The following is a 51,210-nucleotide window of genomic DNA, read 5'->3' as shown; positions in this document are numbered from 1 at the left end:
TACTCCACGGCATGGCCGCTTTAGAGCAACTCGGTATGGCATGGCACCGCACAAGGCCATGTGCGAAAGTGCCCTGGGTCAGTTCGACTATGTCAACGGGTCCTTGGACTGATGGCCGCCATTTCTCGCGCGAACGTGACCGGTTCAGTCTCGAAACTACGGAGAGCACATGAGGTGCTTCCGAGATCTCTTATGCTGCAAGCACCCCGTTGAGCCAGTGTTCGACTTTCATGAGGTTTGAACACCCTGTCCATGCAAAGATCACTTTGTCCGATGACGAAGCGGTCTTCACAACCTGCGCAAACTTCACCGGGCATGCGTTGGAAAGAAACTTGGAGGCCGGCGTAATGATAAAAGGTGGAGACACTCCTCAAGACATATATCGACACTGGAAAGGGTTGATGGAGCTGAAGACGATTTCAAAGGTTGGCTGAATTCCATTGAATCATCTCTACGCGCGCGCGTAGTTCGAGTGCTAGTTCAGGCTGGGCATGTTCTGACATACAACACAGCGGTGCCCACTTCTTCCCTAACACTTTGGCCAATGGCCAGCATATAGGCTAGTTCGCCTGATCAAAGGCGAATAAGTGTTTTGTTATCAATGTCTTGATATGTTTTGTGGCAGCCCGATGGGCTGCCCCAAGGTATTCAGGCGGAAGGTGTCAGCCAAAGACGCGTCCCAGCGCGCAGTCCACAGCGGCGATGATTTCGTCGATGTCGTCCTTGGTGGCGATCAGCGCGGGCGAGAAGCACAGCGTGTTGTTGTACCCCGGCACCGAGCGGTTGGTCGCGCCGATCACCACGCCCTGCGCCATGCAGTCGCCGACCACGGCCTGCACCTGTTTTTCAGGCGTCGGCGCGCGGGTGCCGCGGTCCGCGACCAGCTCGGCGCCCAGGAAGAGGCCTTTGCCGCGCACATCGCCGATCACCGCGTGGCGGTCGGCCAGCGCGTGCAGCTGGTCGAGCATGTAGTCGCCCATGGCGTTGGTGTTGTCCAGCAGGCCCTCGTCCTCGATGATGCGCATGTTTTCCAGCGCCGCGGCCGGGCCGGCGGTGCAGCCGCCGAAGGTCGAGATATCGCGGAAATAGTTCATCGGGTCGCTGTCGTCGTCCTTGAACATCTCGAACACCGCCTCGGTCGTGACCATGCAGGCGATGGCCGCATAGCCCGAGGCGACGCCCTTGGCCATGGTCACCATGTCGGGCTGGATGCCGTATTGCTGGTAGCCGAACCAGGTGCCGGTGCGGCCCACGCCGCAGACGACCTCGTCGATATGCAGCAGGATGTCGTACTTGCGGCAGATCTCCTGCACGCGCGGCCAGTAGCCCTCGGGCGGGGTGATGACGCCGCCGCCGGCGGTCACCGGCTCGAGGCAGAGCGCGCCCACGGTATCGGGGCCTTCGCGCAGGATGATCTCTTCGATCTGGTTGGCGGCCCATTCGCCGTAGTTTTCCACCGGCGCGCCCTGTTCGGCGGCGCGGTATTCCAGGCAATGCGGCACGCGCACGAAGCCGGGCGTGAAGGGGCCGTACTGGGCGTTACGCTCGTTCTGGCCGCCCGCCGACATCGTGGCGATGGTCGAGCCGTGATAATCGCGGTCGCGGTAGAGGATCTTGTGCTTCTTGCCACCATAGCGCTTGTGCGCGATCTGGCGCACCATCTTGAACGCCTTCTCGTTCGCCTCGGAGCCGGAGTTGACGTAATAGACCCGGCTCATCCCGGGCATCTTCGAGATCAGCTTTTCCGAGAAGAGCGCGCCCGGCACCGAGCCCGCGGAGCCTGCGAAATAGTTGAGCTTGAGCAGTTGGTCATAGACCGCCCGCGCGATGGATTCGCGCCCGTAGCCGACGTTGACCGTCCAGACGCCGCCGGAGACGGCGTCGAGATGCTCCTTGCCCTTCTGGTCCCAGACGCGCATGCCCTTGCCCTCGATGATGATGCGGGGGTCTGTCGTCTCGAACGGCTTGTGCTGGATCAGGTGATGCCAGACATGCGCCTTGTCGGCGGCGATGATCTGGCTGATATCGTTGTCGTGATAGGTGCCGTCCATGGGAATGCTCCGTTCTGTCAAGGCGGTGTCAGCGCGTGCGGGAAAGGCCACTGCGCAAACGCGTCGCGGCCCGTTTCACATCAGCCAAAAAAGGGGGCAGACGTTAGGGCCAGTTGGTCAACAAGCGTAATACCAGAATGCCGGGTTTAACAGCACCAGGCGGGCTGAATATGGCACAACTGGCCGCGATTTCAGAGAATTGCCGAAAAATTCACCTGCCCAGCGGTTAAGCCCGCGGAACGCAAATCCGGCGAAATTTCAGAAAAACAATTGATCCTATCGGGTTTTTCCGTTCGGATCATGCGCAAGGTGCCGCATGGCGCCGGCGACAAGAGGCGGAGGACCGCCCGAAGCGCATCATAAAGCCCGCGCGGGACTGTGTCGCGCGGGTCAGAACACGGGAGTGATATGAAAATGAGCATCAAGACAACCCTGATGGGCGCAGCGGCCGGTCTGGCCGTGCTGTCCGGCAGCCAGGCGGCGTTCGCGGCCGGACACGGCGGTGAGATCACCGTGGCCTATTTCCTCGAATGGCCGATGCCGTTCCAGTACGCCAAGCAGATGGGCACCTACGATGAAGAGATGGGCGTCACCGTCAACTGGGTGAGCTTCGACACCGGCACGGCGATGTCGGCGGCGATGGCCTCGGGCGACGTGCAGCTGGCTGTCAGCCAGGGCGTGCCGCCTTTCGTGGTGGCCACCAGCGCGGGGCAGGATCTGCAGATCCTCGACGTGGCGGTGAGCTATTCCGAGAACGACAACTGCGTGGTGCGTGAGGACCTCGAGATCGACAAGATGTCCGCCTCGGAACTGGCCGGCAAGAAGGCCGCCGTTCCGCTGGGCACCGCTGCGCATTACGGTTTCCTCAACCAGATGAACCATTTCGGCGTCGACGTGTCGTCGATGGAAGTGGTCGACATGGCGCCGCCCGACGGCGCCGCCGCAATCGCGCAAGGCTCGGTTGACATGATGTGTGGCTGGGGCGGCTCGCTCCGCCGCGCCAAAGAGCACGGCAACGTGCTGCTGACCGGCGCCGAAAAGGAAGAGCTGGGCATCCTGGTGTTCGATGTGACCTCCGGCCCCGCCGGGTGGGTGGCCGAAAACAGCGACCTGGTGGCAAAGTTCCTCAAGGTGACCGCCGATGCCAACGCCATGTGGGCGGATGAGGCCAACCATGCCGAAATGCTGCCGGTGATCGCCAAGGACGCGGGCATGAGCGAAGAGGACACGATGGCGACGATTTCGACCTTCGTGTTCCCGAATGTCGAAGACCAGCTGTCGGCGAAATGGCTGGCCGGCGGCGCGCAGACCTTCATGAAGGGCGTGGCGGACGTCTTTGTCGAGGCCGGCAGCATCGACGCCGCGCTCGACAGCTACGCCGGCGCTGTGAACGCCGGTCCGCTCGAAGCCGCGAGCGGGATGTAAACGCCTGCCAAAAGCCGCTCCTCAAGCCCTTGCGGGCTTTCCTCGCGAGGACGCCCGCAAGGGCGGAGGAGCGGCGCCTCTTTCTTCGGAAAGGAATGCCCCATGTCGGGACTGTCCATCGAAAACATCTCCATGCGCTTCGACCTGCCCAACGGCAGTTCCGTCCAGGCGCTCAAGGATGTCACGCTCAAACTCGAAGCCGGCGAGCTCATGTCGGTGCTCGGTCCCTCGGGCTGCGGCAAGACCACCCTGCTCAACATCGTGGCGGGATTCCTCGCACCGACCGAGGGGCAGCTCATCCTGAACGGCCACCGCGTCAACGGCCCGGATGCCGAACGCGGGATGGTGTTCCAGCAAGGCGCGCTCTTCGAATGGATGAGCGTCCGGGACAATGTCAGCTTCGGCCCCCGCATGGCCGGCAAGCGCGAGGCGGAATGGGGCGCCAACGTCGATCACCTGCTTGACGTCGTGGGCCTGCGGGACTTCAAGGAAAAGGCGGTCTACGAATTGTCGGGCGGCATGCAGCAGCGCGTGGCCCTGGCCCGTTGCCTGGCCAACGAGCCCGACGTCATCCTGATGGACGAACCGCTGGGCGCGCTCGACGCGCTGACCCGCGAGAAGATGCAGTCGCTTGTTCTCAAGCTCTGGAAGGAAACCGGCAAGACCATCATCCTGATCACCCACTCGGTGGAAGAGGCGCTCTTGCTGGGTGAGCGTCTGCTGGTCATGGCGCCGCGCCCCGGCCGCATCCACAAGGAATACCGTCTGCCCTTTGCCGATCTCGGCGTCGGGGAGGACCTGCGCGAGGTCAAGAAACATCCCGACTTCGGCTCCAAGCGCGAAGAGATCCTGGGCATGATCTGGGACATGGAAGAAGAAATCATGGGCCGGACGGAGGACGCATAATGATCGTTTTCGCCATCTATATCGCGATCTTCGTCGCCTCGTTCTTCATCGTGAAATTCGCGGTGCACAAGGCCACCACCGATTACACCTCGCTCAAGACCGTGACCTTCGGCGACGAAAGCGCGGTGACGCCGAACCGGATCGCCAGCGTGGTGTCGATCCTGTCGATCTTCCTGCTTTGGGGGGCCTTCACCGGGTCCAAGATGATCCCGTCCTTCCTGCACGCCCCCGGCCCCTTCATCGGCGAGGCCAGCTTCACCTATACCGCCGAGGCCGGCGGGCAGACCGACGACGCCACCGTCACGGTGAACGTCTTCGAGGTCGGCAACGACAACGAGGACCCGCCCGAGGTCGACCCCGGCGACGGCTGGGCCAAGAACGATGCGGATGCGGTCGGCGCCTGGCGCTCGGGCCTTATTCGGGTGGACCGCAACGACGAGCTCGGTCGCGACGACGGCCATACGGTTGTCGCGGTGAACGGCCATCCGATCGAACCCGGCGGGTCGGTCGAAACCGAATTCGGCCGCGTCGGCATGTCGCCCAAGGGCACGCTGAACTTTGAGCCCGCCAAAGGCTGGCAGATGGAGCCGATCTGGCTGCCGCCGCCCGAGGCGGTGGTCGCCCGGATGGGCGAGATCGCCAGCGAGGGCTACCGTGACAGCACGCTCTGGGAGCATCTGGGATATTCGCTGTTCCGGGTGATCGTGGGCTTCTTCTTCGGCGCGCTGGTTGGCATTCCGCTGGGCTATGCCATGGGCCTGTCCAACTGGTTCCGCGGCTGGTTCGACCCCATCGTCGAATTCATGCGCCCGGTGCCGCCCTTGGCGCTGATCCCGCTGGTGATCATCTGGGCGGGCATCGGCGAGGCGGGTAAGATCATCCTACTCTTCCTGGCCGCACTCTGGATCATGGCCATCGCAGCGCGCTCGGGCGTGTCGGGCGTGTCGATTTCCAAGGTGCACGCGGCCTATTCGCTGGGCGCCAGCAAGTGGCAGATCATGCGCCACGTCATCGTCCCCAACTCTTTGCCCGATATCTTCACCGGGGCGCGAGTGGCGATGGGGGTCTGCTGGGGCACCGTCGTTGCCGCCGAACTGGTGGCGGCGGAAAAGGGCGCGGGCATGATGATCATGGTGGCGTCGAAATTCCAGCTGACCGACATCGTGATCATGGGGATCATCCTGATCGGCGTTATCGGCTTTGGCATCGACATGCTGATGCGCGCGGCCGAACGGGCGCTGGTGCCCTGGAAAGGCAAGGTCTGACCCTGCGCCGCGGGCCCCGGCCCGCGGCCTGCCACCGGCGTTGACGAGTGACCCTTTAAAGGAGTTTCCATGCCCATCCCCGCCCCCGACGGCCTGTCGGACGATCTTCTGTCCATCCTCGGGGTCGACGTCGACCGCCGCTGGAACGCGGCGGAGCCGCATGGCACGCCCGTCGTCGTCACCTTCGGCTTTCCGCAGGAGCTGCCCGGGTACGACCCGGACATTCCCGGTTTTCAGCCTTTCACCGAAGACTATTTCGACATCATCCGCGGCGCACTGGCCACGTGGGACGACGCCAGCGGCCTGACCTTCGTCGAGGTGCCCGGCGATCTGGCCGAGATCACCTTTTCCATGCGCGACATGGAGGGGCTGACCAATGCTACCGGCAACCCGCTCAGCGGGTTCGGCTATTACCCGGGAGTGTCGTCCTACACCTCGAACGGGGAAACCACCTATTACAACCGGCTTGGCGGGCAGTCGGGCGATATCTGGATGAACGCCGATTACTACGGCGGCAATCCGGCGACCATGGCCCCGGGCGTGCGGGGCTATTCCATCCTGTTGCACGAGATAGGCCATGCCGTCGGGCTGCAACACCCTTTCGCCGGACCGGTGGTGATCGACCCGGCGTTCGACAACGGCTTGTTCACGATCATGTCCTACGACAGGTCGCATGGCACGGTGGCGCTGGGCACGCTGGATGTCGAGGCGATGCAGGTGCTTTACGGGCCCGACGTGGCGCAGGCGGCCCATTGGGACGCGGACCTCGGCGCGCTGGTGCAAGACGCGCCGCAGGGCGGCGGGGCGCTCTTTGCCCACAGCGGGCCGGACCGGATGACCGGGTTTTCGGGCGACGACAGGTTCCATGGCGCAGGCGCGGGCGACACGATCGCCGGGGCGGGCGGGACCGATCTGGTGTCGGTGAACGAGACCTCCTTCGGCGTGACGCTGACGCCCGATGCGAACGGCCCCGAGCTTTACCTGGAACTCGACGACGGTACGCTGACATTGTCGAGCGTCGAAACCCTGCAATTCCTCAACCAGACCATGTCCATCGACAGCCTGTTGGGGCCGAGCGTCACCCTGACCGGCACCGACGACCCCGAGGCGCTGACCGGCGGCGATGGGCCGGACAGCCTCTCTGGGGCGGGCGGCGACGACACGCTGCGCGGCGGCTGGGGGTCCGACAGGATCGACGGCGGCGCGGGCAACGACGTCGCGCAGGGGGAGTACGGCAACGACGTTCTGAACGGCGATGCTGGCAACGATTCGCTCAGCGGCGGCGGTGGCGACGACCGGATCGACGGGGGCGAGGGCGACGACCTGCTGGCGGGCGGCAGCGAGGATGACACGCTGATGGGCGGCGCGGGCGACGACCTGATCGGCGGCGGCACTGGCGGCGACACGATCGACGGCGGCGAGGGCAACGACATCATCGGCGCGGGCCTGGGCGACGACACCGCCATCGGCAACGCTGGCAACGACATCGTCAACGGCGGCGCGGGCAACGACACGCTTACGGGCGGCGACGGCGACGACACGATGGGCGCCAGCTTTGGCGACGATTACTTGCTGGGCGGCAACGGTGCCGACGACATGGGCGGCGGCACAGGCCGCGATCTGATGTACGGGCTGGCCGACAACGACACGCTCGGCGCGGGCGAGGGCGACGACACGGTCGACGGCGGCGCGGGCGACGATTTCGTCGCAGGCGGAGGGCGCAACGACGTGGTCAACGGGCAGGGCGGCGACGACAAGCTGATCGGCGGCACCGGCGACGACACCTTGTCGGGCGGCACGGGGGCTGACCTCTTCATCTTCAACCTGCTGAACGCCGGCGAGACCGACATCATCACCGATTTCGAGACCGGCACGGACCGCCTGCGCCTGACGGGCGCCGGGGGCTTCGGGGCGCTCGACATCGAAAGCGCCTCGGGGTCCTTGCGGATCACGGTGCAGGGGCACGAGATCGTCCTGCAGGGCGTCGCCGCCGCCGATTTCGGCGCCGACGACATTTTGTTTATCTGACACCGGGCGCGCGCCCGAAACGAAAACGGCCCGGGCTTTTCCAGTCCGGGCCGTGATCCGTCTTGCCGAAAGTGCGGGTCAGAGCGTGGGGTAGATCGGGAACTTGGCGCAGAGCGCTTCGACCTCGGCGCGGACCTTGTCCTCGACCTCGGAATTGCCGTCCTCGCCATTGGCGGCCAGCCCGTCGACCACCTCGATGATCCAGTCGGCGATCTGGCGGAACTCCTGCTCGCCGAAGCCGCGGGTGGTGCCGGCGGGGCTGCCCAGACGGATGCCGCTGGTCACCATAGGCTTTTCCGGATCGAAGGGCACGCCGTTCTTGTTGCAGGTGATATGCGCGCGGCCGAGCGCCTTTTCGGTGGCGTTGCCCTTGACGCCCTTGGGCCGCAGGTCGACCAGCACCACATGGGTGTCGGTGCCGTGGGTCACCGTATCCAGACCGCCCTTGATCAGCTGGTCGCTGAGCGCCTGGGCGTTCTTGATGACGTTCTGCTGATAGGTCTTGAATTCCGGGCGCAGCGCCTCGCCAAAGGCCACGGCCTTGGCGGCGATGACATGCATCAGCGGGCCGCCCTGGATGCCGGGGAAGATGGCCGAGTTGAACTTTTTGGCCAGCGCCTCGTCATTGGTCAGGATCATGCCGCCGCGCGGGCCGCGCAGGGTCTTGTGCGTCGTGGTGGTGGCGACATGGGCATGGGGGAAGGGCGAGGGATGTTCGCCCGCCGCCACGAGGCCCGCGAAATGGGCCATGTCCACGTGCAGGTACGCGCCGACGCTATCGGCGATCTCGCGCATGCGGGCAAAGTCGATCTGCCGCGGAATGGCAGAGCCGCCGGCGATGATCAGCTTGGGCTGATGTTCCTTGGCCAGCGCCTCGACCTGGTCGTAATCCAGCAGGTTGTCCTGCTTGCGCACACCGTATTGGATGGCGTTGAACCACTTGCCCGACTGGTTCGGCTTGGCCCCGTGGGTCAGGTGCCCGCCCGCGTCGAGGCTCATGCCCAGGATGGTGTCGCCGGGCTGCAGCAGCGCGGTAAAGACCCCCTGGTTGGCCTGGCTGCCCGAGTTCGGCTGCACATTGGCAAAGCCGCAGTCGAAGAGCTTGCAGGCGCGCTCGATGGCCAGGTTCTCGGCCACGTCGACCCACTGGCAGCCGCCATAGTAGCGGCGGCCGGGATAGCCCTCGGCGTATTTGTTGGTCATGACCGAGCCCTGCGCCTCCATCACGGCGCGGCTGACGATGTTCTCCGAGGCAATCAGCTCGATCTCGTTGCGCTGGCGGCCCAGCTCGCCGGTGATCGAGGCGAAGAGTTCGGGGTCGCGGTCGGACAGCGTTTCGGTGAAGAAACCGGTGTCGCGGTGTGGGGCGTTCATGGTCGTGCCTCCCTTGGGGTGGATTCGGAATTGCGCGTTGCCGCGTTTCGTAAAGGAAACTGGACCCGTGGCAAAGGTTGTAAAGCGACATTCCCGGAATATGGCGCGGCATGGGTGGTGCGCTGCCGAAACTTGTGCTTGTTTCGGAACCAGCCGGCCCCTTCAGGAAACGCCATGTCGCTCCGCATCGCCTTTTGCGCCTCAAACGCACCGCTCGCGCAATCCGCCAAGGCGGCGCTGACGCGGCGCTATGGCGATCATGCGGAACGGCGGGCGGATGTGATCGTGGCGCTGGGGGGCGACGGCTTCATGCTTCAGACGCTGCACCGCACGCAGGCGCTGGCGGTGCCGGTCTACGGCATGAACCGCGGCACGGTCGGGTTCCTGATGAACGAATATTCCGAGCACGGGCTGGAAGAGCGGCTGCGCGCGGCCGAGGAGGCGGTGATCAACCCGCTGTCGATGCGCGCGGAATGCGCCGGTGGCGTGGTGCACGAGGCGCTGGCGATCAACGAGGTTTCGCTCTTGCGGATGGGCCCTCAGGCGGCGCGGCTGCGGATCAGCGTGGACGGCAAGCTGCGGATGTCCGAGCTGGTCTGCGACGGGGCGCTGGTGGCGACCCCGGCAGGCTCGACGGCCTACAATTATTCCGCGCACGGGCCGATCCTGCCCATCGGGGCGGACGTTCTGGCGCTGACGGCGATGGCGGCGTTCCGGCCCCGGCGCTGGCGCGGCGCGCTCTTGCCCAAGACCGCGCTGGTGACGTTCGAGGTGCTCGATCCGGAAAAGCGCCCGGTGATGGCCGAGGCGGATGCGCGCGCGGTGCAGAACGTGCTGCGCGTGGATATCAAATCCGAACCCTCGATCGCGCACCGGGTTCTGTTCGACCCGGGGCACGGCCTTGAAGAACGGCTGATCCGCGAGCAATTCGTCTGACAAAGCGCGCGCGGACCGCCACCGGTGCCGGAATTTTTGAAAAATTCCGGACCGTTTTCTTTGAAAGAAAACGGGTGCCTAGCCCTTGGCGTAGCCGAGCCCCTGCAGCGCCTCGCGGATCTCGTCCAGGATGGCCGGGTCGTCGATGGTCGCGGGCAACTTGAAGTCCTCTCCATCCGCGATCTTGACCATGGTGGCGCGCAGGATCTTGCCCGAGCGCGTCTTGGGCAAGCGGTCAACCACCGTGCAAAGCTTGAACGCCGCGACCGGGCCGATCCGGTCGCGCACCAGCTTCACGCATTCGCGCGCGATCTCGTCATGCGGCCGGTTCACGCCCGTGGTCAGGCAGACGAAACCCATCGGCAGCTGACCCTTGAGCTCGTCCGTGACCCCGATCACCGCGCATTCCGCCACGTCCGGATGCGCGGCCAGCACCTCTTCCATCCCGCCGGTCGACAGCCGGTGCCCGGCCACGTTGATCACGTCGTCGGTGCGCGCCATGATGTAGAGATAGGCATCCTCGTCGATCATGCCCGCGTCGCCGGTCTCGTAATACCCGGGAAAGGTGGTGAGGTAGGATTTGCGGAACCGGTCCTCGGCGTTCCAGAGCGTCGGCAGCGTGCCCGGAGGCAGCGGCAGCTTGACCGCGATGGCCCCGAGCTCGCCCGCTTTCATCGGATGGCCGGCCTCGTCGAGGATCTGCACGTCGTAGCCCGGCATCGGCACCGAAGGCGAGCCGATCTTGACCGGCAGCGCCTCGATCCCCGCGGGCATCCCGGCGATGGTCCAGCCGGTTTCGGTCTGCCACCAATGGTCGTAGATCGGCTTGCCGGTCACCTTCTGCGCCCATTCGATCGTGTCGGGATCCGCGCGTTCCCCCGCCAGGTAGATCGCCCTGAGCCCGCTGATGTCGTATTTCGCGACGAATTCGCCCTTGGGGTCCTCGCGCTTGACCGCGCGGAAGGCGGTGGGCGCGGTGAAGAAGCTCTTGACCCCGTGCTCCTCGATCACCCGCCAGAAGGTGCCCGCGTCGGGCGTGCCGATGGGCTTGCCCTCGAAGACGATGGTGGTGTTGCCATGGATCAGGGGCCCGTAGCAGATATAGCTGTGGCCCACGACCCAGCCCACATCCGACGCCGCCCAGAACACCTCTCCCGGATTGACGTTGTAGATGTTCTTCATCGTCCAGTTCAGCGCCACCAGGTGCCCGCCGGTGTGCCGGACCACGCCCTTGGGCTGGCCGGTGGTGCCGGATGTATAAAGGATATAGGCCGGATGATTGCCCTCGACGGGGACGCAATCGGCGGGGGCGACGCCGGCCTGAAACCCGTGCCAGTCGAAATCGTAGCCGTCCTTCAGCGCCGCGACCTCTTGTTCGCGCTGGAAAATCACGGTGAACTCGGGCTTGTGCCTGGCCATTTCGATGGCGCCGTCGACCAGCGGCTTGTAATGCACCACGCGGCCCGGCTCCAACCCGCAGCTCGCCGCGATGATCGCCTTGGGCTGCGCGTCGTCGATGCGCACCGCCAGTTCGTTGCTGGCAAACCCGCCGAATACCACCGAATGGATCGCGCCCAGGCGGGCGCAGGCCAGCATCGCCTCGAGCGCCTCTGGAACCATCGGCATGTAGATTATGACCCGGTCGCCTTTTTCGATCCCCCTGGCGCGCAAGGCGCCTGCAAGGCTGGCCACGCGGTCGCGCAGCTCGGAATAGGTGATCTTGTGGATGGTGCCGGTGATCGGGCTGTCGTGGATGACGGCCAGCTGATCGCCGCGCCCGCCCTCGACATGGCGGTCGACGGCGTTCCAGCAGGTGTTGGTCAGCCCGTCCGCGAACCATTCGTAAAGGCCGTTGCCCTTTTCGGTCAGCGCGCTGGTGGGGGCGCGGTCCCAGTCGATGGCCTCGGCCTGTGCCATCCAAAAGCCCTCGGGATCGGCTTTCCAGCTGGAATAAACGGCATTGTACGACATGGGTTCCTCCTCCTGACGTCTTGAAAAAGCGTTACAGAAGGGATGGGCCGTCGGGCAAGCGCCTTGGTCCCGGGCGTGGCAGATTGGCGCAAAGAGATTTGCAGATTTCCGGGAGTCCACCTGCAAATTTTTGCAAACACCCCGCAGTTTGCGCCTGATCGGCAAATTTCGGACGGTTTTGCAAAGTCGCAAAGGCCCACGTTGCAAACCGAGGCGACTCAGCCTGCGCGGCACCTCGGGGCCGCCACAGGGGCAGGGCCCCCGTGTTTCAGCGCACCGGATCCAGCAACGCGTCGCGCATCGTGCAGTCGCGCACCACGTCCTGCCCGCAGGGCACCGGGGTCAGGTCACGCAAAAGGCAGAGCCGTGCCTCCTGGATGCGGCCCGCCTTGCAGGTGATCGTCAGCATGTCCGGCTCCCACTCGGGGTTGGCCTTCAGAAAGGCCTCTTCGACGACGCGGGCGGGCAGGCGCACCGGCTCTGTCAGCTTGCGCAGCAGCGCCGGGCGGTTGACGGCCTCATAGGCGGCGCGGGCGGCCTCGAAATAAGCCGACGCCGACAGACCCGAACAGCTGCCGTGCTTTTTCCACTGATGCCAGGCCAGGCCCGCGGTGCCCATGATATCGGCCATGGCGGCGGTCATCGACCGGGGCGGCGGGCGTTGGCCCGTGCGGCAATAGGACGGCCAGCCCTGATGGTACTGCGGCCAGAGCCCGTGCAGGATCCAGCCGTGATCGGCGTCGCATTGCGGCGACCGGCGCGCATCGCCCTCCAGCGCGCACCAGGTCGGCGACCACGACAGCGACAGCACATAGTAATCGAAGTCGCCCGCGGCCTCGCCCTCGGCCCGCGCCAGACCCGCGCTCAGAAACAGGATCAGAAGCCAGCGCATTTTCTCTTTCCTCTTTGCCGCCGGGTCACTATATAGCGCGCAAGTTCCCCGACAACGGTAACCCGTCCCGGACCTGATCCTGGACCTCCTGGGCCCCCCGGTTCAGGCAGCGGGGCAGACATGTAGTAAGGAGACGAGACATGGCCAAACTGCTGCACCCCAAGGCGACTGCCGTCTGGCTGGTCGACAACACCACGCTGACCTTCAAGCAGATCGCCGATTTCACCGGCATGCACGAGCTCGAGGTGCAGGGCATTGCCGACGGCGACGTGGCCACCGGGGTCAAGGGCTTTGACCCGATCGGCAACAACCAGCTGGACCAGTCCGAGATCGACAAGGCCGAAAACGACCCGGCCTACAAGATGAAGCTCAAGTTCAACCCGGCCGCCCATGACGAGGACAAGCGTCGCGGGCCGCGTTACACGCCGCTGTCCAAGCGTCAGGACCGCCCCGCCGCGATCCTCTGGCTGGTCAAGTTTCACCCCGAACTGACCGACGGCCAGATCGGCAAACTGGTGGGCACCACCAAGCCGACGATCCAGTCGATCCGCGAGCGCACGCATTGGAACATCTCCAACATCCAGCCGATCGACCCGGTGGCGCTTGGCCTCTGCCGTCAGTCCGAACTGGACGCCGCCGTCGCCAAGGCCGCCAAGAAAGCGGATTCGCTGATGTCGGACGACGAGCGCCGCAAGCTGGTCTCGACCGAGCAGAGCCTCGAGATGGAGCCCGAGCCGCGCCTGCCGACCGCCATCGAGGGGCTGGAAACCTTCAGCCTCTCCGACCCGCGCGAAGAGGACGAGGAAGACACCCGCACCGACAGCGACTTCGCCGACGCCGACAGCTTCTTCAACCTGCCCGACAGCGGCGATGACGACGACGAGGACGACGACAGCGACGATCCGCGCCGCTGATCCTCGCGCCCTGAAAGCCCAAGCCCCCGCCCTTTCGGCGGGGGTTTTTTCTTGTGGGAACGGTTCGACCGCCCAAAGCTCGGACACGCGGCGACGGACCCGGCGTCGTGGCCTGACAGCGGCGGCTTCGGCGTCTTCCCGTCGTGTCGTGCAGCGTGGCGTCGCACGGCCTATTCCATCTCGGACGACCGCGCCCAGAGGTTGATATCCTCCTCGCTGGCGTGGCGTTCGATTTCGGCCAGCTCGTCCTCGGTGAAATCGAGGTTGGCCACCGCGCCCGCGCAATCCTCGATCTGGCTGGGCTTCGACGCGCCGATCAGCGCCGAGGTCACACGCCCGCCGCGCAGCACCCAGGCCAGGGCCATCTGCGCCAGCGTCTGCCCGCGCGCTTCCGCGATGTCGTTCAGCGCCCTGACCGAGGCCAGCGCGCTGTCGGTCAGCATCTCGGGGCTAAGGGATTTGTCCTGCGCGGCGCGGCTGCCTTCGGGTACGCCGCCCAGGTATTTCTTGGTCAGGATGCCCTGCGCCAGCGGGGTGAAGGCGATGGAACCGACGCCCAGATCGTCCAGCGTATCGAGCAGGCCATCGGTCTCCACCCAGCGGTTCAGCAGATTGTAGGACGGCTGGTGGATCAGGCAGGGCGTGCCCAGTTCCTTCAGGATCGCCACGGCCTCACGCGTGCGCTGCGAATTGTAGCTGGAAATACCGACGTACAGCGCGCGACCTGAGCGCACGATGTGATCGAGCGCGCCCATGGTTTCCTCGAGCGGGGTTTCGGGGTCGAACCGGTGCGAATAGAAGATGTCGAAATAGTCGAGCCCGCAGCGTTCAAGCGACTGATCACAGGAGGCGATCAGGTACTTGCGGCTGCCCCACTCGCCGTAGGGGCCGGGCCACATGTCGTAGCCGGCCTTGTTCGAGACGATCAGCTCGTCCCTGAGCCCGGCGAAATCGTTGCGCAGGATCTCGCCAAAGGCGGTTTCCGCCGACCCGGCGGGCGGGCCGTAATTGTTCGCCAGATCGAAATGGGTGATGCCCAGATCGAAGGCCGTCCGGCACATCTGGCGTTTGACGTCATGGGCCGTGTCCTCGCCGAAATTGTGCCAGAGCCCAAGGCTGATGGCGGGCAGTTTCAGGCCCGACCGGCCGCAGCGGCGATAGACCATGCGGTCGTAGCGGTCGGGGGCGGGGGTGTATCCGGACATGAAGGCGGGGCGCGGGGCAGGTGTTTTCGTCATGCGCGCAGTCTGGCCGTTGTATGGGGCAACGTCAAACCGTGGGCGCGGAACTGCGTGCGGACGGACCGCCGCCCGCTCAGACCGGCTTGCGGGCGTTCAGGGCGGCGGTGATGGTGCCGTCGTCGAGGTAATCCAGCTCGCCGCCGATGGGCACGCCCTGCGCCAGCGAGGTCAGCGTCACCCGGCCTTCGAGCTGGTCGGCGATGTAGTGTGCGGTGGTCTGGCCGTCGATGGTGGCGTTGAGCGCCAGGATCACCTCGGTGATCTCTTCGCTCTCGATGCGGGTGACAAGCTGCGGGATGCGCAGATCCTCGGGGCCGACGGCGTCGAGCGCCGACAGGGTGCCGCCCAGCACATGGTAGCGGCCCTTGAAAACGCCCGAGCGTTCCATCGCCCAAAGGTCGGCCACATCCTCGACAACGCAGATCAGACCGTTGGCGCGGGCGTTGTTCTCGCAGATCGGGCAGATGTCCGAGGTGCCGATATTGCCGCAGTTGAGGCATTCGCGGGCGGTGGCGGCGACGGTCTGCATCATATCCGCCAGCGGCGTCAGCAAAAGCGCGCGCTTCCGGATCAGGTGCAGCACCGCGCGCCGCGCCGAACGCGGCCCGAGGCCCGGCATCCGGGCCATCAGGTCGATCAGGGTCTCGATGTCGCTGCGGTCGGGCATCGCGATGTCCAGCTTGCCGGGCGGGGCCGGTCAGAACGGCAGTTTCATATCCGCGGGCAGCCCCAGCGCCTCGGTCATCTTCTGCATTTCCGAGCGCTCTTTCTCGGTGGCCTTGGCCTGGGCGTCCTTGATGGCGGCAAGGATCAGGTCCTCGACCACTTCCTTGTCGTCGCCGTTGAAGATCGAGGGGTCGATGTCGAGCGCCTTGAGCTCGCCCTTGGCGGTGGCGGTGGCCTTGACCAGCCCGGCCCCGGATTCGCCGGTGACGGTCATGGAATTGAGGTCTTCCTGCAGCTGCGCCATCTTGCTCTGCATGTCCTGCGCGGCTTTCATCATCTTGGCCATGTCGCCAAGGCCGCCTAATCCTTTGAGCATCTCTGTCTCTCCTGGCTCTGAGGGCCGACCCGCGCGGCCCCTTGGGGTATGGCGGGTTTATCGCAGCGACGCGGGCCGTGGACAAGTGGCAGGTGTTGGCCTGCGCCCGGCGGGGGTGGGTGGCCGGCGTTCAGCGCGCCGGGGTCAGTCTTCCTCGAAGGGGTCCCATTCGTCCTCGACCTCGGGCAGGGCTTCGGCCATGGCATCGTTGGCGACGTCTTCGGGGGTGCGGATCTCGGCGATCTCGGCCTTGGGGAAGGCGGCGAGCGCGGCCTGAACCAGCGGATGGGCGGCGGCCTCGGCCTTGAGCGCCAGTGCGGCGGCATCGCGTTTCTCGGCGATCGTCTCGGTCTCGCAGCCGTTGACCAGCGTCACCGCCCAGCGGTTGCCGGTCCAGCGTTGCAGCGCGCCGCCCAGGCGTTGGGCCAGGTCGCCGGGAGCATTGCCCGCAGGGGTGAATTCGATACGGCCGGGCTGGTAGGCGGCCAGCCTGACACCGGTCTCGACCTCGACCAGCAGCTTGACGTCGCGATTGGCGCGAATGAGCTCGACCACATGTTCGAAGGTGGGATAGCGTGCCAGCGCCTGATCGGCGGCCAGCGCCCGCACCGGGGCCGCACCCTGCGCGCTGTGGCCGCCGTTACCGCGATGCGCCGGCGCAGGACCGCCCTGCGCAGAGGTGGCGCCAGCGCCGCCCGGAGCCAACGCGCCGCCCCCCGGTCCGGGCGGCGGCGGAGCGCTGGAGGACAGTTTGCGCACCAGTTCCTCTGGCGAGGGCAGGTCGGCCACATGGGTCAGCCGGATCACCGCCATTTCGGCGGCCATCATGGCGTTGGGGGCCTGGCTGACCTCTTCGAGCGCCTTGAGCAGCATCTGCCACATCCGCGTCAGCGCCCGCATCCCCAAAGCATCGGCCAGCGCCTGGCCGCGGTTGCGTTCGTCGGGCGAGATCGTCGGGTCCTCGGCGGCGTCGGGGGTGATCTTGACCACCGACACCCAATGGGTGAGCTCGGCCAGATCGCGCAGCACCGCCATCGGGTCGGCCCCGTCGGCATATTGCGCGCCCAGCTCGGTCAGCGCGCCCGCCGCGTCGCCGCGCATGATCAGCTCAAACAGATCCATCACCCGGCCCCGGTCGGCCAGCCCCAGCATGGCGCGGACCTGATCGGCGGTGGTTTCCCCGGCGCCGTGGCTGATCGCCTGGTCCAGCAGCGAGGTGGCGTCGCGGGCCGAGCCTTCGGCCGCCCGCGTGATCAGCGCCAACGCGTCGTCGGTGATCTGGGCCCCCTCGGACGTGGCGATCTTGCGCAGAAGCGCGATCATCACCTCGGGCTCGATTCGGCGCAGATCGAAACGCTGGCAGCGCGACAAGACGGTCACCGGCACCTTGCGGATCTCGGTGGTGGCGAAGATGAACTTCACATGCGCGGGCGGCTCTTCCAGCGTCTTGAGCAGCGCGTTGAACGCGCTGGTCGAGAGCATATGCACCTCGTCGATGATGTAGATCTTGTAGCGCGCCGAGGCAGCGCGGTAATGCACCGAATCGATGATCTCGCGGATGTCGCCGACGCCGGTGCGGCTGGCGGCGTCCATCTCCATCACGTCGACGTGGCGGCCCTCCATGATGGCGGTGCAATGTTCGCATTGGCCGCAGGGGTCCGTGGTCGGCCCGCCCGCGCCATCCGGCCCGATGCAGTTCATCCCCTTGGCGATGATCCGCGCGGTGGTGGTTTTTCCGGTGCCGCGAATGCCCGTCATGATGAAGGCCTGCGCGATGCGGTCGGCCTGGAAGGCGTTCTTGAGCGTGCGCACCATCGCGTCCTGCCCGACGAGGTCGGCAAAGGTCTCGGGGCGGTATTTGCGGGCAAGAACCTGGTATGCGGGGCTGTCGGTCATGGGGGCCTGTCTATCGGGTACAGCGCCAAACTAAGACCCGCGCGGGGCGGCGTCCACCGCATAAGCGGCTTGTTTCGCGCGGGGCCTCTGTTGGCCTTGGCCCGGGCTTGCCGCAGGCCGCCAGGGGCTGATTGGCTGCAGGCGCGTGGGGTCTATTCGGTGGCCTCTGCCTCGGGGGCGGGAGCGGGGGCCTCTGCCGGTGCGGTCGCCTCGGAACTCATGCCGTCCATCGCGGTCAAGAGCCCGGTCACCTGCGCATCGAGCCAGAGCCGCAGGCCATCGACCCAGGCGACATAGCTTTCCAGGATCGGGGCCAGCGCGGGGACCCATTCGGCGATCTGCGGGGCAAAGACGTAGACGGCGATGCCGATCAGCGCGAGCACCATCACAAGGCTGAAGCCCCGGCGGAAGCCGCCGCTTTGCTCTTCCTCGACCGGGGCGCGGCCCTGCGGGGTCTCGACCTCGCGCCGTTCGCTCGAGGCGCGCAGGGTCTGGTTGATCTCGTCGACATTGGGCAGCAGGTCGCGGCGCGAGTTGCTGGCTGCGGCAGCCGCCTCGGCGGCGGCGCGGCCGTCGTCCTCGACCGGTTCGCCGCGCATGCGCGCCATGCGTTCGCGCGATTCGCGCTGGCGGCGGGCGGCCTCGTCCTCGTCGGGCTCGCCGAGACCCAGATCGGGCTGGCTTTCCAGCTGATCCGCTTCGGCGGCGCGTTTGCGCGCCTCGCGCTCGGCCTCTTCGCGCAGCACCCCGGCGACCTGCGGGTCGAGCCCGCGCGGCTGCGGGGCCGGGGGCGCTTCGGCGCTGGGTTCCGGTTCAAGCTGCGGTTCGGGCTCGATTTCAGGCTCGGGTTCGATCTCCGGTTCGGGCTCAATCTCCGGTTCGGGCTCCCATTCCTCGGGCGGCAGCGGCTGGTTCAGCTCTTCGGCCAGGGCGGTGTCGTCATCGGGATGCGCCTGAAACCACGTGTGACCGCAGTTCGAGCATTGCACATCGCGCCCGCCGTCGGGAATGACCTGATCCGGCACTTCATATTGCGCACCGCAATTCGGGCATATCAGCCGCATTGCATCTCCCGTCCTGTAAGTTGTCCTGCCCGGACCTCTTTTGCCTGACCATAGGATGGGCCGGGCCGGTGGAAAAGTCCATTGTTTCCCCGGAGTGTGCATTGAATCCAAGGCGCGGCTGCTGCACAACAGGGCATCGAAAAGAAGCCAGGCGGGCCGGGTGCGGGCGTGATCGAACTAGACAATGTGGGCTATTCATACGGCGGCGGGGCGCTTTTGACCGCGATGTCGCTGACGCTCGCGCCCGGGTCGTTCCACTTCCTGACCGGCCCCAGCGGGTCGGGCAAGACCACTTTCCTCAAGCTCTGTTACGGCGCGCTGACCCCCACCGAGGGGCAGGTGCGGCTCTTTGACCGCGATGTCGGCACGCTGGGCCGCGACGATGTTGCGCTGATGCGCCGCCGGATCGGCGTGGTGCATCAGGATTGCCAGTTTCTCGACCACCTGACGGTGGCCGACAACGTCGCGCTGCCGCTGACGGTGTCCGGGCAGGGCACGCTGGACCAGGAGGCGAACCTCAAGGAACTGCTGACCTGGGTCGGCCTGACCGGCCGCGCGGGCGCTTTGCCGCCCGAACTTTCGGGCGGCGAACGTCAGCGCGCGGCACTGGCGCGCGCGGTGATCATGTCGCCCGAGGTGGTGCTGGCCGACGAGCCCACCGGCAATGTCGACTGGGAGATGTCCCAGCGCCTGCTGCGGCTGCTGATCGAGCTGAACAAGATGGGCAAGACGATCATGATCGCCACCCACGATCTGGGCCTCATTCGCGCCGCCAAGGCGCAGGTGCAGGCGCGGGTCCTTCGGATCGCGGGCCACCAGCTGCAGACGGCGGGGGCGGATCTGTGAGCGGGCGGCCCGGCATCGGTCAGTTCCGTGCATTGTTCGCGCGCGACGCGGCTGCTGACCGGGTGGTGCCGCCCGCGGGCTTCACCGTGCGGCTGACGCTCTTTTCCGCCGCGGCGATGGCCTTTCTGACGGTCTTTGCGCTGGCTTTGTCGCTGGCCGCCGGGCGGCTGGCGGTCACCTGGGGCGAGGAACTCGCCCGCGCCTCGACCATCCGCATCTCGGCCCCGGCGGGGCAGATGGCGGCGCAGACCGAGGCCGCGTTGCGCCTGCTCGAACAGACCCCCGGCGTGGCCAGCGCCCGGGCGCTGAGCGACGCCGAACAGCGCGCCCTGCTGGAACCCTGGTTCGGCCCCGACCTGCCGGTCGAGACCTTGCCCGTGCCCCGGCTGATCGAGGTCATTGAGACCGCCAGCGGCTATGACGGCGCGGGCCTGCGGCTGCGGCTGCAGGCCGAGGTGCCGGGCGCGGTGCTGGACGATCACACGCGCTGGCGCAGTCCTCTGGTCACCGCCGCCGCGCGGCTGCGCGCGCTGGGCTGGGTGTCGATCCTGCTGATCGGCGCGGCCACGGGGGCCATGGTCACGCTGGCGGCCAATGCGGCGCTGGCGGCCAATGCGCAGGTGATCGCGGTTCTGCGGCTTGTGGGCGCGACGGATGCCTATATCGCCGGGGCCTTTGTGCGGCGCTTTACCCTGCGGGCCTTCGCGGGCGCGGCGGCGGGCACCGCGCTGGGAATGCTGGCGCTGCTGGCGCTGCCGCAGGCGGACGACACCGGCGGCTTTCTGACCGGCCTCGGCCTGCAAGGCTGGCACTGGGTCTGGCCGGTCTTCATTCCGCCGCTGGCTGCCGTCGTGGCGTTCTTTGCCACCGGCTTTGCCGCGCGGCGCGTGCTGGAGGATCTGGCCTGATGGGATATGCGATACAATGGCTGCGGTCGCTGGCCTATGTGATCAACGTCTATCTGTCGATCGCCGTGGTCGGACTGGTGCTGTTTCCCTGGGCCGCCGTGTCGACCCGGGGCGCGCGCACGGCCTGCATGGCGGTCTGCCAGTGGGTGCGGCTCTCTGCGCCGTTCATGATCGGCCTGCGCACCGAGGTGCGGGGCACGCCCCCCAGCGGCGAGGTGCTGGTCGCCGCCAAACACCAAAGCTTTGGCGATGTGTTCCTGCTCTTCTCGGCGCTGCCCGCGGGCAAGTTCATCATGAAACGCCTGCTGATGTATTCGCCCATCGTCGGGCAGTACGGAATGCGGATCGGCTGCGTGCCGGTCGACCGGGGCAAGCGCGGCGCGGCGATCAAGAAAATGGTCGAGGACGTCAAGAAAGGCGCGGCCAGGCCGGGTCAGCTGATCATCTATCCTCAGGGCACGCGGATTGCGCCGGGGGTCAAGGCCCCCTACAAGATCGGCACCGCGGTGCTTTACGAACAGCTCAACCAGACCTGCGTCCCGGTGGCGACCAACATCGGCCTCTTCTGGCCCAAGCGCGGGGTCTACCGCAAACCCGGGCTGGCGGTGGTCGAATTCCTCGAGCCCATCCCGCCGGGCCTGCCCCGGGACGAGTTCCTCAGGCGGCTCGAGACCGAGATCGAAACCGCCTCCGACCGGCTGAACGCCGAGGCAGGGTTCGCGCCGAAGGCGTGAATTGTCGACGGGTGGGAAAGGTGAACGCGCAAGACGCGCCAGCGCCTGCCCGTGGGGTGGCGCTGCAACTTTTGGTCGGCTGACTTTATCCCAGCCCAATCCTTGCTCCGAATGAGCGATGCGCAAATGTCGCCAAAGCGCCAGCCCGCCGGGACGGGCAGGCGCTGGCGCGGCGGCCTCCGGCCTTGTCCCGCGCCGGTGGCGCTTCGATCGCAGCGCCGATCCCGCTAAAGCGTAGGCTCGCCAGGATCATGTGAGCTTTTCCAAACCTGTCCCCAAAGCACCCGGCGCGGAACCAAGGCCGCAGGCCGCCGCGCCAGCGCCGACCCGCCCCCCGGGGCGGCGCTTTGGTTGGGCAAAGGGTGCTCCGGCGCGGGGACCGGGCGGGGATCACATGTGGATCGGGCCGTCGCCGCAGGCCAGCGCCGCCTCGCGGACGGCCTCGGAATAGGTCGGGTGCGCGTGGCAGGTCAGCGCCAGATCCTGCGCCGCCGCGCCGAATTCCATCGCGACGCAGATTTCGTGGATCAGATCGCCCGCCATCGGCCCGATGATATGCGCGCCGAGGATGCGGTCGGTGTCCTTGTCGGCGAGGATCTTGACGAAGCCGTCGGCGGCGAAATTGGCCTTGGCGCGGCCGTTGCCCATGAAGCTGAACTTGCCGACCTTGTAGTTGCGGCCCGCCTCCTTGAGCTGCTCTTCGGTCTGGCCCACGTTGGCGACCTCGGGATGGGTGTAGATGACGCCCGGAATGACGCCGTAATTGACGTGGCCGTGCTTGCCCGCGATCACCTCGGCGGCGGCCATGCCCTCGTCCTCGGCCTTGTGGGCCAGCATGGGCCCCGCGATGCAATCGCCGATGGCGTAGATGCCGGGCACATTCGTGCGCCACTGGTCGTCGGTCTTGATCTGGCCGCGATCCGACATCTCGACCCCCAGCTTGTCGAGCCCGAGCCCATCGGTATAGGGCTTGCGCCCCGTGGCGACCAGCACCACGTCGGCGTCGAGCGTGTGCTCGCTGTCATCCTTGCGCAGCTTGTAGGTGACCTTGGCCTTGGTCTTGGTGGCCTCGACCTTTTGCACCGCGGCGCCGAGCGTGAAGCCCAGCCCCTGCTTGGAGAGAATCCGCTGGAAGGTCTTCTGCACCTCGCCGTCCATGCCCGGGGTGATCGCATCGAGAAACTCGACCACTTGCACTTCGGCGCCGAGGCGGGCATAGACGCTGCCCATCTCGAGCCCGATGACGCCGGCGCCGATCACCACCATCTTCTTGGGGATCTTGGGCAGCGCCAGCGCGCCGGTCGAGCTGACAACCACCTTTTCGTCGATCTCGACACCCGGCAATGTGGCCACGTCCGACCCGGTGGCGATGACGATCGACTTGGCCTCGTGGACCTCGTCGCCGACCTTGACCCGGCCGGCCTCGGGGATCGAGCCCCAGCCCTTGAGCCAGTCGATCTTGTTCTTCTTGAACAGAAACTCGATGCCCTTGGTGTTGGTGTCGATGGTGTCCTGCTTGTAGCTCTGCATCTGCGGCCAGTCGACCGAGGGGGATTTGCCCTTGAGCCCCATCTTGGCGAAGTTGTGTTCGGCCTCGTGCAGCTGGTGGGTGGCGTGCAAGAGCGCTTTGGACGGGATACAGCCGACGTTCAGACAGGTGCCCCCCAGCGTCTCGCGCCCCTCGACGCAGGCGGTTTTCAGGCCCAGCTGCGCGCAGCGGATGGCGGCCACATAGCCGCCGGGGCCCGAGCCGATGACGATGACGTCGTATTGTGCCATAGGGTTTGTCCTTCTTGTCTGGCGGGGGAGGGGGCGCTGCCCCCGCTCGCGTTGCGAGCCCCCCGGGATATTTAGGGATCAGTGAAGATCATAAGAGCGCGATTAGCAACATCGCGGTGGTGGCCAGGAAACCCACCGACCAGATCAGCGACCGCCAGGGCGCCCAGCCGAAGAGATAGGCGGGGACATAAAGCACGCGGGCCGCGAGATAAAGCGCGGCGCAGGCGGCGGTGGTGGCGTCGCCCCGATCCGAGAAGGTGACGACGAGGCAGGCGATGGAAAAGAGGATCAGCCCTTCGAAATGGTTGTTCATCGCCCTTTGCGCGCGCCCCGCGAGGCTGGTGAGCTGAACCGGGGTGTCGCGCGGCGAGAGCGCATAGGCCGTGCCGACCTGCCTCTGCGCCACGACTGAATAGAGCGTGAACTGGGCCACCTGGAGCAGCGCGGCGAGGGTGAGGGCGGTGAGCTCGGGGGTCATTTGCGTATTGCGAATTCCGGACCTGGCGCTTTTGCTTGCATTACGATGTCCTGTTGCAGACCGTCACCGGTAGGATCGACCCCGGCCCAAAAGGCAGGTTGGCGCCCGCCTGTGGGCCGGGGATGACGCCCGGGCCGATGCCCGGCTTGGGTTTACAAATCCATCAACAGCCGCCGCGGGTCCTCGAGCGCTTCCTTGACGCGGACCAGGAAGGTCACGGCGCCTTTGCCGTCGACGATGCGGTGGTCGTAGCTGAGGGCCAGGTACATCATGGGTCTGATCTTGATTTCGCCGTTGATGACCATGGGGCGGTCCTGGATCTTGTGCATCCCCAGGATGCCCGATTGCGGCGGGTTGAGGATCGGCGAGGACATGAGCGAGCCGTAGACGCCGCCGTTCGAGATGGTGAAGGTGCCGCCCTGCATTTCCGCCATGGAAAGCTTGCCGTCACGGGCGCGCTTGCCCTTTTCGGCGATGGCTTTTTCGATCTCGGCGAAAGACATGGAATCCGTGTCGCGGATCACCGGCACCACGAGGCCCTGCGGCGTGCCGGCGGCGATGCCCATGTGCACGAAGTTCTTGTAGACGATGTCGGTGCCGTCGATCTCGGCATTGACCTCGGGGACTTCGCGCAGGGCGTGGCAGCAGGCCTTGGTGAAGAACGACATGAAGCCCAGCTTGACGCCGTGTTTCTTGAGAAAGAGGTCCTTGTATTCGTTGCGCAGCTCCATGACCGCGGTCATGTCGACCTCGTTGTAGGTGGTCAGGATCGCGGCGGTGTTCTGCGCTTCCTTGAGGCGGCGGGCGATGGTCTGGCGCAGGCGGGTCATCTTGACCCGTTCCTCGCGCGAGGCGTCCTCGGCGCTGACGGGCGCGCGCGGGGCCTGGGCCGCCGGGGCGGGGGCGCTGGGCGCGGGGGTCGCTGCCGCGGCGGCGGCCGCCTTGGCCACGTCTTCCTTCATCACGCGGCCGTCGCGGCCCGAGGCCTGCACCTGGTCACGGCTGAGCCCGGCCTCGGCCATGGCCTTTTTGGCCGAGGGCGCGTCTTCGATGTCGCGGCCCGGGCCGGCGTCGCCGGCGGGCGGTGTGGTGTAGTTTTCCTCGGCTTTGGCGGGGGCCGCAGGGGCGGCCACGCCTTCGCCGGAGGACAGGACCGCCAGCTTGCCGTTGGCCTGAACGGTCGCGCCCTCGGCGGCGAGGATTTCGGTCAGGGTGCCGGCGGCGGGGGCGGGGACCTCGACGCTGACCTTGTCGGTCTCGAGCTCGCAGAGCATCTCGTCCTGCGCGACGCTGTCGCCGACCTTCTTGAACCAGGTCGAGACCGTGGCCTCGGACACGGATTCGCCCAAGGTCGGCACCATCACGTCGATGCTCGTCCCGCCGGCGTCCGCACGGCCCGGCGCGCCACCCGACGGGGCGGTGTCTTCGCTGGCTTCCTTGGCCTTGGGGGCGGCCTCCGATCCGGCATCGCCTGCGGCGATATTGGCCAAAAGGGCGTCGACGCCCACGGTCTCGCCCTCGGCGGCGACGATATCGACCAGCTTGCCGGCGGTGGGCGAGGGCACCTCGACCGTCACCTTGTCGGTTTCAAGCTCGCACAGCATTTCGTCGACGGCCACGTCGTCGCCGGGTTTCTTGAACCAGGTGGCGACCGTTGCCTCTGTCACCGATTCGCCCAGCGTGGGCACGCGCACTTCGGTTGTCATGTCTTACTTCCCTTCGATCGTCAGCGCCTCGTCCACGAGGGCGGCCTGCTGTGCTTTGTGTTGGCTGGCCAGGCCCGTCGCGGGCGAGGCAGAGGTTGCGCGGCCCACATAGCGGGGCCGGTTGTGCGTGGCGTCGATGCGGCCCAGAACCCATTCCAGGTTCGGTTCCATGAAGGTCCAGGCGCCCTGGTTCTTGGGTTCTTCCTGGCACCAGATCATCTGGGCGTTCTTGAAGCGCTCGAGCTCTTTCACCGCCGAGATGGCGGGGAACGGATAGAACTGCTCGAACCGCATGAGATAGACGTCGTCGATGCCACGGGCGTCGCGTTCCTCGAGCAGGTCGTAATAGACCTTGCCCGAGCACATCACCACGCGGCGGATCTTGTCGTCGGCCACCAGCTTGGTGTCGGAATGGCCCTTTTGGGCGTCGTCCCAGAGCACGCGGTGGAAGCTGGACCCGTTGGTGAAATCGTCCACGTCCGAGATCGCCAGCTTGTGCCGCAAGAGCGATTTCGGCGTCATCATGATCAGCGGCTTGCGGAACGAGCGGTGCAGCTGGCGGCGCAGGATGTGGAAATAGTTGGCCGGCGTGGTGCAATTGGCCACGATCCAGTTGTCCTGACCGCACATCTGCAGGAACCGCTCAAGCCGGGCAGAGCTGTGTTCGGGGCCCTGGCCCTCGAACCCGTGCGGAAGCAGGCAGACGAGGCCCGACATCCGCAGCCATTTGCTTTCGCCCGAGCTGATGAACTGGTCGAACATGATTTGCGCGCCGTTGGCGAAGTCGCCGAACTGCGCCTCCCACAGCACCAGCGCGTTGGGTTCGGCCAGCGAATAGCCGTATTCGAACCCGCTGACCGCGTATTCGCTGAGCGCGCTGTCGATCACCTCGTAATGGGCCTGACCTTCGCGGATGTTGTTGAGCGGGTAATAGCGTTCCTCGGTTTCCTGGTTCACCAGGCCGGAATGGCGCTGGCTGAAGGTGCCGCGGGTGCTGTCCTGCCCGGCCAGACGCACCGGGTAGCCCTCGGTCAGGAGCGAGCCAAAGGCCAGCGCCTCGCCGGTGGCCCAGTCAAAGCCCTCGCCGGTCTCGAACATCTTGGCGCGCGATTCCAGTAGCCGGCCCACGGTCTTGTGCAGCGGAAAACCGTCGGGGGCGCGGGTCAGGGCCTTACCGATCTGATCGAACGTCTCGCGGGCGATCGAGGTCTTGCCGCGCTGGTACTTGCCTTCCTTCTGGCGGTCCAGATGGCTCCAGCGGCCGTCCAGCCAGTCGGCCTTGTTGGGGCGGTAATCCTTGCCGGCCTCGAATTCCTCGTTCAGATGCGCCTGGAAGGCGGCCTTCATGTCCTCGATCTCGCCTTCGGGGATCAGCCCGTCCTTGACCAGCCGCTCGGTGTAAAGCGACAGGGTCGTCTTATGGCCTTTGATCTTCTTGTACATGATCGGGTTGGTGAACATGGGCTCGTCGCCCTCGTTGTGCCCGAACCGGCGATAGCAGAAGATGTCGATCACCACGTCCTTGCCGAACTTCTGGCGGAACTCGGTGGCGACCTTGGCGGCGTGAACGACCGCTTCGGGGTCGTCGCCGTTGACGTGGAAGATCGGCGCCTCGACCACCAGCGCGTTGTCGGTGGGATAGGGCGACGAGCGGCTGAAATGCGGCGCGGTGGTAAAGCCGATCTGGTTGTTGACGACGATATGCATGGTGCCGCCGGTCTTGTGCCCGCGCAGGCCCGACAGCGCGAAACATTCGGCCACCACGCCCTGGCCCGCAAAGGCCGCGTCGCCGTGCAGCAGGATCGGCATCACGGTGGTGCGGCCGGCATCGCCCCGCTGGTCCTGCTTGGCGCGGACCTTGCCCAGGACCACCGGATTCACCGCCTCGAGGTGCGAGGGGTTGGCCGTGAGGCTGAGATGGACCTCGTTGTCGTCGAACGTGCGGTCCGACGAGGCCCCGAGGTGGTATTTCACATCGCCCGATCCGTCGACGTCGTCGGGTTTGAAGCTGCCGCCCTGGAATTCGTTGAAGATCGCCCGGTAGGGTTTGCCCATCACGTTGGCCAGCACCGACAGGCGGCCGCGGTGGGGCATACCGATGATCATCTCCTTGACGCCAAGGGCGCCGCCGCGCTTGATGATTTGCTCCATCGCAGGGATCAGGCTTTCGCCGCCGTCGAGGCCAAAGCGCTTGGTGCCCATGTACTTGACGTGCAGGAATTTCTCAAAGCCCTCGGCCTCGACCATCTTGTTGAGGATGGCCTTGCGCCCCTCGCGGGTGAACCTGACCTCTTTGCCGTAGCCCTCGATCCGCTCTTTCAACCAGGCCGATTGCTCGGGGTCCGAGATGTGCATGTACTGCAGCGCGAAGGTGCCGCAATAGGTGCGCTGGACGATGTCCACGATCTGGCGCATCGACGCGAGTTGCAGCCCCAGAACGTTGTCGATGAAGATCGGCCGGTCCATGTCGGCCTCGGTGAAGCCGTAGGATTTCGGGTCGAGCTCTGGGTGATCCACCGCTTCGCGCATGCCCAGCGGGTCGAGCTGTGCGGCCAGGTGCCCCCGGATCCGGTAGGCCCGGATCAGCATCAGCGCGCGGATGCTGTCCAGAACGGCGCGCTTGACCGCGTCGTCGGTCACCTCGACGCCCTGCTCGGCGGCCTTGGCGCGGATCTTGTCGCCCGCGCCCTTGGCCTCGGCCGGGACGGCGGGCATCGGCCATTCGCCGGTCAGCGCGGCGGTCAGGTCGTCGTCGGGCTGCGGCGGCCAGTCGCGGCGCGCCCAGGACGGGCCGCTGGCCTCTTTCTTGACGGCCATGCCGTCGTCGCCCATCGCCCGGAAGAACGCCTGCCAGGCCTCGTCGACCGCATTGGGGTCGTTGGCATAGCGGGCATACATCTGTTCGAGATATTCCGCGTTATGCCCCTGCATGAAGCTCGAGGCATGAAACTGGTCGTTGGGGCTTTGGTCGGTCATCCTGGTGGTCCTCCCAGACCGTTCGGTGAAGCTTCGGGAGAGCGGCCCTTGCGGGGCCGCTGTCGCGAAGCTTGCGGTTTTCGCGTCGCAGCCCCGGGCTTGATCCGGGGCCTCGTATCGTTCCGTCCCGCGCCAAGGCGGGTGGTCCCGGATCGGGTCCGGGACCGTGTCGCGCTCAGCCTTTCTGGATCGCTTCCAGAACCGCCTCGCCCAGCGTGGCGGGGCTGTCGGCGACGACGATGCCTGCGGCGTTCATCGCCTCGATCTTGTCCTCGGCGCCGCCCTTGCCGCCGGCGACGATGGCGCCCGCGTGGCCCATGCGCCGGCCCGGAGGCGCGGTGCGCCCGGCGATAAACCCGGCGGTCGGCTTCCCGCGGCCCTTCTTGCGCTCGTCGGCCAGGAACTGCGCCGCCTCTTCCTCGGCCGAGCCGCCGATCTCGCCGATCATGATGATCGCCTCGGTCTCGTCATCGGCCAGGAACCATTCCAGCACGTCGATATGCTCGGTCCCCTTGATCGGGTCGCCGCCGATGCCCACACAGGTCGACTGGCCCAGGCCCACGTCGGTGGTCTGCTTGACCGCCTCGTAGGTCAGCGTGCCGGAGCGGGACACGACCCCCACCTTGCCGCGCTTGTGGATGTGGCCCGGCATGATGCCGATCTTGCAGGCGTCCGGCGTGATGACCCCAGGGCAGTTCGGCCCGATCAGGATCGACTTGCTGTCCATCAGCGCGCGCTTGACCTTCATCATGTCGAGCACCGGAATGCCCTCGGTGATACAGACGATCAGCTCCATCTCGGCGTCGATCGCCTCGAGGATGCTGTCCGCGGCGAAGGGCGGCGGCACGTAGATGACGCTCGCATTCGCCTCGGTCGCGTGCCTGGCCTCGTGGACCGAGTTGAACACGGGAAGGTCCAGATGCGTCTGCCCCCCTTTGCCCGGCGTCACCCCGCCGACCATCTTGGTGCCATAGGCGATGGCCTGTTCAGAGTGGAACGTGCCCTGGCTTCCGGTGAAACCCTGACAGATGACTTTGGTGTTTTCGTCGATGAGGACGGCCATTTCGGCGTTCTCCTAAATTTGTGCGGTCCAGCCGCGTTGTTCTAAGGTCGAGATGATCCGGGGCTCTGCCCGTTCGCGCCTCAAACGCTCCGGCGGAGCGTTTGCCGGGGCCGGGGCCCCGGGCCGGCGCTCACCCCTTCACAGCCTTCACGATCTTCTGCGCGCCGTCCTTGAGGTCGTCGGCGGCGATCACGTCGAGGCCGGAGGTGTTGATGATCTCCTTGCCCTTCTCGACGTTGGTGCCTTCCAGGCGCACCACCAGCGGGACCTTGAGGCCCACCTCTTTCACAGCGGCGACCACGCCCTCGGCGATCACGTCGCAGCGCATGATGCCGCCGAAGATGTTCACCAGGATGCCTTTGACGTTCGGGTCAGAGGTGATGATCTTGAACGCCTCGGTCACCTTTTCCTTGGTGGCGCCGCCGCCCACGTCGAGGAAGTTGGCCGGTTCCGCACCGTAGAGCTTGATGATGTCCATCGTCGCCATCGCCAGACCCGCGCCGTTCACCATGCAGCCGATCTCGCCATCCAGCGCGATGTAGTTGAGGTCGTACTTGGAGGCCTCCAGCTCTTTGGGATCTTCCTCGGTCGTGTCGCGCAGCTCGGCGATGTCGGAGTGGCGGTAAACCGCGTTGCCGTCGAAACCCATCTTGGCGTCGAGGCATTTCAGATCGCCCGCGTCGGTCACGATCAGCGGGTTGATCTCGAGCATCTCCATGTCTTTCTCGACGAACATCTTGTAGAGCGTGCCCATCAGCGCGACGCATTGCTTGATCTGCTTGCCCTCGAGCCCGAGGTTGAAGGCGATGCGGCGGCCGTGGAAGGCCTGATAGCCGGTGGCCGGATCGACGCTGAAGCTGAGGATCTTCTCGGGCGTTTCGGCGGCCACCTCCTCGATGTCCATCCCGCCCTCGGTCGAGCAGACGAACGAGATGCGGCTGGACTGGCGGTCCACCAGCAGCGCCAGGTACATCTCGGTCTCGATGCCGCTGCCGTCCTCGATATAGATGCGGTTGACCTGCTTGCCGGCGGGGCCGGTCTGATGCGTGACCAGGGTGCGGCCCAGCATCTTCTTGGTCTCCTGCGCGGCTTCCTCGACCGATTTGGTCAGGCGCACGCCGCCCTTTTCACCTGCGTCGGCCTCCTTGAACGATCCCTTGCCGCGGCCGCCCGCGTGGATCTGCGCCTTGACCACCCAAAGCGGGCCGTCGAGCCCGCCCGCGGCGGTCTTGGCGTCCTCGGCCTTCAGGACCACGCGGCCATCGGACACCGGGGCGCCGTAGCTGCGCAGCAGGGCTTTTGCCTGATACTCGTGGATGTTCATCGGTCAACTGTCCCGTATTGCTGCGATTTACGCCGGTATAGGCGGGGTTTTCGGGGCAGGTTAAACGAAAATTTGCCGCAGGGGCATAATCCGGACCAGAAAAGCGACATTTGTGATCACACGAAAAAATGTGTGATCACAAAGCGCTTGGATACACCGCGCCAAACCCCGCCAGAGCCGCCGGGCGAGTCGCCCCGGCGGCCCCGGCCGGGGATCAATTGAAAAAGATCGCAAAGCTGCCGGCGTTTCCGCCGACCATTTCGTTGAACAGGTTCCATCTCAAATCCGAGATATGCGGCCCCCGCGCGGCATAGGGATAGGCGCCGCGGCCGTGGATCCAGTCCACGAGATCCAGCGAGGAGGGATCGTCGAACCACGCCCCCAGATTGACGCCGTAGCCCCTCGGCAAGAGCGGGTGCGGCACCAGAAGCTTGCCGTCGAGCACCTGCTCGGCATCGTTCAGAACACCGAGCCAGCTTTCGCCCACACCGTCGGGCAGCTCCAGCGGCAAGGCCGAATTTTGGAGCGCGTTGGGGATCCACTCCCGGTCGTTGTCCGTTTCCTTGTCCAGCCGCGCCCAGAACGTCCGGTTGTGCGCGATCATCGCTTTCCAGTGGTCCCGTACCGCGCGCACACGATCAGCGTCGGGCGTCTGCCGCAGGGTCTTGATCAGGATGTAGAGGCTGTCGATTTCGAACTGGAAGTCCTCGCGAAATTTCATCTGCGCCATCGGGGCGACCGTCAGCCTGGTCTCTTCATCCCGTATCGCGCTCATCAATTCCGAGCGCTGGGCGATCAGCGGCCGCAACTCGGCGCTGATGTCCGCCGTTTTCACGCCAAGATGGGCGATTTGCGCGTCAAGCGCGGCGATCTCGTTGGCGTCACCGGCCTTTTCCCGCGCATCCCGCAGGTCTGAGCGCTCTCTCCACAGCGCCCGCTGCTCGGATTGCAGTTCGTCGATGGGGCCCGTCAGCGCCGACAGCTCGGTGTTCAGTTGCGCCAGCCGCGTCCTGACCGCCTCCTGATCGAAGGGGTTGGGAATTTCGGGCGCACGCGACAGGCCGTCCAGGCCGACCGCCAGATCAGCGATCACCGGTGTCGGGTCGAAGGCCAGGATCGCCTCGCCGAGCCCCGACAGCATATGCGTATAGGCGATCAGCCATTCCTGGTCGGCGGCGTCGAACCGGATGGTGATCGGCTGCGCAAAGAGATCGCCCTCCCGCACCGTGCGCATCGCTCGCCAACCGAGGATCTCTGGCGCCAGAATGTCCAGCGCACCTTCCATGTCCGACCGGCGGCCATCGCCGTCGATATCGAACCAGATGTCCTGCAACGTCAGCTCGAAACTCTGCTCGGCGTCCTCGGGGATCGTTTCGAGAAATGCGCGGGCCCGGTCCAAATCGGCCAGGAATTGCCCGACGCCCCTGGCCAGCGTATCCGGCTGCGTCGGCAGCGGATCGGGGTTCATCTCTCCGCCGAAGAGCCGCAGCACGGGGATCTCGATCATGTTGTCCGTCGCCCCGTGCGCATAGCCCGTCTGCAACGCGCGTTCCACCGCCCGCAGGGTCTGCAACATGCCAAGCTCGAATCCGTGGCCGTCCTCCGCCGCCAGCGCCTCGATCCGCGCCCCGATTCCGGCCTCGGCCATCGGCGGCGCGCTGTCCTGCGCCCAAAGCGGGGCTGCCGCCAGTGTGGCCGCCAGGCAGATTCCGGTCAGTCGAATGAACATCGGCACCTCCTTCGTCATCGGGCCGAGCCTATCGACGCCCCCGCCTGCGCGGCTTGATGCAGGTCAACCTCTGCGCCGCCGCCGTCCGGACAGCAAAAAGCCCGGGACCGGCCCGGGCTTTCCATCCGCTCAAAGAGGCCTGCGATCAGGCGAGGCTGCCGTCGATGCCCTTGCACGCCTCGACCAGGCCTTTGACGGCGTTGACCGAATTGTCGAACATCGCCTGCTCGTCCTTGGTCAGTTTGATGTCGACGATCTTTTCGATGCCGCCCGCGCCGATGATCGTCGGCACACCCACATAGAACCCGTCCAGCCCGAATTCGCCGTCGCACCACGCCGCGCAGGGCAGCAGGCGCTTTTGGTCCTTCAAATAGGCCTCGGCCATCTCGATGGCGCTGGTCGCGGGCGCGTAGAAGGCCGAACCGGTCTTCAGCAGACCGACGATCTCGGCGCCGCCGTCGCGGGTGCGCTGGATGATCGCATCCAGCTTGTCCTGCGTGGTCCAGCCCATCTTGACCAGGTCGGGCAGCGGGATGCCCGCCACCGTCGAATAACGCGCCAGCGGCACCATCGTGTCGCCATGCCCGCCCAGAACAAAGGCGGTGACATCCTTCATCGACACGTCGAATTCCAGGCTCAGGAAGTGGCGGAAGCGCGCCGAATCCAGCACGCCGGCCATGCCGCAGACCTTGTTGGCGGGCAGGCCGCTGAACTGCTGGAGCGCCCAGACCATCGCGTCGAGCGGGTTGGTGATGCAGATCACGAAGGCGTCGGGAGCGTTGGCGGCGATGCCCTCGCCCACGGATTTCATGACCTTGAGGTTGATGCCCAGCAGGTCGTCGCGGCTCATGCCCGGCTTGCGCGGCACGCCGGCGGTGACGATGCAGACATCCGCACCGGCGATGTCGGCGTAATCCTGCGTGCCCTTGAGGCGCGCGTCGAACCCTTCGGAGGGGCCGGATTCGGCGATGTCCAGCGCCTTGCCCTCGGGCGTGCCTTCGGCGATGTCGAACAGAACGACATCCCCCAGTTCCTTGATGGCGGCAAGGTGGGCAAGGGTGCCGCCGATCTGTCCCGCGCCGATCAGGGCGATCTTGGGTCTGGCCATGGAAATATTCTCCGGTGCTTGGATGGATTTGCGCAGATGCCTAGTGCCTCAGGCTCGCCCGCGCAAGAGCGCTGCGCTGCGGCGCGTGCGCGCGGCGGGGCTACCGCCCGCGCCCCAGCCGCGATAAGGCTAGGCCTGAAAGCGGTTTAGAGGGCGCGCGCGCAATGGAACTCCTGACCTGGTCCGTCTTCGCGATGGCCGTCCCGGCGGTGATTTTCGCCGGGATCTCCAAGGGCGGCTTCGGGTCGGGCGTGGCCTTCGCCAGCGCGTCGATTCTCGCGCTGGTGCTGGAACCGGCGGTGGCGATGGGGCTGATGCTGCCGCTCCTGATGCTGATCGACGTGGCCAGCCTGCCGGCCTATTGGCGCAAATGGGATTGGTCGGTGGCCCGGGTGCTGCTGGCGGGCGCGGTGCCCGGCACCTTCATCGGCGCGCTCTTCTGGGCATCGGCGGATGCCGACATGATCCGGCTGATCATCGGCGCCGTGGCTTTGCTCTTCGTGACCTGGCAGGCCGCACAGGCCCTTGGCCTCATCCGGCTCGGCGCCCGCTTCGGTGCCAGAACGGGCCTCGTGGCGGGGGGCGTTCTGGGCTTCACCAGCTTCGTCAGCCACGCCGGAGGCCCGGCGGCCGCGGTCTACATGCTGGGGCAGGGGCTCTCCAAGACCGCCTACCAATCGACGACCGTGCTGGTCTTCTGGGCGGTCAATCTGTTCAAATCGGGCTTTTACGCCGGGATGGGCATCTTCACGCGCGAGACATTGCTGCTCGACCTCGCACTGATCCCCTTCGCGCTTCTGGGCACCTGGCTGGGGATCAAGGCCCACCGCATGGTGCCCGAAAAGCTCTTCTTCTCGATCACCTACACCGCGCTGACGATCACCGGGACCAAGCTGATCTGGGACGCGCTCACCTGACCGCCCCCTTTTCACTGATCCTCAAATATCCCGGGGGTTTGGGGGCAGCGCCCCCAATCCGTCCTCCGTCAGGCGTCGTTCCCCTCGGGCGGAAGCGCCTCGGCCAGCGTCTCAAAAGCCTGCCCGCTCGCCACCAGGCAGGTCATCCCGCCCGCACTGGTGACGGTGATCGTCCAGCTGCCGGTCTCGGCCGAGGCAAAGACCTCCATCATCGCGTTGTCTCTGCCCAGCCCCATGCTCTGCCGCGTCTCGCCATAGCGGCTGGCCAGCTGTTCGACCACGACCTCGCGCGGCGCGCAATTCTGGCCCTGCGCCTTGGCGAGCGTCGCGGCGCCGAAGACCAGCCCGGTCGCCAGCATCGCCATCCTGAATGTCTTGCTCATATCGTACCCTTTCCGGTTGCCGCACCGGCCGGGGGCGGCTTTGCCGTGCCCCCTTGCCGCTCGGTGCGGTCTGTTTCCCGGACGCGGGCAGGGCCGTTTCGGCCCTGCGTCAGGGCATCCGGTGTCGTGCGCTCCAGCCTGCGGAGCGACCGGCAAAATCGGGTTAACGCGGTGCGCGTTGCGGACAATCCGAAACATTTCCACCCCGGTCAGCCGCCCATTTCTGCGCTGCGGCAAAAATCCCCTTGCACTTTTGTGAAATAAATGCGCCATTCCGCGCAACTTTGTTACGTTCAGACCACGCCCAGATCACACAAGGAGATCGCCATGGACATGCGCGCGCGCCCCTATCGTTCGGTGCTCTACATCCCCGGCTCCAGGGAACGGGCGCTGGACAAGGCACGCGGCCTGCCCGTGGACGCCATCATCTTCGATCTCGAGGACGCGGTAACCGTCGCCGAAAAGCCCGCCGCCCGCGCCACGCTCAAGGCGGCGCTAGGGCAAGGCGGCTATGGCCACCGCACCCGGATCGTTCGGATCAACGGGCTGGATACCGAATGGGGCGCCGAGGATGCCCGCGCCGCCGCCGCCATGGATTGCGACGCCATCCTGCTGCCCAAGGTCGAAAGCCCCGCGCAGCTCGACGCGCTGGCCGAAATCGCCGACGATACGCCGCTCTGGGCGATGATGGAGACGCCGCTGGGCATGCTCAACGCCGCCGCCATCGCCGCGCATCCCAGGCTGGCGGGCATGGTCATGGGGACCAACGATCTGGCCAAGGAACTGCAGACCCGCTTCCGCGCCGACCGGCTGCCGATGATGGCAGGTCTGGGTCTCTGCCTCCTGGCGGCCAAGGCGCATGGCGTCGTCATCGTCGACGGCGTCTACAACGCCTTCAAGGACGACGACGGGCTGCGCGCCGAATGCGAACAGGGCCGCGACATGGGCTTTGACGGCAAGACACTCATCCACCCCGCGCAGGTCGACATCGCCAACACCGCCTTTGCCCCCTCCGAGGCCGAGGTCGATCTGGCCCGCCGCCAGATCGCCGCCTTCGAGACCGCCGAGGCCGAGGGCCAGGGCGTTGCCGTGGTCGACGGCAAGATCGTGGAAAATCTGCACGTTGCCACTGCCCGCGAAATACTGGCAAAGTCCGAGGCGATCGCCCAAACCGCATCGGAGTAACCCAATGTTCGCGCTTCTCGTCCTCGGTCTGGCCCTCTGGACCGCCGCCCATCTCTTCAAACGCCTCGCCCCCGACGCCCGTGCCGGCATGGGCGACGCCGGCAAGGCTGCTGTGGCGGTTGGAGTGCTGGCGGGGCTGGTGCTGATGATCCTCGGCTATCGCGGGGCCGAGTTCATTTCGGTCTGGTATCCGCCCGCCTTCCTGGTGCACATCAACAACCTGCTGATGCTGATCGCGGTCTTCGTCTTCGGCATGTCCGCCACCACCGGGCGGCTGCGCGGCAAGATGCGCCATCCGCAGCTGACCTCGGTCAAGATCTGGGCTGTCGCGCATCTGCTGGTCAACGGCGATCTGGCCTCGATCGTGCTCTTCGGCGGCCTGCTGGCCTGGGCCGTGGCCGAGGTGATCGTGATCAACCGCTCGGTCGAATGGGACCGCCCCGCGCCGGGCGAGGCCAAGGGCGACGTCAAGCTGGTGATCATCACGCTGGTTGTCTTCGCCGGCATCACCGCCGTTCACAACTGGCTGGGCGTCTGGCCGTTCCCGGGGTAAGCGCATGAAACTCTACCGTTTTCTCACCGCCGACGATACGTCTGCCTTTTGCCACAAGGTCACCGCCGCGCTGAACAAGGGCTGGGAGCTGCACGGCGATCCCACCTATGCCTTCGACGCCGCCAACGGCGTGATGCGCTGCGGGCAGGCGGTGGTGAAAGAGGCCGACGGCACCTATTCCCCGGATATGAAACTGAGCGAACAATAAGCATGGCGAAGACCAACCCCGGCCGTTTCTTCGAGGATTACACGCTTGGCGACGTGATCGACCACGCCGTGCCGCGCACCCTGTCGGGGGGCGAGCGGGCGCTCTATCACGCGCTCTACCCAGCGCGTCATGCGCTCTATTCCTCGGACGCCTTCGCGCAATCCTGCGGGCTGGCGGCCTCGCCCATCGACGATCTAGCGGCCTTTCACACGGTCTTCGGCAAGAGCGTGCCCGACATCTCGCTGAACGCCGTCGCTAACCTGGGTTATGCCGAGGGCCGATGGCTGGCCCCGGTCTGGCCCGGCGACACGCTGCGCTCGACCTCCGAGGTGATCGGGCTCAAGCAGAATTCCAATGGCAAGTCCGGCGTGGTCTATGTCCGCACCCGAGGGCTCAACCAGCGGGGCGAGACCGTGATGGAATTCTGCCGCTGGGTCATGGTGCGCAAGCGCGACCTTGATGCGCCCGCGCCCGACACCGTACTGCCTAGCCTCAAGCCCGCCCTGGCCGCCTACGATCTGGCGATCCCCGCAGGGCTCGATTTCACGCGCTACGATTTCACCCTCGCGGGCGAGCCGCACCGCTGGGGCGATTACGCGGTCGGCGAAAAGATCGACCATGTGGACGGCGTGACGGTGGAAGAGGCCGAGCACATGCTCGCCACCCGCCTCTGGCAGAACACCGCCAAGGTGCATTTCGACGCTACCAACCGCGACGACGGCAAGCGGCTGATCTATGGCGGGCACGTCATCTCGATGGCGCGCGCGCTGTCGTTCAACGGTCTGGCGAATGCGCAGATGATCGTTGGGCTGAACGCGGGTGCCCACGCCACCCCCTGTTTCGCCGGCGACACGATCCGCGCCTGGTCCGAGGTGCTGGACAAGGCCGAGACCCCGGCCCCCGGCGTCGGCGCGCTGCGCCTGCGGCTGGTGGCGACCAAGGGCGGCGAGCCCTTCACGCTGAAGGGCGAGGACGGCAAGTACCTGCCGCATGTGTTGCTCGATCTGGATTACTGGGCGCTGATGCCGGTTTGAGCGGCACGGGGTAAACCTTCGTCAAACGCCCCAAAGTCGCGGAATCAAGGCCGTAAGGCCGCCGCGACCAGCGCCTGCCCGTCCCGGCGGGCTGGCGCTTTGTCGACGTGGGCGCACCGGTCATTCGGAGCAATGACTTGGCGAGGATAAAGCGCGTAGACTTTTCGTTGCAGCGCCACCCCACGGGCAGGCGCCGGTCGCGGCGGCCTTACGGCCTTGATTCCGCGACTTTGGCTCTGCTGAACGATTGTTCGGAAAAGCCGCCCGCAGGTTCTGCAGGGAATCGCGCTGCCACCGCCGCCCGCTGGTGGCGCTATCACCAAAGCGGCGCCCCATTCTTGTGATCACACAGATTTTGACGTGATCACAAAACACCGGAAAACCACCCGGTTGCGCCAAAAAACCGCGCCCCCCGGCGCTGCTGTCCCGTGACAGCGGCGTAAAAACCATTAGAACCAAAGGCAAGGGAACCGAAAGGACATCTCATGGCCGACGTGAACCGGGGCAACCGCCCCCTGTCACCGCATCTGCAAATCTATCGCCCGCAGCTGACCTCGATCACCTCGATCCTCACCCGCATCACCGGCAACGCGCTGATCGTGGCGGCGCTGATGATCGTCTGGTGGCTGCTGGCCGCCGCGACCTCGGAGGAATATTTCAACTTCGCCAACGCGGTCCTGACCTCGTGGTTCGGCGATCTGGTGCTGTTCCTGTCGCTCTGGGCGCTCTGGTATCACACGCTGGCGGGCATCCGGCACCTGATCTGGGACTACGCCGTCGGCCTCGACCTCGAGACCGCCTACAAGCTCGGCTACGCCGTCATCGGCGGGTCGGTCGTGCTGACCCTGCTCACCGTCGCCCTCATCTAAGGAGACCCCGACAATGGCATTTCTGACAGACCGCAAACGCGCCGTCGGCTGGGGTTCGGCCAAAAAGGGGACCGAGCATTTCTGGGCGATGAAAGTGTCCTCGGTGGCGCTCTTGATCCTGATCCCGCTCTTCGTCTTCACCTTCGGCGGCATCCTTGGGGGCACCTACGAAGAGGTGACCGCCTATTTCGCGCGCCCCTTCCCGGCGATCGTCGCAGGGCTGACCATCATCGTCGGCTTCAAGCATTTCAACGACGGCGTGCAGGTCCTGATCGAGGATTACGTCCACGGCGTCTGGGAAAAGGTGCTGATCCTTCTGATGACCTGCGTCAGCTACGGCGCCATGGCGGTGGGCGTCTTCGCCGTCGCCCGGATGGCGCTCTGACCGCCGCAATGGAACATCGGGCAGGCGCGCGCCGCCGCCCCAGACCGAACAGGTAGCAACATGGCAGCTTACGAATACGAAACGCACGATTACGACGTCGTGGTGGTGGGCGCCGGCGGGGCCGGTCTGCGCGCCACGCTGGGCATGGCCGAACAGGGCCTGCGCACCGCCTGCGTGACCAAGGTCTTCCCGACCCGCTCGCACACCGTGGCGGCCCAGGGCGGCATCGCCGCGAGCCTGGCCAACATGGGGCCGGACAACTGGCAATGGCACATGTACGACACCGTCAAGGGGTCGGACTGGCTGGGCGACACCGACGCGATGGAATACCTCGCCCGCGAAGCGCCCAAGGCGGTCTATGAGCTGGAACATTACGGCGTGCCGTTCAGCCGCACCGAAGAGGGCAAGATCTATCAGCGTCCCTTCGGCGGCCACACCACTGAATTCGGCGAAGGCCCCCCGGTGCAGCGCACCTGCGCCGCCGCCGACCGCACCGGCCACGCCATCCTGCACACGCTCTATGGTCAGTCACTCAAGAATAATGCCGAGTTCTACATCGAGTATTTCGCCATCGACCTGCTGATGGAAGACGGCGAATGCAAGGGTGTGCTCTGCTGGAAGCTCGACGACGGCACCATGCACGTCTTCAACGCCAAGATGGTCGTGCTGGCCACCGGCGGCTATGGCCGCGCCTATTTCAGCGCCACCTCGGCGCACACCTGCACCGGTGACGGCGGTGGTATGGTGGCGCGCGCGGGCCTGCCGCTGCAGGACATGGAATTCGTGCAGTTCCACCCCACCGGTATCTACGGCTCGGGCTGCCTCATCACTGAGGGCGCGCGCGGCGAGGGCGGCTATCTGACGAACAGCGAGGGCGAGCGTTTCATGGAACGCTACGCGCCCAACTACAAGGATCTGGCCCCGCGCGACTATGTCAGCCGCTGCATGACGATGGAAATCCGCGAAGGCCGCGGCGTGGGCGCGGATGGCGACCACATCCACCTCAACCTCTCGCACCTGCCGAAAGAGGCTTTGGCCGAGCGCCTGCCGGGCATCTCGGAGTCGGCCAAGATCTTTGCCGGTGTCGATGTCACCAAGGAACCGATCCCGGTCCTGCCGACGGTGCACTACAACATGGGCGGCATCCCCACGAACTACTGGGGCGAGGTGCTGAACCCGACCAAGGCCGATCAGAACGCAATCGTCCCGGGCCTGATGGCCGTGGGCGAGGCGGGCTGCGCATCGGTCCACGGCGCGAACCGTCTGGGCTCCAACTCGCTCATCGACCTCGTGGTATTCGGCCGCGCCGCGGCGATCCGCGCGGGCAAGGTGGTCGATCCCGAAACCGCGACGCCCGCAGCACCCAAGGTCGCCATCGACAAGGCCTTCGATCGCTTCGACGGCATCCGCAACGCCAAAGGCAACACGCCCACCGCCGAGCTGCGGCTGGAAATGCAGAAGACGATGCAGGAAGACGCCGCCGTCTTCCGTACCGACAAGACGCTCAAGGCCGGGGTCGAGAAGATGACCTCCATCGCGGGCAAGCTGGACGATATCCAGGTCACCGACCGCAGCCTGGTCTGGAACTCCGACCTGATGGAGACGCTGGAGCTGACGAACCTGATGCCCAACGCGCTGGCGACCATCGTCGGGGCCGAGGCGCGCAAGGAATCGCGCGGCGCCCATGCGCACGAGGATTACGCCACCCGGGACGACGAAAACTGGCGCGTGCACACCATCGCCCGCGTCGACGGCGCCAAGACCGATCTCAGCTACCGCCCGGTGATCACCGATCCGCTGACCGGCGAAAAGCAGGGCGGTATCGCGCTCAAGAAGATCGCGCCGAAGGAGCGCACGTTTTGATCGGCGCGCGTCTGTCGCTGGCCACGGCGGCGCTGGCCGCCGGGTTCGGGCTTGCCGCCTGCACGGATGTGGAGGAGGCGGATCTCGCCACCCAGTGTCTGTTGGAAAACGACGTGCCGGGGGCCTATGCCTATGATGTCGAAAAGGCGGTGCCGCTGGTCACGCCGGTGGACGACGGCACGGCAGAGGGCGCGGCGATCCTGAACGCCTGCATCGAGCGCAAGGCAGCGATGGCCGCCGCCAAGCCCAAGCCGCTGCCGCAGTCGCGGCCCGCGCCTGCGCCCGCACCCGAGCCAGCGCCGCCAAAACCGTCCAACGCGGTCTGCCCGCCGGGCGCACCCTTTCTTTACAAAGGTGTGTATTGCGGGCGCTAGGCCATATCCTGCTGCCGGCTTGCGCCGCGTTGACCGCCTGTTCGCCGCAGGCGCAGGACGCGTTTGCGCGCGACGCCGCCCGCGCGGCGGTGACGCCGGTTCTGACCGAACGCTTCCCCGGCGTGCCGCTGGAGCCCACGCTCGATTGCGTCATCGACAACGCCAACGCCACCCAGATCCGCGCGCTCGCGCTCGATGGCGTGACCGGCCCCACCGAAAGCACCGTACAGATCGTTTCCGATATCGTCTCGAAGCCCGAGACGCTCACATGTTTGGCAGCCGAAGGCCTGCCCGCCCTGCTTCAATAGGAGAGAGACATGGTTCAGCTGACCCTCCCGAAGAATTCGAAGATCCGCACAGGCAAGACCTGGCCCAAACCCGAAGGGGCCACGAATGTCCGCAAGTTCAAGATCTACCGCTGGAACCCGGACGACGGGGAAAATCCCCGGGTCGACACCTATTTCGTCGACCTGGACAAATGCGGGCCGATGGTTCTGGACGCGCTGATCAAGATCAAGAACGAAATCGACCCGACCCTGACCTTCCGCCGGTCGTGCCGCGAGGGGATCTGCGGGTCCTGTGCGATGAACATCGACGGGATCAACACCTTGGCCTGTATCTACGGGCTGGACGAGATCAAGGGCGACGTGGCGATCTACCCGCTGCCGCATATGCCGGTGGTCAAGGACCTGATCCCCGACCTTACGCATTTCTACGCCCAGCATGCTTCGATCATGCCCTGGCTGGAGACCAAGACCAACCGTCCGGCGAAAGAATGGAAGCAGTCGATCGAGGACCGCAAGAAGCTGGATGGCTTGTATGAATGCGTGATGTGCGCCTCGTGCTCGACCTCGTGCCCGAGCTACTGGTGGAACGGTGATCGCTATCTGGGGCCGGCGGCGCTTCTGCATGCCTACCGCTGGATCATCGACAGCCGCGACGAGGCGACGGGCGAGCGTCTGGACGAGCTGGAGGATCCCTTCAAGCTGTATCGCTGCCACACGATCATGAACTGCGCCAAGACCTGTCCCAAGGGTCTGAACCCCGCCAAGGCCATTGCAGAGATTAAGAAAATGATGGTCGAACGCGCGGTGTGACGCCGCGCGCCGCTCGTCGCCAAGGCGACATCGCCCCGCCCGCCGTCCCGTGGGGCGCTCTGGTCTGAGGGGGTGGGATGCTTGTCATCGCCGGTCTGATCCTGGCCTTCATCCTGATCGCCGTCTTTCAGAACCGCGCCACCCGGCTTTGCCGGTGGCGGATGCGGCGCGAGGGGGGCGAGACGTCGTGGCGCTGTGTCTATTGCGGGGCCACGGCGCGCGGCGAAAGGCCGAAAACGTGTCTTCGGGACAACACTTGAAAAAGGTGCGGAGGATTTCGCGGCGGGCCGAAAAAACCGCTTGAACGAATCCCGTTGACGGCCCATATGCGCGCTCAAGGACGCCAACGCACGCACCTCTGTCGAGGTGGGCAATTCAACACCCACGCGGTTACGTAGCGACGGTAACGTCTCCCTTGGAACTGAGCGGTCTCATGCCGGGAAACCGGACACGGCCGGGTCTGATTGGAGATGACCATGAACGCATACGTGACCGGGCTGACCGCCCGCGATGCCGCACCCGTATCCCGCACCGAAGCCTACATCGCGCAGAACGTGTTCGACCGCCCGACGCTGGTGGTCGACGGCGACGCGGTGGCCCGTCAATACGCGGCCCTTGCCCAGGGGCTGGGGCGTGCGCGGATCCATTATGCGGTCAAGGCCAACCCGGCGCCGGACATCCTGCTCCGCCTGGTGGTTGCCGGGTCGAACTTCGACGCCGCCAGCCGGGTCGAAATTCAGATGTGCCTCGACGCAGGGGCGCAGCCGGCGCAGATCTCGTTCGGCAACACCATCAAGCGCGCGTCGGACATCGCCTGGGCGCATTCGGTGGGCGTGACGCTCTTCTCGGTCGACGCCGAGGAAGAGATGGAAAAGATCGCGGCGAACGCGCCCGGTGCAGAGGTCTATGTCCGGCTGATCGTCGACGCCTCCGAGGCCGACTGGCCGCTGTCGCGCAAGTTCGGCTGCGCCCGTGACAAGGCGCTGGGGCTGCTCGACATGGCGGTTGCGCTCGGCCTGCGGCCGGTGGGCTTTTCGTTCCACGTCGGGTCGCAGACCCGTCGTGCGGCGATGTGGGCGCCGACGCTGGATCAGGTGGCCGCCGTTTGGCACGCCGCCCGCGACGCAGGTCACACGCTGAGCCTGCTGAACATCGGCGGCGGGTTCCCGGCCTTCTACGGTCAGGACATCGACGCGCCCGCGGCCTATGCCGCCGAGGTGATGCGCCTGGTGACCGAGCGTTTCGGCCATGTGCCGCACATCATGGCGGAGCCGGGCCGGGGTCTGGTGGCAGAGGCCGGCGCCATCGCCGCCGAGGTGCTGCTGGTGTCGCGCAAGTCCGAGAACGACCTGCACCGCTGGGTCTATCTGGACATCGGCCGTTTCTCTGGCCTGGCCGAGACCGAGGGCGAGGCGATCCGCTATCAGTTCGGCACCGACCGCGACCACGAGCCGACCGGCGCGTGCATCCTCGCGGGGCCGTCCTGCGACAGCGCGGACGTGCTTTACGAGCGTCAGCCGGTGCAGCTTCCGCTGGGCCTGCGGGCGGGCGACCGGATCGTGATCCGGTCCTGCGGGGCCTATACCTCGACCTATTCGAGCGTGGGCTTCAACGGCTTCCCGCCGCTGGACGTGGTGGTGATCTGAGTCGGAGGCCCCGGGGCAAGCCCGGGGCTGCGTCGCGCATTCCTTATCGGAACGACCTGGGAGTTTGCCGTGGGAGGAGCGGTGTCCCGTTAGGTCAGTCTTGCTGCCCCAATGTTTCGCACGCGAAACATTGGGGCAGGGGCTATGACATTTAACTTATTGATTCTTTGAGGATTATTGACGGTCGGTAAAGGCGCCGCGCGCAGCCTATTGCTTGGGCTTGTCGTCGTATTCGCCGGACAGGATGCGCTGTGCATTGCCTTCGGGGTCATCGTATTGCCGGCTGCGCAGGGCGAACAGAAACGCCGCCAGCCCCAGCCCGCCGAGGATCAGGGAAATCGGGATCAGATAGGCCAGCACGGTCATCGCATCACCTCAGGCGCAGGGCGTTCAGGGAGACTGTAATCGACGAGGCCGACATGGCCAAGGCGGCGATCAGCGGTGAGCAGAGCCCGGCGATGGCCAGCGGCACGGCGATCAGGTTGTACCAGGTCGCGATGCTGAAATTCTCGCGGATGCGGCGGGTGGCCTTTTGCGCGACACTCAGCGCCTCGGCGATGGGGGCGAGGCTCTGGCCCAGCAGCACGATATCCGAGGCCACGCGCGCGGCGTCGAGCGCGGAGGCAGGCGAGATCGAGACATGCGCGCCCGCCAGCGCGGCGGTGTCGTTGAGCCCGTCGCCCACCATCAGCACGCGGTGTCCCTGATCGGTCAGCGCGGCGATATGGGCGGCCTTGTCCTCGGGCAGCATTCCGGCCTGCCAGGTCTGGACGTCGAGACGCGCGGCCAGATCGGCGACGGGGCGTTCCGCGTCACCCGACAGCAGCGCCACGTTCAGCCCGGCGCTTTTGAGCGCCGTCACCAGTTCGTCCGCGCCGTCGCGCAGGCGGTCGGTGAAGTGAAAGGGGCGCGCGGGCGCGTCGCCGATCCTGAGCCAGGCAGCGGTCTGTGCGGCCTCGGGTGCATCCAGCCAGTCGGCACGGCCCAGGCGGACGGTCTGGCCTTGCCATGTGCCTTCGGTGCCGTGGCCGGGGCGTTCGGTGATGTCTGTCACCTCTGCGGGCGTGATACCGGCGGCGCGGGCGGCAGAGGTCAGCGATTGCGACAGCGGGTGGGCGGAGCTCTCGGCCAGGGCCAGAGCGATGGCCTGTTCGGTGTCGTTGAAGGCGTCTAGGTTGGTCAGCTCGGGCGTGCCTGCGGTCAGCGTGCCGGTCTTGTCGAAGACCACGGTGTCGACCTGCGCCAGTCGCTCCAGCGCGGTGGCTTCCTTGATCAGCATCCCCTTGCGGAAGAGCCGCCCCGAGGCGGCGGTGGTGACCGCGGGCACGGCCAGACCCAGCGCGCAGGGGCAGGTGATGATCAGCACCGCGGCGGCGATGTTGAGCGCGACGCGCAGGTCGCCGCTGTAGGCAAGCCAGCCCAGGAAGGCGAGCGCCGAAAGGATGTGAACGCCGGGGGCATAAAGCTTGGCGGCGCGGTCGGCGAGGCTGGTGTAGTTCGAGCGCCCGGCCTCGGCCACGGCCACCAGATCGGCCAGCCGGTGCAGCGAGCTGTCGCGCCCCACGGCGGTGGCGCGCAGGGTCAGCGGGCCGGTCAGGTTGACCTCGCCCGCGCTGACCATCAGGCCGGGGGCGGCGGGCACGGGCAGAGTCTCGCCGGTCAAGAGCGAGCGGTCGAGTTCCGAGCTGCCCTCGATCACCTCGCCGTCGACGGGCATCCGCCCGCCGGGGCGCACCAGGACGCGGTCGCCGACGGCAAGCTCGGCGACCGGGACCTCGGCGGTGCCGGTGGCGGTGACCCGCAGGGCGCGGGGCACTTCGAGCGCGGCCAGTTCCTGCGCGGCCGACCGCGCGATGGCGCGGGTGCGGTGGTCCAGATAGCGGCCCGCCAGCAGGAAAAAGGTGAGCGCGACGGCGGCGTCGAAATAGGCGTGCTCGCCCGACAGCGCGGTTTCCCAGAGCGAGGTCGCGACCGCCAAGAGGATCGCCAAAGAGATCGGCACGTCCATGTTGAGCGCCCCCGCCCGCAGCGCCGTCCAGGCGTTGCGGAAGAAAGGCTGGGCCGAGAAGGCCACGGTGGGCAGGGCGATGGCGGCGGAAATCCAGTGGAACATGTCGCGGGTGGGGCCCTCGGCCCCGGACCAGACGGCGACCGACAGCAGCATGACGTTCATCGCCGCAAAGCCCGCGACTGCCAGCCGCATCAGCAGATCGCGCCCCGCCTTGTCGGCCTGGGTCGCGGTCAGGGCAGTGGCGTCAAGCTCGTGCGCCTCGTATCCCGCGGCCTCGACCACCGGAATGAGGTCGGCGGCGGTGACGCTCGGGTCGGCCTCGACCGTCACGCGCTTCATGGTGAGGTTGACGCGCGCCGAGCGGACGCCCGGTGTCTGGCCCAGAGCGCGCTCGACCTTGGTCATGCAGGCCGAGCAATGGATCGTGGGCAGCGACAGGATCAGCTGGCTGTCGCGGGGCTGCGTGGCCTCGGCCAGCGCCTCGGCGGCGGGGGCCGCGGCGCAGGCGGGGCAGGCGGAGATCGGCGCGCGCATCGTCGCGGTCATGGGGTTACTCCGTCACGTGCAGGACGACGCGCTGTTCGAAGGGCGTGCCGTCGAGCGCGGTGGCCTTCATGCGGATGTTCCAGTTGCCCGGGCGCAGGCTTTCGCGGGCGACATAGGCGCGGCCGTCAAAGGCGAAATCCGGGGTGCGGTCGTCGCGCACATGGGTGGCGCGGCCCAGCACGGCGTCGAGCGTGCCGGCCTGCACGGGCCGGCCGTCGGCGTCGGTGATCGACAGGATCAGCAGGCCGCCGGTGGCGCGGGCGTCGACCGACCAGCCCAGCGTTTCCTGCGCGTCGCGGCGGCTGTCGAAGCTTTGGCTGGCGACGTAGGAATTCTTGACCTCGAGCCCGGGGAAGGTGCTGATGGCGCTGTAGGCCAGCACCAGGTTGACCGAGATGATGACGGCGAAGGCGCCGCCGAAGATCGCCAGCGCGTGCCAGCCGGTGAGTTTGCGTTCGTGGGTCATTGTGTTGCCGTCCCGTTGAAGATCGTGTCGGTATAAGCGCGCTCGCCGTTCGAGGTGTCCTCGACCCAGAGGCGCATGTCGGTGCGTTCGGCCCGTGCCGGGGCCGATCCGCCGGGGGCCACCACGTAGACCCGCTGCAGGTAGGTCTCGTTGGCGGGCACGGTGACGGTCTCATAGGGTGTTCCCTCGAGCTGGATGCGCAACGCGGGGTCGCCCTTGACGGTCAGGCGGAAGGGCCGGTCGTCGCCGTGCTTGTTCAGCAGCCGCACGTCGTAGGTGTTGCGGATCGATCCGTCCGACAGCGTCACGAACTGCGGGTTGCGCACGGGCGCGACGGTCATCTCGATATCCGCCCGGATGAAGAGCGCAAAGAGCAGCCCAAGCCCCACCAGTGACCACAGCGTGGTGTAGAGGATCGTGCGCGGGCGGAAGACGTGCTGCCAGACGGGGCGCGGCGGGTGGCCCTCACGCTCGCGCGGCTCGTCCGACAGGGCGATATAGTCGATGAGGCCGCGCGGCTTGCCGATCTTCTCCATCACGTCGTCGCAGGCGTCGATGCAGAGCGCGCAGGTGATGCATTCCATCTGCTGGCCGTCGCGGATGTCGATGCCCATGGGGCAGACGTTGACGCAGGCCATGCAGTCGATGCAATCGCCGAGGTTTTCGGCCCCCTCGCCCTTGCGGTGCTTGCCGCGCGGCTCGCCGCGCCAGTCGCGGTAGGCGACGGTCAGGGTGTCCTCGTCCATCATGGCGGCCTGGATGCGCGGCCACGGGCAGGCGTAGATGCAGATCTGTTCGCGCGCGAAGCCGCCAAAGAAGAAGGTGGTCGCGGTCAGGATGAACATGGTGGTGTAGGCCACCGGATGCGCCTGGCCCGTCACCAGATCGCGCGCCAGCGTCGGCGCGTCGGTGAAATAGAACACCCAGGCGCCACCGGTCGCCAGCGCGATCAGGAACCAGGTTACCCATTTGGTCAGCCGCAGCCGGATCTTGCGCGCGTCCAGCTTTTTCTGCCGGTGCAGGCGCAGGCGGGCGTTGCGGTCGCCCTCGATCCAGCGCTCGACCAGGATGAAGAGGTCGGTCCACACCGTCTGCGGGCAGGCATAGCCGCACCAGACCCGTCCCAGCGCCGAGGTAAACAGAAACAGCCCCAGCCCCGCCATGATCAGCAGACCGGCGACGAAGTAGAACTCATGTGGCCAGATCTCGATCCAGAAGAAGAAGAACCGCCGCCCGGCCAGATCCACCAGCACCGCCTGATCGGGCAGGTTCGGCCCCCGGTCCCAGCGCAGCCAGGGCGTGATGTAGTAAATGCCCAGGGTGACGATCATGATCAACCATTTGAGGTTGCGGAAGGCGCCGCTGACCCGTCTGGGAAAGATCGGTTCACGGGCGGCGTAGAGGGAAGGGGGGGTATCGGCCACGAGGGGGCGCTCCGCTTGCGGGTTTTCTTGCGCCCCTTTTGGCAAGCGGTGGCAGCGGGGGCTTTGACATGGGTCAATTTCTATATCTTTAAGATATCTATTTGCGCGCCGCCTTTCGCAGCCATTTGAGAAAGGTCTTGAGCGGCGGGCGCGGCACGCCCGGCGCGGTGACGATGTGATAGGCCCGGTCGCGGTCGCCCTCGAAGAGCAGCAGCAGCCGGCCCGAGGCGATATCCTCCTCGACCGCCGGCCGCGTGGTCAGGGCGAGGCCCTGGCCCTGCCGAACGCCGTCGATCATCAGGTTGCCCGGCACATGGAGGACGCCCGCCCGGGGGGGGCCGGTGACGCCAAGCTGGGATTGCCAGCTTTGGGCCTCGCTCTCGCCGAACTCTTGCAGCCAGGGGTAATCCAGCAGCTCTTCGGGGCTTTGCGGCGGCGTGCCGTTGAAGAGCGACGGCGCGCCGACCACCACCAGGGGCGCGGCCAGCAGGAATTCGCAGTCGAGCCCCGGCCACGGCCCGGTGCCATAGCGCAAGGCCACGTCGACGCCGCCGGGGGCGGGGTCGGAAAAGGCGGGGCTGGGGTTGATCATCAGCTCGACCTCGGGTGCCGTCTGGCGGAACTCGGCCAGCCGCGGCATCAGCCAGATCGCGCCGAAACTGGGTGTGCACGAGATCTGCAGCGGCCGTTCGGCATCGGCCCCGGTCACGGCTTCGATCACCTGCGCCATGCGGCCGAATCCCTCTTCCAGGACGCGCGCCAGCTGGACGCCTTCGGGCGTCAGGGTCATCTGGCGGTTACTGCGGTCCAGCAGCGCCACCCCGAGATGGGTCTCAAGCTTACGCAGCTGCTGGCTGACGGCGGCGTGGCTGACGTTCAGCGCGGCCCCCGCCCGGGTGACCGATCCGGTCAAGGCAAAGGCCGAGAATGCGCGCAGCGATGACAGCGGGGGAAGGTCGGGAACGGGCATATGTCAGTGGAACTTACAGATGTGTATTTTTAATGGCTCGCATGGATAGCGGGTTTGGTCAAGCATGGGCGGGCAGATTCAGAACAGAGGAAACATGGATATGTTCTACACCTTAGCCAGAAGTTTCATGATTGCCAGCCGTAACGACAGCCGCACGATCCTGGAAGACGCCCAGTGGCTGGACGATGCGCGCCGTCGCCGGTCGTCGCCCGTGCAGACGGACGCCATGCGGAGGCAGCGCGATGATTGACCCCGTGGTGTATATCTCGGATCTGATGTTTCGCCGCGAAGGGGGCACAGCACGGCAGCCGCGCCGACCGGGGCGCGGCGGGCGCTGGATCGTGCCGGTGCGGTTCTGGGCGGCGCGATAAGCGTGAAACGAATTGCGCCCGGCCGTGGGGCCGGGCGCTGATCGGTGCAACTCTAGGATTGCGTCATGAAAAAAGCGCCGGCCATCAGGAAACGCGCGAACAGTTTTTGATGGCCGGCGCTGTCCCCCCGACGGCGTGCCGCCGGGGAACCGGTGTTTACTCGCCGCCGCCCAGGCCGTGGACATATGTCGCCACGGCGCGGATTTCGGCATCGCTCAGGCGGTCGGCCCAGGACGGCATCACCCCGAAGCGGGAGTAGGTGACCGTCTCGACCAGCGTGTCATAATCGCCGCCGTAGAGCCAGATTGCATCGGAGAGGTTGGGCGCGCCTTGATAAATGTCACCCGCCGCGTCCTCGCCGTGGCAGCCCGAGCAATTGATGTCGTAGACCTCTTGCCCCTGCGCCACGAGGCTGGCGTCCATCGGCTCTCCGGACAGCGACATGACGTAGTTGACAACCGCGGGGATCTCGCCGTCTTCGAGCAATTCGCCGAAGGCGGGCATTTCCGACCAGCGGGCATCCGGGTCGTTTTCGTTGCGGATGCCGTGGGCGATGGTCTGGTGGATCGATTCGATGTCACCGCCCCAGAGCCAGGCGTCGTCCAGCAGGTTGGGATAGCCCGCCGCCTGAACGCCCGCCGCACCCGAGCCGTGGCATTGCGCGCACCAGGTGCGGAACACCGCGCCCCCGGCCTGGGTGGCGTAGGTCAGAAGTTCGGGATCGTCGGCGATGGCCGTCAGCTCGACCGAGGCCAGCTTGGCGTTGATCTCGGCGTTGGCCGCTTCGACGGCGGCGATGTCCTCGGCCACCTGCGCGCGGGTCGAGAACCCCAGCAGACCGGGGGTCGCCTCCTTGATGCCGGGCCAGGCCGGGTAGGCGATGGTATAGCCCACACCCCAGACGATGGTGGCGTAGAAGGTCCAGAGCCACCAGCGCGGCAGGGGTTTGTTGTATTCCCGGATCCCGTCCCATATGTGGCCGGTTGTCTCGTAATCGAGATCGTCGTCTTTACGGGCGTTCATGTCCGCGCCTCCTTTTCGGCGGGTGTCTTGGGTTCGGCCAGGGGCCGGTCTTCGTTGCGCAGCGGGATGCTTGCGGCGTCGCTGTGCGTGGACCCGCTGCCCGGGCGAAAGGCCCAGAAGACCACGCCGGCGAAGAACAGGAACAGTGCCAGCAGGACCCAGCTGTCGGCGAGCTGCCGAAGGAAGGTGTAGGTTTCCATCGGGGCCTCCTTAGCGGCTGGCGTCGGGC

At 66.3% G+C, this 51,210-nt stretch carries 51 protein-coding genes (1 of these 51 cut by a window edge); 25 read left to right on the top strand and 26 right to left on the bottom strand.

Annotated elements, in window-relative coordinates; all coding sequences use genetic code 11:
- The first annotated feature begins 230 nt into the window (after positions 1 to 230).
- Positions 231 to 434 (top strand): phospholipase D-like domain-containing protein, encoded by a 204-nt coding sequence (locus RXV88_RS23700; RefSeq protein ID WP_410468819.1) that lies wholly within the window; start codon positions 231 to 233, stop codon positions 432 to 434.
- A 228-nt stretch (positions 435 to 662) separates the two neighbouring features.
- Here RXV88_RS23700 and RXV88_RS11420 read toward each other — a convergent pair whose 3' ends face one another.
- Positions 663 to 2,051, bottom strand: coding sequence for an aspartate aminotransferase family protein (locus RXV88_RS11420; RefSeq protein ID WP_316292938.1), 1,389 nt, complete (start codon positions 2,049 to 2,051; stop codon positions 663 to 665).
- Between the two features lie 414 nt (positions 2,052 to 2,465).
- On the opposite strand from RXV88_RS11420, the gene RXV88_RS11415 reads away from it, so the two are divergent.
- The 4 genes from RXV88_RS11415 to RXV88_RS11400 all read left to right on the top strand — a co-directional run bounded on the left by RXV88_RS11415 (position 2,466) and on the right by RXV88_RS11400 (position 7,675).
- Entirely contained in the window at positions 2,466 to 3,476 is a 1,011-nt protein-coding gene (locus tag RXV88_RS11415; protein ID WP_316292936.1) for an ABC transporter substrate-binding protein, read from the top strand.
- Between the two features lie 102 nt (positions 3,477 to 3,578).
- On the top strand, positions 3,579 to 4,382 hold the full coding sequence (locus tag RXV88_RS11410; RefSeq protein WP_316292935.1) for an ABC transporter ATP-binding protein: 804 nt from the start codon (positions 3,579 to 3,581) through the stop codon (positions 4,380 to 4,382).
- Positions 4,382 to 5,647 (top strand): ABC transporter permease, encoded by a 1,266-nt coding sequence (locus RXV88_RS11405; RefSeq protein WP_316292932.1) that lies wholly within the window; start codon positions 4,382 to 4,384, stop codon positions 5,645 to 5,647. Before RXV88_RS11410 ends, RXV88_RS11405 begins: the two co-directional genes overlap by 1 nt.
- A 69-nt stretch (positions 5,648 to 5,716) precedes the next feature.
- Entirely contained in the window at positions 5,717 to 7,675 is a 1,959-nt protein-coding gene (locus RXV88_RS11400) for a matrixin family metalloprotease (protein ID WP_316292930.1), read from the top strand.
- Positions 7,676 to 7,753: 78 nt separating this feature from the next.
- Here RXV88_RS11400 and glyA read toward each other — a convergent pair whose 3' ends face one another.
- Entirely contained in the window at positions 7,754 to 9,049 is a 1,296-nt protein-coding gene (gene glyA, locus RXV88_RS11395) for a serine hydroxymethyltransferase (protein ID WP_316292928.1), read from the bottom strand.
- A gap of 174 nt (positions 9,050 to 9,223) precedes the next feature.
- On the opposite strand from glyA, the gene RXV88_RS11390 reads away from it, so the two are divergent.
- A complete protein-coding gene (locus tag RXV88_RS11390) occupies positions 9,224 to 9,985 on the top strand; it encodes an NAD kinase (RefSeq protein WP_316292926.1) in 762 nt (253 codons plus the stop codon).
- A gap of 78 nt (positions 9,986 to 10,063) precedes the next feature.
- On the opposite strand, the gene prpE is transcribed toward RXV88_RS11390, so the two are convergent.
- On the bottom strand, positions 10,064 to 11,956 hold the full coding sequence (gene prpE, locus RXV88_RS11385) for a propionate-CoA ligase PrpE (protein ID WP_316292925.1): 1,893 nt from the start codon (positions 11,954 to 11,956) through the stop codon (positions 10,064 to 10,066).
- A 268-nt stretch (positions 11,957 to 12,224) separates the two neighbouring features.
- Complete coding sequence (locus tag RXV88_RS11380; RefSeq protein WP_316292924.1) at positions 12,225 to 12,848, bottom strand: ribonuclease T2; 624 nt, start codon at positions 12,846 to 12,848, stop codon at positions 12,225 to 12,227.
- Between the two features lie 140 nt (positions 12,849 to 12,988).
- Here RXV88_RS11380 and RXV88_RS11375 point away from each other — a divergent pair, with 140 nt between their 5' ends.
- Positions 12,989 to 13,762 carry a DUF1013 domain-containing protein gene (locus RXV88_RS11375; RefSeq protein ID WP_316292922.1) on the top strand — a complete coding sequence of 258 codons (774 nt, stop codon included), beginning with the start codon at positions 12,989 to 12,991 and terminating at the stop codon, positions 13,760 to 13,762.
- A 170-nt stretch (positions 13,763 to 13,932) separates the two neighbouring features.
- On the opposite strand, the gene mgrA is transcribed toward RXV88_RS11375, so the two are convergent.
- From mgrA to RXV88_RS11350, 5 genes are all read right to left on the bottom strand, one after another.
- A complete protein-coding gene (gene mgrA, locus RXV88_RS11370; protein WP_316292921.1) occupies positions 13,933 to 15,000 on the bottom strand; it encodes an L-glyceraldehyde 3-phosphate reductase in 1,068 nt (355 codons plus the stop codon).
- Between the two features lie 76 nt (positions 15,001 to 15,076).
- On the bottom strand, positions 15,077 to 15,670 hold the full coding sequence (recR, locus tag RXV88_RS11365; protein WP_316292919.1) for a recombination mediator RecR: 594 nt from the start codon (positions 15,668 to 15,670) through the stop codon (positions 15,077 to 15,079).
- Positions 15,671 to 15,700: 30 nt separating this feature from the next.
- Positions 15,701 to 16,045: a YbaB/EbfC family nucleoid-associated protein gene (locus RXV88_RS11360; RefSeq protein WP_316292918.1), complete on the bottom strand. Its 345-nt coding sequence runs from the start codon at positions 16,043 to 16,045 to the stop codon at positions 15,701 to 15,703.
- Positions 16,046 to 16,189: 144 nt separating this feature from the next.
- Positions 16,190 to 17,941 (bottom strand): DNA polymerase III subunit gamma/tau, encoded by a 1,752-nt coding sequence (locus RXV88_RS11355; RefSeq protein ID WP_316292916.1) that lies wholly within the window; start codon positions 17,939 to 17,941, stop codon positions 16,190 to 16,192.
- A 152-nt stretch (positions 17,942 to 18,093) separates the two neighbouring features.
- Positions 18,094 to 19,005, bottom strand: coding sequence for a zinc-ribbon domain-containing protein (locus tag RXV88_RS11350; RefSeq protein ID WP_316292915.1), 912 nt, complete (start codon positions 19,003 to 19,005; stop codon positions 18,094 to 18,096).
- A gap of 168 nt (positions 19,006 to 19,173) precedes the next feature.
- On the opposite strand from RXV88_RS11350, the gene RXV88_RS11345 reads away from it, so the two are divergent.
- Genes RXV88_RS11345 through RXV88_RS11335 form a run of 3 tightly spaced genes read left to right on the top strand, consistent with a single transcriptional unit; the run spans position 19,174 to position 21,493 of the window.
- Positions 19,174 to 19,851, top strand: a complete 678-nt coding sequence (locus RXV88_RS11345; protein WP_316292914.1) for a cell division ATP-binding protein FtsE — start codon at positions 19,174 to 19,176, stop codon at positions 19,849 to 19,851.
- Positions 19,848 to 20,759 carry a cell division protein FtsX gene (locus RXV88_RS11340; RefSeq protein ID WP_316292912.1) on the top strand — a complete coding sequence of 304 codons (912 nt, stop codon included), beginning with the start codon at positions 19,848 to 19,850 and terminating at the stop codon, positions 20,757 to 20,759. The genes RXV88_RS11345 and RXV88_RS11340 overlap by 4 nt, the downstream gene beginning before the upstream one ends.
- Positions 20,759 to 21,493 carry a lysophospholipid acyltransferase family protein gene (locus RXV88_RS11335; protein ID WP_316292910.1) on the top strand — a complete coding sequence of 245 codons (735 nt, stop codon included), beginning with the start codon at positions 20,759 to 20,761 and terminating at the stop codon, positions 21,491 to 21,493. Before RXV88_RS11340 ends, RXV88_RS11335 begins: the two co-directional genes overlap by 1 nt.
- A gap of 390 nt (positions 21,494 to 21,883) precedes the next feature.
- On the opposite strand, the gene lpdA is transcribed toward RXV88_RS11335, so the two are convergent.
- From lpdA to mdh, 8 genes are all read right to left on the bottom strand, one after another.
- A complete protein-coding gene (lpdA, locus tag RXV88_RS11330; RefSeq protein ID WP_316292908.1) occupies positions 21,884 to 23,272 on the bottom strand; it encodes a dihydrolipoyl dehydrogenase in 1,389 nt (462 codons plus the stop codon).
- A gap of 88 nt (positions 23,273 to 23,360) precedes the next feature.
- On the bottom strand, positions 23,361 to 23,750 hold the full coding sequence (locus tag RXV88_RS11325; protein ID WP_316292907.1) for an MAPEG family protein: 390 nt from the start codon (positions 23,748 to 23,750) through the stop codon (positions 23,361 to 23,363).
- A 152-nt stretch (positions 23,751 to 23,902) separates the two neighbouring features.
- Complete coding sequence (gene odhB / locus RXV88_RS11320; RefSeq protein ID WP_316292906.1) at positions 23,903 to 25,456, bottom strand: 2-oxoglutarate dehydrogenase complex dihydrolipoyllysine-residue succinyltransferase; 1,554 nt, start codon at positions 25,454 to 25,456, stop codon at positions 23,903 to 23,905.
- A gap of 3 nt (positions 25,457 to 25,459) precedes the next feature.
- A complete protein-coding gene (locus tag RXV88_RS11315; RefSeq protein WP_316292904.1) occupies positions 25,460 to 28,432 on the bottom strand; it encodes a 2-oxoglutarate dehydrogenase E1 component in 2,973 nt (990 codons plus the stop codon).
- Positions 28,433 to 28,607: 175 nt separating this feature from the next.
- Positions 28,608 to 29,495: a succinate--CoA ligase subunit alpha gene (sucD, locus tag RXV88_RS11310; RefSeq protein ID WP_316292902.1), complete on the bottom strand. Its 888-nt coding sequence runs from the start codon at positions 29,493 to 29,495 to the stop codon at positions 28,608 to 28,610.
- A 130-nt stretch (positions 29,496 to 29,625) separates the two neighbouring features.
- Positions 29,626 to 30,819, bottom strand: coding sequence for an ADP-forming succinate--CoA ligase subunit beta (gene sucC / locus RXV88_RS11305; RefSeq protein WP_316292900.1), 1,194 nt, complete (start codon positions 30,817 to 30,819; stop codon positions 29,626 to 29,628).
- 214 nt (positions 30,820 to 31,033) lie between these two features.
- Positions 31,034 to 32,548 carry a hypothetical protein gene (locus RXV88_RS11300; protein WP_316292898.1) on the bottom strand — a complete coding sequence of 505 codons (1,515 nt, stop codon included), beginning with the start codon at positions 32,546 to 32,548 and terminating at the stop codon, positions 31,034 to 31,036.
- A 145-nt stretch (positions 32,549 to 32,693) separates the two neighbouring features.
- A complete protein-coding gene (gene mdh, locus RXV88_RS11295; RefSeq protein ID WP_316292896.1) occupies positions 32,694 to 33,656 on the bottom strand; it encodes a malate dehydrogenase in 963 nt (320 codons plus the stop codon).
- 164 nt (positions 33,657 to 33,820) lie between these two features.
- On the opposite strand from mdh, the gene RXV88_RS11290 reads away from it, so the two are divergent.
- Positions 33,821 to 34,573 carry a sulfite exporter TauE/SafE family protein gene (locus RXV88_RS11290; RefSeq protein ID WP_316292895.1) on the top strand — a complete coding sequence of 251 codons (753 nt, stop codon included), beginning with the start codon at positions 33,821 to 33,823 and terminating at the stop codon, positions 34,571 to 34,573.
- 68 nt (positions 34,574 to 34,641) lie between these two features.
- Here RXV88_RS11290 and RXV88_RS11285 read toward each other — a convergent pair whose 3' ends face one another.
- Positions 34,642 to 34,956 carry a hypothetical protein gene (locus RXV88_RS11285; RefSeq protein ID WP_316292894.1) on the bottom strand — a complete coding sequence of 105 codons (315 nt, stop codon included), beginning with the start codon at positions 34,954 to 34,956 and terminating at the stop codon, positions 34,642 to 34,644.
- A 327-nt stretch (positions 34,957 to 35,283) separates the two neighbouring features.
- Here RXV88_RS11285 and RXV88_RS11280 point away from each other — a divergent pair, with 327 nt between their 5' ends.
- The 12 genes from RXV88_RS11280 (at position 35,284) to RXV88_RS11225 (ending at position 44,170) form a co-directional block, all read left to right on the top strand.
- A complete protein-coding gene (locus RXV88_RS11280) occupies positions 35,284 to 36,141 on the top strand; it encodes a CoA ester lyase (RefSeq protein WP_316292892.1) in 858 nt (285 codons plus the stop codon).
- A gap of 4 nt (positions 36,142 to 36,145) precedes the next feature.
- Positions 36,146 to 36,694, top strand: coding sequence for an NnrU family protein (locus tag RXV88_RS11275; RefSeq protein WP_316292891.1), 549 nt, complete (start codon positions 36,146 to 36,148; stop codon positions 36,692 to 36,694).
- A gap of 4 nt (positions 36,695 to 36,698) precedes the next feature.
- Positions 36,699 to 36,902 (top strand): DUF1737 domain-containing protein, encoded by a 204-nt coding sequence (locus tag RXV88_RS11270; protein WP_316292889.1) that lies wholly within the window; start codon positions 36,699 to 36,701, stop codon positions 36,900 to 36,902.
- A 2-nt stretch (positions 36,903 to 36,904) separates the two neighbouring features.
- Entirely contained in the window at positions 36,905 to 37,936 is a 1,032-nt protein-coding gene (locus tag RXV88_RS11265; protein ID WP_316292887.1) for a MaoC family dehydratase, read from the top strand.
- A 485-nt stretch (positions 37,937 to 38,421) separates the two neighbouring features.
- Positions 38,422 to 38,805, top strand: coding sequence for a succinate dehydrogenase, cytochrome b556 subunit (gene sdhC / locus RXV88_RS11260; protein WP_316292885.1), 384 nt, complete (start codon positions 38,422 to 38,424; stop codon positions 38,803 to 38,805).
- 13 nt (positions 38,806 to 38,818) lie between these two features.
- Positions 38,819 to 39,190: a succinate dehydrogenase, hydrophobic membrane anchor protein gene (sdhD, locus tag RXV88_RS11255; RefSeq protein WP_316292883.1), complete on the top strand. Its 372-nt coding sequence runs from the start codon at positions 38,819 to 38,821 to the stop codon at positions 39,188 to 39,190.
- A gap of 60 nt (positions 39,191 to 39,250) precedes the next feature.
- Positions 39,251 to 41,053, top strand: coding sequence for a succinate dehydrogenase flavoprotein subunit (gene sdhA / locus RXV88_RS11250; protein ID WP_316292882.1), 1,803 nt, complete (start codon positions 39,251 to 39,253; stop codon positions 41,051 to 41,053).
- Positions 41,050 to 41,427: a hypothetical protein gene (locus RXV88_RS11245; protein ID WP_316292880.1), complete on the top strand. Its 378-nt coding sequence runs from the start codon at positions 41,050 to 41,052 to the stop codon at positions 41,425 to 41,427. Before sdhA ends, RXV88_RS11245 begins: the two co-directional genes overlap by 4 nt.
- Before the next feature lie 29 nt (positions 41,428 to 41,456).
- On the top strand, positions 41,457 to 41,735 hold the full coding sequence (locus RXV88_RS11240; RefSeq protein WP_316292878.1) for a hypothetical protein: 279 nt from the start codon (positions 41,457 to 41,459) through the stop codon (positions 41,733 to 41,735).
- Between the two features lie 9 nt (positions 41,736 to 41,744).
- Positions 41,745 to 42,524: a succinate dehydrogenase iron-sulfur subunit gene (locus RXV88_RS11235; protein ID WP_316292876.1), complete on the top strand. Its 780-nt coding sequence runs from the start codon at positions 41,745 to 41,747 to the stop codon at positions 42,522 to 42,524.
- A 77-nt stretch (positions 42,525 to 42,601) separates the two neighbouring features.
- A complete protein-coding gene (locus RXV88_RS11230) occupies positions 42,602 to 42,784 on the top strand; it encodes a hypothetical protein (RefSeq protein ID WP_316292875.1) in 183 nt (60 codons plus the stop codon).
- Between the two features lie 216 nt (positions 42,785 to 43,000).
- Positions 43,001 to 44,170 (top strand): type III PLP-dependent enzyme, encoded by a 1,170-nt coding sequence (locus RXV88_RS11225; protein ID WP_316292945.1) that lies wholly within the window; start codon positions 43,001 to 43,003, stop codon positions 44,168 to 44,170.
- Positions 44,171 to 44,377: 207 nt separating this feature from the next.
- Here the strand turns inward: RXV88_RS11225 and ccoS are convergent, their stop codons facing one another.
- The 5 genes from ccoS to RXV88_RS11200 form a co-directional block, all read right to left on the bottom strand.
- Positions 44,378 to 44,536: a cbb3-type cytochrome oxidase assembly protein CcoS gene (ccoS, locus tag RXV88_RS11220; protein WP_316292873.1), complete on the bottom strand. Its 159-nt coding sequence runs from the start codon at positions 44,534 to 44,536 to the stop codon at positions 44,378 to 44,380.
- 4 nt (positions 44,537 to 44,540) lie between these two features.
- Positions 44,541 to 46,727 (bottom strand): heavy metal translocating P-type ATPase, encoded by a 2,187-nt coding sequence (locus RXV88_RS11215; RefSeq protein WP_316292871.1) that lies wholly within the window; start codon positions 46,725 to 46,727, stop codon positions 44,541 to 44,543.
- Positions 46,728 to 46,731: 4 nt separating this feature from the next.
- Entirely contained in the window at positions 46,732 to 47,193 is a 462-nt protein-coding gene (locus RXV88_RS11210; protein ID WP_316292869.1) for a FixH family protein, read from the bottom strand.
- On the bottom strand, positions 47,190 to 48,617 hold the full coding sequence (gene ccoG, locus RXV88_RS11205) for a cytochrome c oxidase accessory protein CcoG (protein WP_316292867.1): 1,428 nt from the start codon (positions 48,615 to 48,617) through the stop codon (positions 47,190 to 47,192). The genes RXV88_RS11210 and ccoG overlap by 4 nt, the downstream gene beginning before the upstream one ends.
- 97 nt (positions 48,618 to 48,714) lie before the next feature.
- A complete protein-coding gene (locus RXV88_RS11200) occupies positions 48,715 to 49,587 on the bottom strand; it encodes a LysR family transcriptional regulator (RefSeq protein ID WP_316292865.1) in 873 nt (290 codons plus the stop codon).
- Positions 49,588 to 49,681: 94 nt separating this feature from the next.
- Here RXV88_RS11200 and RXV88_RS11195 point away from each other — a divergent pair, with 94 nt between their 5' ends.
- Both RXV88_RS11195 and RXV88_RS11190 read left to right on the top strand, forming a co-directional pair.
- Positions 49,682 to 49,837, top strand: coding sequence for a hypothetical protein (locus RXV88_RS11195; protein ID WP_316292863.1), 156 nt, complete (start codon positions 49,682 to 49,684; stop codon positions 49,835 to 49,837).
- On the top strand, positions 49,830 to 49,958 hold the full coding sequence (locus RXV88_RS11190; RefSeq protein ID WP_316292861.1) for a hypothetical protein: 129 nt from the start codon (positions 49,830 to 49,832) through the stop codon (positions 49,956 to 49,958). Before RXV88_RS11195 ends, RXV88_RS11190 begins: the two co-directional genes overlap by 8 nt.
- A 156-nt stretch (positions 49,959 to 50,114) precedes the next feature.
- On the opposite strand, the gene ccoP is transcribed toward RXV88_RS11190, so the two are convergent.
- The 3 genes in view from ccoP to ccoO are tightly spaced (at most 10 nt apart) and all read right to left on the bottom strand, a layout consistent with a single transcriptional unit that may run on beyond the window.
- Positions 50,115 to 50,981 carry a cytochrome-c oxidase, cbb3-type subunit III gene (ccoP, locus tag RXV88_RS11185; RefSeq protein ID WP_316292859.1) on the bottom strand — a complete coding sequence of 289 codons (867 nt, stop codon included), beginning with the start codon at positions 50,979 to 50,981 and terminating at the stop codon, positions 50,115 to 50,117.
- Positions 50,978 to 51,181: a cbb3-type cytochrome c oxidase subunit 3 gene (locus tag RXV88_RS11180; RefSeq protein ID WP_316292858.1), complete on the bottom strand. Its 204-nt coding sequence runs from the start codon at positions 51,179 to 51,181 to the stop codon at positions 50,978 to 50,980. The genes ccoP and RXV88_RS11180 overlap by 4 nt, the downstream gene beginning before the upstream one ends.
- Before the next feature lie 10 nt (positions 51,182 to 51,191).
- Positions 51,192 to 51,210: the 3' portion of a cytochrome-c oxidase, cbb3-type subunit II gene (gene ccoO / locus RXV88_RS11175; protein ID WP_316292855.1), read on the bottom strand. Its footprint extends 713 nt past the window's final position; the window shows 19 of its 732 coding nt (coding positions 714-732); the start codon falls outside the window, past its right edge — the gene reads right to left on this strand; its stop codon occupies positions 51,192 to 51,194.

The organism is Aestuariicoccus sp. MJ-SS9, assembly GCF_032586235.1.
GTDB lineage: Bacteria > Pseudomonadota > Alphaproteobacteria > Rhodobacterales > Rhodobacteraceae > Aestuariicoccus.
Note: the sequence above shows the minus strand (reverse complement) of the source record. Positions and strands in the feature narration are given on the sequence as shown.

Coding starts and splice junctions, on each gene's coding strand:
- RXV88_RS23700 (WP_410468819.1), top strand. CDS start 231: ATGAGGTTTGAACACCCTGTCCATGCAAAGATCACTTTGTCCGATGAC.
- RXV88_RS11420 (WP_316292938.1), bottom strand. CDS start 2,051: ATGGACGGCACCTATCACGACAACGATATCAGCCAGATCATCGCCGCC.
- RXV88_RS11415 (WP_316292936.1), top strand. CDS start 2,466: ATGAGCATCAAGACAACCCTGATGGGCGCAGCGGCCGGTCTGGCCGTG.
- RXV88_RS11410 (WP_316292935.1), top strand. CDS start 3,579: ATGTCGGGACTGTCCATCGAAAACATCTCCATGCGCTTCGACCTGCCC.
- RXV88_RS11405 (WP_316292932.1), top strand. CDS start 4,382: ATGATCGTTTTCGCCATCTATATCGCGATCTTCGTCGCCTCGTTCTTC.
- RXV88_RS11400 (WP_316292930.1), top strand. CDS start 5,717: ATGCCCATCCCCGCCCCCGACGGCCTGTCGGACGATCTTCTGTCCATC.
- glyA (WP_316292928.1), bottom strand. CDS start 9,049: ATGAACGCCCCACACCGCGACACCGGTTTCTTCACCGAAACGCTGTCC.
- RXV88_RS11390 (WP_316292926.1), top strand. CDS start 9,224: ATGTCGCTCCGCATCGCCTTTTGCGCCTCAAACGCACCGCTCGCGCAA.
- prpE (WP_316292925.1), bottom strand. CDS start 11,956: ATGTCGTACAATGCCGTTTATTCCAGCTGGAAAGCCGATCCCGAGGGC.
- RXV88_RS11380 (WP_316292924.1), bottom strand. CDS start 12,848: ATGCGCTGGCTTCTGATCCTGTTTCTGAGCGCGGGTCTGGCGCGGGCC.
- RXV88_RS11375 (WP_316292922.1), top strand. CDS start 12,989: ATGGCCAAACTGCTGCACCCCAAGGCGACTGCCGTCTGGCTGGTCGAC.
- mgrA (WP_316292921.1), bottom strand. CDS start 15,000: ATGACGAAAACACCTGCCCCGCGCCCCGCCTTCATGTCCGGATACACC.
- recR (WP_316292919.1), bottom strand. CDS start 15,670: ATGCCCGACCGCAGCGACATCGAGACCCTGATCGACCTGATGGCCCGG.
- RXV88_RS11360 (WP_316292918.1), bottom strand. CDS start 16,045: ATGCTCAAAGGATTAGGCGGCCTTGGCGACATGGCCAAGATGATGAAA.
- RXV88_RS11355 (WP_316292916.1), bottom strand. CDS start 17,941: ATGACCGACAGCCCCGCATACCAGGTTCTTGCCCGCAAATACCGCCCC.
- RXV88_RS11350 (WP_316292915.1), bottom strand. CDS start 19,005: ATGCGGCTGATATGCCCGAATTGCGGTGCGCAATATGAAGTGCCGGAT.
- RXV88_RS11335 (WP_316292910.1), top strand. CDS start 20,759: ATGGGATATGCGATACAATGGCTGCGGTCGCTGGCCTATGTGATCAAC.
- lpdA (WP_316292908.1), bottom strand. CDS start 23,272: ATGGCACAATACGACGTCATCGTCATCGGCTCGGGCCCCGGCGGCTAT.
- RXV88_RS11325 (WP_316292907.1), bottom strand. CDS start 23,750: ATGACCCCCGAGCTCACCGCCCTCACCCTCGCCGCGCTGCTCCAGGTG.
- odhB (WP_316292906.1), bottom strand. CDS start 25,456: ATGACAACCGAAGTGCGCGTGCCCACGCTGGGCGAATCGGTGACAGAG.
- RXV88_RS11315 (WP_316292904.1), bottom strand. CDS start 28,432: ATGACCGACCAAAGCCCCAACGACCAGTTTCATGCCTCGAGCTTCATG.
- sucD (WP_316292902.1), bottom strand. CDS start 29,495: ATGGCCGTCCTCATCGACGAAAACACCAAAGTCATCTGTCAGGGTTTC.
- sucC (WP_316292900.1), bottom strand. CDS start 30,819: ATGAACATCCACGAGTATCAGGCAAAAGCCCTGCTGCGCAGCTACGGC.
- RXV88_RS11300 (WP_316292898.1), bottom strand. CDS start 32,548: ATGTTCATTCGACTGACCGGAATCTGCCTGGCGGCCACACTGGCGGCA.
- mdh (WP_316292896.1), bottom strand. CDS start 33,656: ATGGCCAGACCCAAGATCGCCCTGATCGGCGCGGGACAGATCGGCGGC.
- RXV88_RS11290 (WP_316292895.1), top strand. CDS start 33,821: ATGGAACTCCTGACCTGGTCCGTCTTCGCGATGGCCGTCCCGGCGGTG.
- RXV88_RS11285 (WP_316292894.1), bottom strand. CDS start 34,956: ATGAGCAAGACATTCAGGATGGCGATGCTGGCGACCGGGCTGGTCTTC.
- RXV88_RS11280 (WP_316292892.1), top strand. CDS start 35,284: ATGGACATGCGCGCGCGCCCCTATCGTTCGGTGCTCTACATCCCCGGC.
- RXV88_RS11275 (WP_316292891.1), top strand. CDS start 36,146: ATGTTCGCGCTTCTCGTCCTCGGTCTGGCCCTCTGGACCGCCGCCCAT.
- RXV88_RS11270 (WP_316292889.1), top strand. CDS start 36,699: ATGAAACTCTACCGTTTTCTCACCGCCGACGATACGTCTGCCTTTTGC.
- RXV88_RS11265 (WP_316292887.1), top strand. CDS start 36,905: ATGGCGAAGACCAACCCCGGCCGTTTCTTCGAGGATTACACGCTTGGC.
- sdhC (WP_316292885.1), top strand. CDS start 38,422: ATGGCCGACGTGAACCGGGGCAACCGCCCCCTGTCACCGCATCTGCAA.
- sdhD (WP_316292883.1), top strand. CDS start 38,819: ATGGCATTTCTGACAGACCGCAAACGCGCCGTCGGCTGGGGTTCGGCC.
- sdhA (WP_316292882.1), top strand. CDS start 39,251: ATGGCAGCTTACGAATACGAAACGCACGATTACGACGTCGTGGTGGTG.
- RXV88_RS11235 (WP_316292876.1), top strand. CDS start 41,745: ATGGTTCAGCTGACCCTCCCGAAGAATTCGAAGATCCGCACAGGCAAG.
- RXV88_RS11230 (WP_316292875.1), top strand. CDS start 42,602: ATGCTTGTCATCGCCGGTCTGATCCTGGCCTTCATCCTGATCGCCGTC.
- RXV88_RS11225 (WP_316292945.1), top strand. CDS start 43,001: ATGAACGCATACGTGACCGGGCTGACCGCCCGCGATGCCGCACCCGTA.
- ccoS (WP_316292873.1), bottom strand. CDS start 44,536: ATGACCGTGCTGGCCTATCTGATCCCGATTTCCCTGATCCTCGGCGGG.
- RXV88_RS11215 (WP_316292871.1), bottom strand. CDS start 46,727: ATGACCGCGACGATGCGCGCGCCGATCTCCGCCTGCCCCGCCTGCGCC.
- RXV88_RS11210 (WP_316292869.1), bottom strand. CDS start 47,193: ATGACCCACGAACGCAAACTCACCGGCTGGCACGCGCTGGCGATCTTC.
- RXV88_RS11200 (WP_316292865.1), bottom strand. CDS start 49,587: ATGCCCGTTCCCGACCTTCCCCCGCTGTCATCGCTGCGCGCATTCTCG.
- RXV88_RS11195 (WP_316292863.1), top strand. CDS start 49,682: ATGGATATGTTCTACACCTTAGCCAGAAGTTTCATGATTGCCAGCCGT.
- RXV88_RS11190 (WP_316292861.1), top strand. CDS start 49,830: ATGATTGACCCCGTGGTGTATATCTCGGATCTGATGTTTCGCCGCGAA.
- ccoP (WP_316292859.1), bottom strand. CDS start 50,981: ATGAACGCCCGTAAAGACGACGATCTCGATTACGAGACAACCGGCCAC.
- RXV88_RS11180 (WP_316292858.1), bottom strand. CDS start 51,181: ATGGAAACCTACACCTTCCTTCGGCAGCTCGCCGACAGCTGGGTCCTG.